General features: G+C 44.3%; 46 protein-coding genes (2 of these 46 cut by a window edge). 23 read left to right on the top strand and 23 right to left on the bottom strand.

The features are described 5' to 3' along the window. A protein-coding gene (locus M4S28_RS07325; protein WP_029224509.1) for a VOC family protein crosses the window boundary here: on the top strand, nucleotides 1-313 show its 3' portion. The gene continues 68 nt to the left of window position 1, outside the view; 313 of the gene's 381 nt are visible here — the last part of the coding sequence; the start codon falls outside the window, past its left edge; the stop codon is at nucleotides 311-313. A 187-nt stretch (nucleotides 314-500) separates the two neighbouring features. Here M4S28_RS07325 and M4S28_RS07330 read toward each other — a convergent pair whose 3' ends face one another. The 4 genes from M4S28_RS07330 to radD form a co-directional block, all read right to left on the bottom strand. Beyond that, on the bottom strand, nucleotides 501-1,847 hold the full coding sequence (locus M4S28_RS07330; protein WP_017080456.1) for an ATP-binding protein: 1,347 nt from the start codon (nucleotides 1,845-1,847) through the stop codon (nucleotides 501-503). A 121-nt stretch (nucleotides 1,848-1,968) separates the two neighbouring features. Then, nucleotides 1,969-2,628 carry a response regulator transcription factor gene (locus M4S28_RS07335; RefSeq protein ID WP_004734666.1) on the bottom strand — a complete coding sequence of 220 codons (660 nt, stop codon included), beginning with the start codon at nucleotides 2,626-2,628 and terminating at the stop codon, nucleotides 1,969-1,971. Between the two features lie 87 nt (nucleotides 2,629-2,715). Further along, nucleotides 2,716-3,114 carry a PepSY domain-containing protein gene (locus M4S28_RS07340; protein ID WP_004734667.1) on the bottom strand — a complete coding sequence of 133 codons (399 nt, stop codon included), beginning with the start codon at nucleotides 3,112-3,114 and terminating at the stop codon, nucleotides 2,716-2,718. A gap of 104 nt (nucleotides 3,115-3,218) precedes the next feature. Then, the gene (radD, locus tag M4S28_RS07345; protein ID WP_249632598.1) at nucleotides 3,219-4,961 is read right to left on the bottom strand and encodes a DNA repair helicase RadD; all 1,743 of its coding nucleotides are present in this window, start codon (nucleotides 4,959-4,961) and stop codon (nucleotides 3,219-3,221) included. A 97-nt stretch (nucleotides 4,962-5,058) separates the two neighbouring features. Between radD and rsuA the strand changes: the two genes are divergently transcribed. The 3 genes from rsuA to M4S28_RS07360 all read left to right on the top strand — a co-directional run bounded on the left by rsuA (nucleotide 5,059) and on the right by M4S28_RS07360 (nucleotide 7,866). Next, complete coding sequence (gene rsuA / locus M4S28_RS07350; RefSeq protein WP_004734669.1) at nucleotides 5,059-5,754, top strand: 16S rRNA pseudouridine(516) synthase RsuA; 696 nt, start codon at nucleotides 5,059-5,061, stop codon at nucleotides 5,752-5,754. A gap of 235 nt (nucleotides 5,755-5,989) precedes the next feature. Continuing rightward, nucleotides 5,990-7,207, top strand: a complete 1,218-nt coding sequence (locus M4S28_RS07355; protein ID WP_249632599.1) for a Bcr/CflA family multidrug efflux MFS transporter — start codon at nucleotides 5,990-5,992, stop codon at nucleotides 7,205-7,207. After that, nucleotides 7,207-7,866 (top strand): DUF2913 family protein, encoded by a 660-nt coding sequence (locus tag M4S28_RS07360; RefSeq protein WP_004734671.1) that lies wholly within the window; start codon nucleotides 7,207-7,209, stop codon nucleotides 7,864-7,866. Before M4S28_RS07355 ends, M4S28_RS07360 begins: the two co-directional genes overlap by 1 nt. Nucleotides 7,867-8,146: 280 nt before the next feature. On the opposite strand, the gene M4S28_RS07365 is transcribed toward M4S28_RS07360, so the two are convergent. After that, nucleotides 8,147-9,607, bottom strand: coding sequence for a DUF2867 domain-containing protein (locus M4S28_RS07365; protein ID WP_249632600.1), 1,461 nt, complete (start codon nucleotides 9,605-9,607; stop codon nucleotides 8,147-8,149). Nucleotides 9,608-9,703: 96 nt separating this feature from the next. On the opposite strand from M4S28_RS07365, the gene M4S28_RS07370 reads away from it, so the two are divergent. The 5 genes from M4S28_RS07370 (at nucleotide 9,704) to nhaA (ending at nucleotide 16,880) form a co-directional block, all read left to right on the top strand. Next, a complete protein-coding gene (locus M4S28_RS07370; RefSeq protein ID WP_249632601.1) occupies nucleotides 9,704-11,077 on the top strand; it encodes an MATE family efflux transporter in 1,374 nt (457 codons plus the stop codon). 122 nt (nucleotides 11,078-11,199) lie between these two features. Continuing rightward, nucleotides 11,200-11,871 carry an ABC transporter ATP-binding protein gene (locus tag M4S28_RS07375; protein ID WP_004734674.1) on the top strand — a complete coding sequence of 224 codons (672 nt, stop codon included), beginning with the start codon at nucleotides 11,200-11,202 and terminating at the stop codon, nucleotides 11,869-11,871. After that, entirely contained in the window at nucleotides 11,852-14,305 is a 2,454-nt protein-coding gene (locus tag M4S28_RS07380) for an ABC transporter permease (protein WP_029222149.1), read from the top strand. Before M4S28_RS07375 ends, M4S28_RS07380 begins: the two co-directional genes overlap by 20 nt. Further along, nucleotides 14,295-15,443 carry a lipocalin-like domain-containing protein gene (locus M4S28_RS07385; RefSeq protein WP_249632602.1) on the top strand — a complete coding sequence of 383 codons (1,149 nt, stop codon included), beginning with the start codon at nucleotides 14,295-14,297 and terminating at the stop codon, nucleotides 15,441-15,443. The genes M4S28_RS07380 and M4S28_RS07385 overlap by 11 nt, the downstream gene beginning before the upstream one ends. A gap of 273 nt (nucleotides 15,444-15,716) precedes the next feature. Next, entirely contained in the window at nucleotides 15,717-16,880 is a 1,164-nt protein-coding gene (gene nhaA, locus M4S28_RS07390; protein ID WP_004734677.1) for a Na+/H+ antiporter NhaA, read from the top strand. Between the two features lie 248 nt (nucleotides 16,881-17,128). On the opposite strand, the gene M4S28_RS07395 is transcribed toward nhaA, so the two are convergent. Together M4S28_RS07395 and M4S28_RS07400 are read right to left on the bottom strand one after the other, a co-directional pair. Beyond that, the gene (locus M4S28_RS07395; protein ID WP_249632603.1) at nucleotides 17,129-17,740 is read right to left on the bottom strand and encodes an OmpA family protein; all 612 of its coding nucleotides are present in this window, start codon (nucleotides 17,738-17,740) and stop codon (nucleotides 17,129-17,131) included. Beyond that, nucleotides 17,740-19,047 (bottom strand): TolC family outer membrane protein, encoded by a 1,308-nt coding sequence (locus M4S28_RS07400; RefSeq protein WP_017079061.1) that lies wholly within the window; start codon nucleotides 19,045-19,047, stop codon nucleotides 17,740-17,742. The genes M4S28_RS07395 and M4S28_RS07400 overlap by 1 nt, the downstream gene beginning before the upstream one ends. A 301-nt stretch (nucleotides 19,048-19,348) precedes the next feature. Between M4S28_RS07400 and M4S28_RS07405 the strand changes: the two genes are divergently transcribed. From M4S28_RS07405 to fabV, 4 genes are all read left to right on the top strand, one after another. Then, nucleotides 19,349-23,158, top strand: coding sequence for a VCBS domain-containing protein (locus M4S28_RS07405; RefSeq protein ID WP_249632604.1), 3,810 nt, complete (start codon nucleotides 19,349-19,351; stop codon nucleotides 23,156-23,158). Nucleotides 23,159-23,617: 459 nt separating this feature from the next. Then, nucleotides 23,618-24,247 (top strand): TetR family transcriptional repressor PsrA, encoded by a 630-nt coding sequence (gene psrA, locus M4S28_RS07410; RefSeq protein ID WP_029222147.1) that lies wholly within the window; start codon nucleotides 23,618-23,620, stop codon nucleotides 24,245-24,247. Nucleotides 24,248-24,302: 55 nt separating this feature from the next. Beyond that, on the top strand, nucleotides 24,303-26,585 hold the full coding sequence (locus M4S28_RS07415) for an acyl-CoA dehydrogenase (RefSeq protein ID WP_004734682.1): 2,283 nt from the start codon (nucleotides 24,303-24,305) through the stop codon (nucleotides 26,583-26,585). A gap of 210 nt (nucleotides 26,586-26,795) precedes the next feature. Beyond that, the gene (gene fabV, locus M4S28_RS07420; RefSeq protein WP_029222146.1) at nucleotides 26,796-27,998 is read left to right on the top strand and encodes an enoyl-ACP reductase FabV; all 1,203 of its coding nucleotides are present in this window, start codon (nucleotides 26,796-26,798) and stop codon (nucleotides 27,996-27,998) included. 302 nt (nucleotides 27,999-28,300) lie between these two features. Here the strand turns inward: fabV and M4S28_RS07425 are convergent, their stop codons facing one another. Both M4S28_RS07425 and M4S28_RS07430 read right to left on the bottom strand, forming a co-directional pair. Then, nucleotides 28,301-29,983: an aspartate:alanine antiporter gene (locus M4S28_RS07425; RefSeq protein WP_017077841.1), complete on the bottom strand. Its 1,683-nt coding sequence runs from the start codon at nucleotides 29,981-29,983 to the stop codon at nucleotides 28,301-28,303. 250 nt (nucleotides 29,984-30,233) lie between these two features. Next, a complete protein-coding gene (locus tag M4S28_RS07430) occupies nucleotides 30,234-30,497 on the bottom strand; it encodes a GrxA family glutaredoxin (protein ID WP_009847069.1) in 264 nt (87 codons plus the stop codon). Nucleotides 30,498-31,025: 528 nt separating this feature from the next. On the opposite strand from M4S28_RS07430, the gene M4S28_RS07435 reads away from it, so the two are divergent. Beyond that, nucleotides 31,026-32,327, top strand: coding sequence for an iron-containing alcohol dehydrogenase (locus M4S28_RS07435; protein ID WP_249632605.1), 1,302 nt, complete (start codon nucleotides 31,026-31,028; stop codon nucleotides 32,325-32,327). 130 nt (nucleotides 32,328-32,457) lie between these two features. Here the strand turns inward: M4S28_RS07435 and M4S28_RS07440 are convergent, their stop codons facing one another. The 5 genes from M4S28_RS07440 to M4S28_RS07460 all read right to left on the bottom strand — a co-directional run bounded on the left by M4S28_RS07440 (nucleotide 32,458) and on the right by M4S28_RS07460 (nucleotide 38,017). Further along, nucleotides 32,458-33,312, bottom strand: coding sequence for a MurR/RpiR family transcriptional regulator (locus M4S28_RS07440; RefSeq protein WP_004734686.1), 855 nt, complete (start codon nucleotides 33,310-33,312; stop codon nucleotides 32,458-32,460). Nucleotides 33,313-33,671: 359 nt separating this feature from the next. Further along, entirely contained in the window at nucleotides 33,672-35,315 is a 1,644-nt protein-coding gene (panP, locus tag M4S28_RS07445) for a pyridoxal-dependent aspartate 1-decarboxylase PanP (RefSeq protein WP_017086484.1), read from the bottom strand. Nucleotides 35,316-35,434: 119 nt separating this feature from the next. After that, on the bottom strand, nucleotides 35,435-35,962 hold the full coding sequence (locus M4S28_RS07450) for a hypothetical protein (protein ID WP_004734688.1): 528 nt from the start codon (nucleotides 35,960-35,962) through the stop codon (nucleotides 35,435-35,437). 174 nt (nucleotides 35,963-36,136) lie between these two features. Continuing rightward, nucleotides 36,137-37,042 (bottom strand): LysO family transporter, encoded by a 906-nt coding sequence (locus tag M4S28_RS07455; protein WP_017083332.1) that lies wholly within the window; start codon nucleotides 37,040-37,042, stop codon nucleotides 36,137-36,139. A gap of 54 nt (nucleotides 37,043-37,096) precedes the next feature. Then, on the bottom strand, nucleotides 37,097-38,017 hold the full coding sequence (locus M4S28_RS07460) for an HDOD domain-containing protein (protein WP_004734690.1): 921 nt from the start codon (nucleotides 38,015-38,017) through the stop codon (nucleotides 37,097-37,099). Nucleotides 38,018-38,374: 357 nt separating this feature from the next. Here M4S28_RS07460 and M4S28_RS07465 point away from each other — a divergent pair, with 357 nt between their 5' ends. Further along, nucleotides 38,375-38,956, top strand: a complete 582-nt coding sequence (locus M4S28_RS07465; protein WP_004734691.1) for a TfoX/Sxy family DNA transformation protein — start codon at nucleotides 38,375-38,377, stop codon at nucleotides 38,954-38,956. A gap of 161 nt (nucleotides 38,957-39,117) precedes the next feature. Here M4S28_RS07465 and M4S28_RS07470 read toward each other — a convergent pair whose 3' ends face one another. The 3 genes from M4S28_RS07470 to M4S28_RS07480 form a co-directional block, all read right to left on the bottom strand. After that, on the bottom strand, nucleotides 39,118-39,660 hold the full coding sequence (locus M4S28_RS07470; RefSeq protein ID WP_048609214.1) for a hypothetical protein: 543 nt from the start codon (nucleotides 39,658-39,660) through the stop codon (nucleotides 39,118-39,120). A gap of 287 nt (nucleotides 39,661-39,947) precedes the next feature. Then, entirely contained in the window at nucleotides 39,948-40,445 is a 498-nt protein-coding gene (locus tag M4S28_RS07475) for a response regulator (protein WP_017071960.1), read from the bottom strand. Further along, nucleotides 40,438-42,381, bottom strand: coding sequence for an ATP-binding protein (locus M4S28_RS07480; RefSeq protein ID WP_249632606.1), 1,944 nt, complete (start codon nucleotides 42,379-42,381; stop codon nucleotides 40,438-40,440). The genes M4S28_RS07475 and M4S28_RS07480 overlap by 8 nt, the downstream gene beginning before the upstream one ends. Nucleotides 42,382-42,564: 183 nt before the next feature. Here M4S28_RS07480 and M4S28_RS07485 point away from each other — a divergent pair, with 183 nt between their 5' ends. Together M4S28_RS07485 and serC are read left to right on the top strand one after the other, a co-directional pair. Next, complete coding sequence (locus tag M4S28_RS07485) at nucleotides 42,565-43,827, top strand: DUF945 family protein (protein ID WP_017091692.1); 1,263 nt, start codon at nucleotides 42,565-42,567, stop codon at nucleotides 43,825-43,827. A gap of 162 nt (nucleotides 43,828-43,989) precedes the next feature. Beyond that, nucleotides 43,990-45,084 carry a 3-phosphoserine/phosphohydroxythreonine transaminase gene (serC, locus tag M4S28_RS07490; protein ID WP_249632607.1) on the top strand — a complete coding sequence of 365 codons (1,095 nt, stop codon included), beginning with the start codon at nucleotides 43,990-43,992 and terminating at the stop codon, nucleotides 45,082-45,084. Between the two features lie 86 nt (nucleotides 45,085-45,170). Here the strand turns inward: serC and M4S28_RS07495 are convergent, their stop codons facing one another. Further along, nucleotides 45,171-45,983: an AraC family transcriptional regulator gene (locus tag M4S28_RS07495; protein WP_249632608.1), complete on the bottom strand. Its 813-nt coding sequence runs from the start codon at nucleotides 45,981-45,983 to the stop codon at nucleotides 45,171-45,173. 134 nt (nucleotides 45,984-46,117) lie between these two features. Here M4S28_RS07495 and M4S28_RS07500 point away from each other — a divergent pair, with 134 nt between their 5' ends. Beyond that, nucleotides 46,118-46,810, top strand: coding sequence for an MOSC domain-containing protein (locus M4S28_RS07500; protein WP_249632609.1), 693 nt, complete (start codon nucleotides 46,118-46,120; stop codon nucleotides 46,808-46,810). Nucleotides 46,811-46,959: 149 nt separating this feature from the next. Here M4S28_RS07500 and M4S28_RS07505 read toward each other — a convergent pair whose 3' ends face one another. Both M4S28_RS07505 and M4S28_RS07510 read right to left on the bottom strand, forming a co-directional pair. Continuing rightward, the gene (locus tag M4S28_RS07505; RefSeq protein WP_249632610.1) at nucleotides 46,960-47,676 is read right to left on the bottom strand and encodes a 3'-5' exonuclease; all 717 of its coding nucleotides are present in this window, start codon (nucleotides 47,674-47,676) and stop codon (nucleotides 46,960-46,962) included. Nucleotides 47,677-47,681: 5 nt separating this feature from the next. After that, a complete protein-coding gene (locus M4S28_RS07510; RefSeq protein WP_004734701.1) occupies nucleotides 47,682-49,571 on the bottom strand; it encodes a DUF294 nucleotidyltransferase-like domain-containing protein in 1,890 nt (629 codons plus the stop codon). 150 nt (nucleotides 49,572-49,721) lie between these two features. Here M4S28_RS07510 and M4S28_RS07515 point away from each other — a divergent pair, with 150 nt between their 5' ends. Further along, a complete protein-coding gene (locus M4S28_RS07515; protein WP_029222477.1) occupies nucleotides 49,722-50,366 on the top strand; it encodes a TonB-dependent receptor in 645 nt (214 codons plus the stop codon). Nucleotides 50,367-50,467: 101 nt separating this feature from the next. On the opposite strand, the gene M4S28_RS07520 is transcribed toward M4S28_RS07515, so the two are convergent. The 3 genes from M4S28_RS07520 to M4S28_RS07530 form a co-directional block, all read right to left on the bottom strand. Continuing rightward, entirely contained in the window at nucleotides 50,468-51,658 is a 1,191-nt protein-coding gene (locus tag M4S28_RS07520; RefSeq protein ID WP_017086475.1) for an amino acid aminotransferase, read from the bottom strand. A 202-nt stretch (nucleotides 51,659-51,860) separates the two neighbouring features. Then, nucleotides 51,861-53,363, bottom strand: coding sequence for an HD-GYP domain-containing protein (locus M4S28_RS07525; RefSeq protein WP_146458106.1), 1,503 nt, complete (start codon nucleotides 53,361-53,363; stop codon nucleotides 51,861-51,863). Between the two features lie 334 nt (nucleotides 53,364-53,697). Beyond that, nucleotides 53,698-53,997: a hypothetical protein gene (locus M4S28_RS07530; protein ID WP_004734705.1), complete on the bottom strand. Its 300-nt coding sequence runs from the start codon at nucleotides 53,995-53,997 to the stop codon at nucleotides 53,698-53,700. A gap of 220 nt (nucleotides 53,998-54,217) precedes the next feature. Here M4S28_RS07530 and M4S28_RS07535 point away from each other — a divergent pair, with 220 nt between their 5' ends. The 4 genes from M4S28_RS07535 to M4S28_RS07550 form a co-directional block, all read left to right on the top strand. Next, a complete protein-coding gene (locus tag M4S28_RS07535) occupies nucleotides 54,218-55,621 on the top strand; it encodes an aminotransferase-like domain-containing protein (RefSeq protein WP_249632611.1) in 1,404 nt (467 codons plus the stop codon). Nucleotides 55,622-55,748: 127 nt separating this feature from the next. Then, entirely contained in the window at nucleotides 55,749-55,955 is a 207-nt protein-coding gene (locus M4S28_RS07540) for a hypothetical protein (RefSeq protein ID WP_004734707.1), read from the top strand. Nucleotides 55,956-56,362: 407 nt separating this feature from the next. Continuing rightward, nucleotides 56,363-57,040, top strand: coding sequence for a hypothetical protein (locus M4S28_RS07545; RefSeq protein WP_249632712.1), 678 nt, complete (start codon nucleotides 56,363-56,365; stop codon nucleotides 57,038-57,040). A gap of 1 nt (nucleotide 57,041) precedes the next feature. Then, a protein-coding gene (locus tag M4S28_RS07550; protein WP_108101210.1) for a trypsin-like serine peptidase crosses the window boundary here: on the top strand, nucleotides 57,042-57,671 show its 5' portion. 531 nt of this gene lie beyond the right edge of the window; only the first 630 of its 1,161 coding nucleotides appear in the window; it begins with the start codon at nucleotides 57,042-57,044; its stop codon lies beyond the right edge, outside the window.

Below are 57,671 nucleotides of genomic sequence, written 5' to 3' on the forward strand. Positions count from 1 at the left end.
TGAATCAGTGTTTAAAGTGACGCTGGATAAGTTAGACAATGAAACCGGAATCGAAGTTGAGATGTGGGTATTTCCTTGCGATATGGGGAACTATGGCGCCACAGGAGCTTTATGTAAGATGTCCGGTGTAAAAGCGGGAGGCAACAGCACCATGGTTTACTTCTCTTGTGAGGATTGTGCCACAGAAGCCAGTTTGGCAGCGGCCAATGGTGGCGCGCTACAAGTACCCAAAATGGACATTGGTGAGCATGGTTTTATCAGTGTAGTGAGTGACACGGAAGGCAATATGATTGGGCTTCACTCGATGAGCTAATCATATTGACGCGAGAAAAGCTTTGTTAAACCAGAATAAAGTTAAGCCCTAGCGTTGTGCTAGGGCTTATCGTGTTTACTTGGTTTACTTGGTTTACTTGGTTTACTTGGTTTACTTGGTTTATTTAGTTTACTTGGTTTATTTAGTTTACTTGGTTTATTTAGTTTACTTAGCGCGTTTAGCTTACTTAACCTTTGCTTAGTTTAAGCACCAGAGAGGCTTTCAATCCGCCCATTGAGCTCTTGCTGAGCGTTAGGCTGCCTCGGTAGCTGTGCGCCATTTCATTCACGATGTTAAGCCCCAATCCTGTTCCCGGTGTGGTTTCATCAAGTCGAACACCACGTTTGGTGACTTGCTCAAGTTTCTCTTCAGGAATGCCTTGGCCATCATCTTCAATCACCAATTCAATGTTGCCATCGTCGAGTTCATTCGAATGGACTCGGATAATACTGCTCGCCCATTTGTAACTGTTCTCGAGTAGGTTGCCGACCATTTCATCAAGGTCGGTTTTTTCTACCGCCACTTCAATCTCAGAGTCTAGCTCGTTAATCATGGTGACTTCGTTGGCGGCATACACTTTATCAAACGCCATTGAGATAGCTTCAACACGCTCACAAGGTGAAGATTTCACCGATAGAATGTTCATTGCACCAGCCATGCGCGCACGGCCAAGATGATAATCTATTTGGTTCTGAATCTGATGAATGGGTTGCTGTAACAAGGTCTTATCATCATCTGGAAGTCGCTCTATCTCATTTTTCAAAACCGACAGCGGTGTTTTCAAAGCGTGAGATAAGTTTCCAGCGTGGTTACGCGCTCGCTCCAATAACTCTTGATAGTGGAAGAGTAGGGCATTGAGGTCAGAAACCAACGGAGAAACCTCTTTCGGGTAGTTGTCGCTTAACCCTTGTTGCTCGCCGTTTCTTAACATCACCAGTTCACGTTGCATCTTACTGAGTGGCAATAGCGACCAGCTGACTTGAATACCAATCAACATCAGCACGCCCACAAACAGCAACATCAGAATCAACCAGACTTGACCTGTAAGTTCGGTCAGTGTGGATTCTAATGGGTCTTCATCAATACCAATGGTGATCGTGACAGGATCGTTCAGTTCAGGCAGATAGATATCCTGCTCGATGTAAATCAGCTTTTCTTTCTCAGGCCCTTTGATTGAAGTATGAATCGGCGAACGCTTGATGGTGAGGTCTTTGTCCCATAGAGATCGAGATCGAATAATCTGGTCTTGGGTAGCAGCTCGCCAATAAATACCACTGTAGGGTTGGTTAAACCTAGGGTCAGACAGACGCTCTGCCATGATGAGGTTACCACTGTCGTTGGTTTCTATGTTGGCGGTTAACTCGTCCATGGTTAGGCTGAGCTGTTGCTTGACGTCATCGACCAAGTAATCGTTAACCAACTTAGGTATTCCGACGCCTGCCGCTAATATCATCGCACCTAGCCAAAAAGCCGCGGCGAGGAGCAAGCGGCTTTTTAGACTGACGTTTTTAAGTGTTCGTTTTTTTAGATTCATACGTTACCAGCCTGTCTTTGCTCATCTTGCTATGAGAACAACGACGATCAGCACAGGCTGTCCACTTAATTGATGGTTGTGCTTAAATTGACGACTGCTCTTAGCTTAATTAAATACAGCATTATTCAGCATTCAGTTGGTAGCCAAGGCCACGAACGGTTTTGATGATCTTTGGTGCGATTTTCTTACGAATACGACCGATGAACACTTCAACCGTGTTTGAGTCGCGGTCGAAGTCTTGCTTGTAGATATGCTCAACTAACTCAGTGCGCGAGATAACCTTGTTTTGGTTATGCATGAAGTACGCGACAACTTTATATTCTAGCGCCGTGAGGCTAACCGCTTGACCTTGCCACAACACTTTAGAGCTGCGTGTGTCTAGGCTTAAATCACCAATTTGAAGTATAGGAGCAGCACTGCCTGACGCTCGGCGTAGTTGAGCACGAATGCGGGCTATCAGCTCGACCATTTCGAATGGTTTAGTTAGGTAGTCATCAGCGCCTGCATTCAAGCCTTCTACACGTTGGGTCAGCGTGTCACGCGCACTTAAGATAATCACTGGCGTGTTAATGTTTTCGTCTCGAATGCCTTTTAATACGGTTAGGCCATCCAGCTTAGGTAGACCTAAATCGAGAACAATAGCATCCCACTCTTCTGATGTTGCACGGTAGAGTGCGTCGATACCGTCTTGAGAAAGTTCTGGAACCCAGTCGGCTCCCTCAAGGGTTTCTAGAATTTGTTGGCCCAAGCGAGGTTCGTCTTCAACGACTAAAATTTTCATAATTGTTCTTCTTAATTCTTGTAATGACTGTTCGTTGTGCTTAATGGTCGTCGTGATCAATGGCGTCTTTAAAGTTGCGGCGCTTACTTATTCACCGTGTTTAATTGCGTCTTTAAAGTTTCGGCCTTTAATCATGAGCATCTCTAACGTCTCGGCGTTGTATTCGACTTTGATGATGTTGTTTTGGTAATTGATTTTTAGTTCATACACCCAAATGTCGTCATCTTCTTCTAGCTCTACTTTAATGATTCTGCCATGAAGATCGTTCTCAACGGCCGCATACATTTCTGAGAAAGGGCGAATATAGCCTTCGCGTACAGCTTCGTAGACTTCGTCTTGATCTTCTTCAAATTCGATACGGGTTCCCGCTTTATGGACATCTTGTACAAGATCATGACCGTTATGATCTGAGTCAGCCCACGCACTAGCGGCGACACATAAGCCTAAGCTTAAAGAAAACATAGAAATCATAACTTTACTAAACATAGCGAATCCTAGAGAAGGTTGATAGCGTTCAGTATAAAAAAGTAATTCTGAACAGAAAGTGAACCTGATGAATAATGAGATTTAGGTTCTCAAAAAATGAGATGTTAACGTTGCTGAAGCTCGTCTTCGAATATCTTGTCTCTCATTTTCCAAAAACGCCCGACTTTACGTGCAATCACGAATTGAGGTGGGCGGAATCTATGTTGGTGAGCAACCACTTTCGTTGGTGAAGCTTCCTCAAAAGGGCGGTGTCTGTCGGCAAGGTGAGGGCGAACAAATTGATCCTTAAAGTTCTGCTTCTGTTTCTTGGTGGTTAATGACCAAAATTCATGCACTTGCGCTTGGTTTTCGCCACGGTAAGTGACTTTAAGTTGCGACTTACCTTTGTCGTCCTTGAGAACGTTAAGATCCATCTCTAAACACTCAAACACCAACGCATCTTTTAGGTTTAACGCTTCCTTAAGCTTTTTATCTGGGTCGACCAAGGTGGCATCGCACTCATGGCAAATGCGCGCGGCAATGTCGTTGTCAGCGCCGCATTCACCGCAGTATTTGGCTCGGAAGCGATAATTACAGTGTTCGCGTTCTCCAGTGTCTTCATCGGTAAAGTAGCCTTGGCATTTACGGCCAAAGTGCTCTAGCAAGAAGCCATTGCTGTCTAGCTTGCCCCAGAAGTTATTGTTGAAGCCGCATGCAGGGCAGGGGATGGTGATGATTTCACTGTCTGAGTCGGGTTTAGGGTCGCCCACTTCAGGTTGGTAAAGATCGTAACTGTTGCCAGCATAGTCGAGCACTAAACACTCTTTTTTACCCGGTGATAAGCGTAAGCCACGGCCAACGATTTGTTGATACAAACTGATGGACTCTGTCGGGCGCAAAATCGCGATTAAATCGACATGAGGGGCATCAAAACCAGTGGTTAATACCGATACGTTAACCAAGAACTTGATTTTGCGTTCTTTGAAGTCATTGATGATTTGGTCACGTTCGAGAGTTGGTGTGTCGCCGATTACGATTGACGATTCACCTTCAGGCAGTAAGCCAAGGATCTCTTGTGCGTGTCTAACAGTGGCAGCAAATACCATGATCCCTAACTTGTCTTTGGCCAGTTCAATGATCTGGTCGACAATTTGTGGAGTCGCACGTTTAGATTGCTCGATCACCATATCGAGTTCGGCTTCTTTGTAACGGCCTGTACTTGCAGGTTTTAGCTGTGAGAAGTCATAGCTCAATACTGGTGCATCGATCATGCGTGCTGGTGTTAGAAAGCCTTCGTCCAACAAGTAGCGAATCGGTAACTCGAAAATACAATCTCTGAAAAACCTAGGTTCTTCAGATCGTACTTGTCCACGCGTGTGATACTGATAAAGCCAACCCATACCAAGACGATAGGGGGTCGCGGTCAGTCCAAGCACCTTGATGCCTGAATTATTCTCGCGCAAGTGAGTGATCACTTTTTGGTAGCTACTGGTCTTTTCATCGGGAACACGGTGGCATTCGTCGATAACCAACAGTGAAAATTGGTTAGAGAATGAATCGAGGTTGCGAACCACAGATTGAACCGAAGCAAACACCACTTGTTGGTCTGTCTCTTTTCGCCCTAAACCCGCAGAGAAAATTGAGCCTTTTAGCCCATAACCTTCATACTTTTCATGGTTTTGTTCGACCAACTCCTTAACGTGAGCGAGTACCAGCACTCGACCTTTCGCAAGCCTTGCTAGCTCTGCAATCACAAGGCTTTTCCCTGCGCCTGTAGGTAACACAAGAACAGCCGGTGTTTGGTGTTTTCTGAAGTAATGAATCACTGATTTTACAGAATCAGCTTGGTACGGGCGGAGTGTATACATATCGCGTCTTGTAGGGTAGAAAACAAATAGTGTGAAATAGCTCAACTAATTGAGCAAAGGTGACTATAATACCCGACTTAGATTAGTTGAGGTATTCATGCGTTTAGATAAATTTCTGTGCGATGCGTTAGGCGTCACTCGAAGAGAAGCAACACACTTATTAAAATCCAAGGCAGTGACAGTAAATGATGTCATTCAAAAAAGCGGTTCACTCAAGGTAACTGAAGAGTGCGTTGTGGAATGGCAAGGCAATGAACTGAATGTTCACGGCCCACGTTACATCATGCTTTATAAGCCAGAAGGCTTTGTTTGTTCGCATGAAGATGGCGCAAATCGTATCGCCTTTGAATTACTCGATGAAATCAAAATGGACAAGCTGCACTTTGCTGGTCGTCTAGATATTGATACGACGGGTCTTGTGTTGATTACCGATGATGGTAAGTGGTCTCACCGCATCACATCGCCAAAGCACAAGTGCGAGAAGACGTACCGTGTGTGGTTGGTTGAACCTGTTGAAGACGATTACGTTGAAAAATTCAAAGAGGGCATCCAGCTTAAGAGCGAAGATGGCCTAACACTTCCAGCACACTTAGAAGTTCGTGCTGAGCGTGAAGTCCTATTAACGATTCACGAAGGCAAATACCACCAAGTAAAACGTATGTTTGCGGCCCTTGGTAATAAAGTTGAAGGGTTACACCGTGAGCGTATCGGTGAAATCGAGATGGATGAATCTTTGGAGTTAGGTGAATACCGTTACCTAACACAAGAAGAAGTCGACTCTATCTGGAAGTAATCTTTTCTGCTGTAGATGTGGCCGACCAAGGATAGCGTCGGCTGATTATTTTGACTGGTACTAGGACAGTTTCAGCCATTATTGCTATTTGTGTATTACTATTTGCGTATTGTTATGTGCGTATTCGTGTATTGCCATGTGTATATACGAATATTCGTATTTGCTATGTGCATATTCGTGTATTTATGTGTGCATGCTCATGCCTACATAAAACCTAGTACTTAGTCGGAGAGTTATGCAAACGTCTACCCAACAGACCCCAAGCTCACAACCACAAACTCCTCAGTTAGGTTGGATGCTGTTTTTGGTTCTGGGTGCGATTGGTGCACTGACACCACTCGCCATCGATATGTACCTGCCTGCTATGCCAACGATCGCCAAAGATCTCGGCGTGACAGCGGGTGAAGTACAAATCACACTCACAGCGTACACCGCAGGTTTTGCATTAGGTCAGTTGTTACATGGTCCGTTAGCCGACAGTTATGGTCGCAAGCCTGTTCTACTGATTGGTGTATTCTTTTTTGCGGTCGCGTCTGTTGTGAGTGCGACGACTCATGGCATTGAAGCGCTAACGTTAGTTCGTACCGCTCAAGGTTTCGCTGGTGCGGCGGCGGCGGTAATAATCCAAGCCGTTGTGCGTGATATGTTCGACCGTGAAGATTTCGCGAGAACCATGTCGTTCGTTACCTTGGTGATGACGGTTGCACCACTTATCGCGCCGATGATTGGTGGTTACTTAGCATTGTGGTTCGGTTGGCGTTCAATCTTTTGGGTATTGGCTATTTTTGCGGTGATTGTCATTTTCGCGGTGATAATCAAAATTCCTGAGACACTGCCTGTCGATAATCGTCAACCATTGCGCTTTAAAACCACGATTCGTAATTACGCTCGTTTATGTAAAAACCCGACCGCTATGGGCCTGATTTTCTCGGGTGCGTTTTCGTTCTCTGGGATGTTTGCATTCTTAACCGCAGGCTCTTTTGTCTACATTGATGTCTATGGCGTACGTCCTGACCTGTTTGGTTACCTATTTGGTCTGAACATTGTTGCGATGATTCTGATGACGACAATCAATGGCCGAATCGTTAAGAAGGTCGGCTCTCATACAATGTTGAGGGCAGCGCTGGTCATCCAATTACTGGCTGGCGTAGGTTTACTTGTCGGTTGGGCGTTGGATCTCGGGCTTTGGGGAATTGTGCCGTTTGTTATGCTATTTATTGGCACCATCTCTACTATTGGCAGTAACTCTATGGGTCTATTGCTCAGTGGTTATCCAAACATGGCAGGCACGGCTTCATCGCTTGCGGGAACATTAAGATTTGGTACTGGTTCTGTCGTTGGGGCTATCGTTGCGATGCTGCCAAGTGACAGTGCTGGGTCTATGGCTATGGTAATGGCTGCGTGTGCAGTAATGTCAGCATTACTATATTGGACATTAGGAAAGAAGGCATAATGTCAAAATACTATATTGAAATTCAGAAGTTAGTGAATGATGCGCTAGGCGAGCTATATGCTCTACATAAGTCTGGCAAGGCCATTGACGCACCTATCGCGAACAACCTTTACCTTGTTCGCTGGGTAACAAAGGCGATTAAATCCCAAGCTTATGATCGCGTGATTGTGCCTGACTTGGTTCGCTGGCAGAAACAGGGGCGCTCAAAAGGCAATAACTCTGATTTAACTTTTACCTTTAAACGTATTTCTGCGTTTTACGGGCGTTTTTTCCCTGAAGGCGAAGATCCTAAAGCGCTAAAAGACAGTGATGTTGAAGCATTCATGGACAAAATGTACGAGATGGGTTGGAGCGTATCAAGTGAAGACGAGCTAACGACTGGCGGTAAGATTCAATTCTTCACCGATGGTGAGCACTCTTTTGCCTTGTGTGGCAAACAGTGTGACGACTCTTTCGACGGTGAGTTGATGGTTAAGCCAATGAACTGGTTTGTTCGTGGTAACCACGCCGAGTTCATTCAAGCGGCGATGGAAGCGGGTTTCATGCTTCACAAAGTAACAGACTACAAGTCTGCGGTGAAGTATCACGGTGAATACATCGTTTACCCTGCTAACCAAGGCAACCAACTTGCAGAGATCCCAATTAGCGTTATTGGCTAATAGCGGATTCGGGATACGAGATGAGAGATACGAAGAGCGGAATTATCCGCTCTTTTTTTGCCTCTCATAGCGCGTGTCGCAAATTTGCTGTTAAGTCTTTTCGCATCTCGACAGACGAATCTGCTTTTAATCTCTTCGCATCCCGTATCCGCTTTTAATCGTTTCGCATCTCGTTACTCGAATCCCGTATCTGCTTTTAATCTTTTCTCATCCCGTTACTCGAATCCCGCATCCGCTTTTAATCGTTTCGCATCTCGTTACTCGAATCCCGAATTTGCTTTTAATCTTTTCGCATCTCGACACTCGAATCTCGCATCTGCTCTTTAGCCTGCTTCTCAATCGCTTTAACCATGCCTTTAAAGATAAACAGGTGGGCTGGCATCATCGCAAACCAATACAGTAACCCTAGAAAGCCTTTTGGATGCCACCAAGCTGATATGTTCAGTTCACGTGAATCACAGTGGTCAGAGACGGTAATCTCGAGTCGCCCCAACCCCGGGCCTTTCATACCGAAAAGCAGAGATAAAAACTGGTTTTCTTCACAACGAATGACTTTCCACGAATCGATTTTGTCACCGACTTTTAGGGTCGGCCCTTCAGGCATTTGTCGAACCGGCACACCACCGCCAAAGAGAAGATCTAACCATTCGCGTGTGCGCCATAGAGCATTAGCAAAGAAGTAACCTTGCTTCGGGCTTCCTATTTGCTGAGCGACCTGCCAAAGGGATTCTAAAGATGCGCTTGAGGTGATACTTGCGCCTGTTTTCTTAGGATAATAGCCATAACCAGCTTGCCAGCGTTTGAAGGCGGTCTTATCAAAGCCCCAAACATTACTTTTCACGAAGTTTCCTTCAGCGTGAATCGCTTGCTCAACCATATTTTCAAACGAGATAAGCTTCTGAGGGTACTTTTCTCTAATGATGGTCGAACTGGCAATAAAGTCATGTTTTAAGCCCGCGAGAAGCGCTCTGCCTATGTTAGACGGAACAGAAGTCACAACGCCTAGCCAATATGACGCGATTGAGGGCGTGAGGAGTGACGTCGCCCAAAGCCTGAGTGGGCGATCGGCTGTTTTGGCAATGTGAGCAAATTGATTTCGATAAGAGACAATGTCTGGCCCGCCAACTTCGAAGGTTTGGCTTTCGCTAGGCGTGTCCTGTGCGAGTTTTAGCAGATAGTGATTCAGGTTCTGCAAGGCAATAGGGTTGGCTTTAGAGTCGACCCATTTGGGCGCAATCATGATAGGTAAGTTGTACACGAAGTCTCGCATGATCTCGAACGCTGCAGATCCTGGACCAATGATCACGCCTGCTTGCAGCTCAGTGACGGGGACTGGTCCTTTGCGTAGCAGTTCTCCGGTTTTCTTTCTCGCTTGAAGGTGTTCTGAATCACCCGTTTGCGGCTGAAGCGAACTCAGGTAGATGACGTGTTGATTCTTTGGCCCAAGAGCTGAAACAAAGTTACGTGCCAAATTCAGTTCATAATCAATAAAGTCGTGGCCTTCTGCCATGCCATGGACGAGAAAGAAGATAAGATCAAAGTCGGGGACTAAGGCTTGTGTTGCGGCTTGATCTGCAAGATCAAGATACTCTAGTGACAAGTTGTCATGAGGTTCGGTTCGTGCCTTTAAATAGTCGATATGCCTTGCTGCAGCAGTGACTTGGTGGCCTTGCTCAAGCAGGAGAGGGAGGAGCTGCGAACCAACATATCCAGAAGCGCCTAAAACCAGTACTTTCTTCATTGTTACTCCATTTATATCTGTGGTTAAAAACCGAACATTGATATAATAGCGCGATATTTATCTTTATTCATCAATACGTTCCGTTTAGGTATCTCTATGTTGCTCTCTTCAATTATTCATCACACTCGAGGTGACTTTGTTCGTAGGCTTATTGCGATTGCTTTGCCTATTGCTTTGCAGAGCATTATGTTTTCAAGCCGAGGCTTAGTTGATGTGTTGATGTTAGGTCAGCTTGGGGAAGCAGACATCGCGGCAGTGGGGGTTGCGAGCCGTGCAATGTTTGTGACGACCATTATGCTAGTGGGTGTCACTACGGGCGGCGCTTTGCTAACGGCTCAATATTGGGGCGCGGGTAACAAACAAGGTGTCAGAGAAAGTACCGCACTGACGTGGCTAGTTTCGACCCTGTTTGCGTTGCTGACCATTGTTTTCTTTGTTTCTTTTCCTGCGCAAATCATGGGCGTGACGACCGACTCTGAAGAAGTCATCAGCCTCGGCGTTGAATACATCGTCATCACCTCATTCAGCATGCTGGCAGTGTCGTGCGTCAGCAGTATGGCGGTAGGTTTGAGAGCGATGCATAAACCTGGGTTAAGCACTTTCTTCAGCGGTATCGGCATTCTGTCTAATGTGTTCTTAAACTGGGTGCTGATCTTCGGTAATTTAGGCTTTCCATCGCTTGGAATCAAAGGCGCAGCGATTGCGACGGTATTGAGCGGTGCCATTGAAGTGGCGACCTTATATGGCTACCTCTATTTCTCTAAACACCTATTAGCTTTTAAACTTTGTGATATCAAAGCGGCTGCAACCGTTGAGAAAGTCGTTCGCTTCTTGAAGTTGTCTTTGCCGACCACGTTTAACTTCTTAGCGTGGGCGGGTGGCTTGTTTGCTTACCACGCGATCATGGGACAATCGGGTGTTCAAGGTTTGGCTGCGCTTTCAGTCATGACGCCGGTTGAATCTATCTCATTGAGTTTATTGATTGGCCTTTCGAATGCGGCAGCGGTTCTGGTGGGTAACCAACTTGGCGCGAAGAACAATGAAGCGGTTTACTATCAAGCACTAGGTTTAACGATTCTGTGTTTCTTAACCAGTATTGTGGTGGCGATTTTTCTCTATTTCGTCCAAATGCCAATATTGAATGCGTTCAGTGCGTTGACTGAAGAAACCAGAGCCCTCTCTGAGAAATTCATTCTCATTCTCAGCGTGGGTATTATTATTCGCTCGGTACCGCTGACTGTGATCGTTGGTGTGTTGAGAGCGGGTGGTGATGTGAAGTTCTGTCTCTATCAAGATTTGATTGCTCAGTGGGTGATTGGTATTCCACTGGCTGCGATTGCGGCGATCTATTTAAAGTTTCCACCTGAGTGGGTGTATCTGCTTTTCCTAACCGAAGAAGTGATTAAGTGGGGTGGGTCGCTCTATCGCATGAAAACAAGAAAATGGATCAAAAACTTGATAGGAAGTTGAAGTAGGGCGCATCGATCACATCACTTTATCGTTGGTGTGTGATCTATCTTTCAAAATACTTCCTCCTAACAGGGAATTAGTGTAGATTCTCCTTCCAAATTCTAACTAATGTGAGCTGTTTAATGTTAAAGCTGTCAGACCTATGTAAAGGCTATGTCGACGGGGGGGAATTTCACCCTGTTTTGCAAGGTGCTGAACTAACATTAAACCAAGGTGACCAGCTTGCACTAATGGGCGAAAGTGGATCAGGTAAAAGTACATTACTGAATCTTATCGCGGGTTTAGACCTAGTAGACTCTGGCGAAATTGCTTTCCCAAACTTCAATATGCATGATTCGACAGAACGTAATCGCACCGCATATCGCCGAAATAATATTGGTCACATCTTCCAGCAATTCAACCTACTTCCAACGCTTAATATTGCTGACAATATTCGTTTTTGTCGCCAGTTAAAGGGCTTGCCTGAAGACAAAGGCCTCTGGAGACAGATTCTTTCTGCTTTAGACCTTATGCCTTTACTTGGACGTTACCCTGAAGAAGCGTCTGGTGGTCAACAACAACGCGCAGCGATTGCTCGTGCTCTGTACATGGAACCTAAAATTCTGTTAGCCGATGAACCGACGGGAAGTTTAGATGAGCGTAATGCAGAAGCGGTAATGCGTTTGCTGACCTCTTTGGCTCGCCAATTAGAATGCACTTTGTTGTTGGTGACACACAGTGAAAAAGTAGCACAGCACATGGACGGCAGAATCCGCCTACAAGGAGGGCAACTGCATGTTATGGCCCGTAGTTAAGGCACTACTCGGTCACTATCGACGCTACCCACTTCAGATTATTTTGGTATGGCTTGGTTTAACCCTTGGCGTATCACTTTTGGTTGGTGTTACTGCTATCAACCAACACGCCAAGCAAAGCTATGCGCATGGCGAAAAACTCTTTTCGAATCCTCTTCCTTATCGTATTCGACCAAAACACAACGCCAATAAAATCCCGCAAGGTTTTTATATCCAGCTTCGCCGTGAAGGCTTTCAACAGTGTTCTCCTTTTGACCACCATCGTATCACTGATGAAAATGGCGCGAACTTTATGCTTATTGGCATCGACCCTGTGTCTATGCTTCAGCTTCAGCCGGGTGTTGCGTTAAAAGATCTCACTACGTTAAACCTCATGAAGCCGCCATACCCAATCCTTGTGAGTGATGATCTCGCAGAGCACATGGAATGGAATAACGGGGACTACATTCCTCTGATGGATGGTTCTGAGCTTGGTCCTATCGCTGTTGACCAAAAAAACCTGATTGATGGCACAAGGCTGATTGCAGATATCTCTTTGCTCAGAATGCTTAAACGCAGTGCCGGGTTGTCTGTGATTGCGTGTTCAGATATGTCGCCTGAGAAATTTGAGCGTCTTAAAAACATGCTGCCTAATGGTTTGACGATCTCTCGCAGCTCTAAAGCTGAGCTTGAGTCGCTGACCAGCGCGTTCCACTTAAATCTAAAAGCGATGGGTATGCTGTCGTTTGTGGTTGGCTTATTCATTTTCTATCAAGCGATGTCGCTGTCGTTTATTCAGCGCCAACCGTTAGTTGGAATCTTAAGACAGACGGGTGTGTCGGGTTGGCAACTGGCTAAAGCGCTTTGTTTAGAGTTACTGTTATTGGTGGTATTGAGCTGGATCTGCGGCAATGTATTCGGTGTCATGTTGGCAAATCAACTGTTACCAGCGGTATCTTCAAGTTTAGGCGATTTATATGACGCCAACGTTGGTTTAACTATCGACTGGAATTGGCGATGGAGCGGTTACAGCTTATTAATGGCATTGCTTGGTGCATTCCTAGCGTGTGCTTGGCCATTGGTTCGTCTGCTTCGTTCACAACCGATCCGTTTGACCTCTCGTTTATCTTTGATGCGCTTTGCTGGTACTGAATTCACTTGGCAGGCTTTGATTGGTTGTGGTTTCTTGGTTGCAGCTGTCGCTGTCTATCAAGCGCCTCAGACTCAAGAAACGGGTTTTGCGATTATCGCGCTGATGCTTGTTAGTGTGGCTCTGTTTACGCCGTTCTTGATGTGGAAGCTATTTAACAGCCTGTCTTATTCATTACGTTGGGTTCGTGCTCGTTGGTTCTTCGCAGATGCCGCTTCAAGCATGAGTTATCGTGGTGTGGCGACAATGGCGTTTATGTTGGCGCTAACCGCGAATATTGGTGTAGAAACCATGGTCGGTAGCTTTAGAGATACCACAGACAAATGGTTAACACAGCGCTTGGCGGCAGATCTTTACATCTACCCAACCAACAATGGTGCTGCTCGTATGAGTAACTGGCTGTCAGAACAACCTGAAGTGGATTCTGTTTGGTGGCGTTGGGAGAAGGATGTTGCATCTCCTGTTGGCAGTATTCAAGTGGTCAGTACTGGGCCTTCTGAAGGTGAGCTAGAAGCGCTGACGATCAAGTTAGGTATTCCGAATTACTGGTATCACTTACATCACTCTAAAGGTGTGTTGATCAGTGAATCGATGTCTCTCAAGCTGGGTATTCGCCCTGGTGACTACATTGATCTCTATGACAATCTTGGCTCTGGTTGGCAGGTTGTCGGTGTGTATTACGATTACGGTAACCCTTACCATCAAGTCATGATGTCTCATCGAAACTGGCTGTATGGATTTGCAGGGCGGGGTAATGTGGGCCTTGGCGTAATACTCAAAGATGATGTGAATTCAGTAGGGCTTCGAAGCCGCTTAGAAAGCGTATTCAGGCTTGGCTCTGAGCGTGTTTTCGATAACAACAATATTCACAGCCAAGCGATGCGTGTGTTCGATAGAACGTTCGCGATTGCAGATACATTGGGCAACATCACATTGGTCATTGCAGTCTTCGGCATCTTCTTCGCAACTGTTGCGGGTGAAGTGTCTCGACAAAGGCATATATCTTTACAGCGCTGTTTAGGTGTCTCAGCGAAAGAACTGATTCTGACCGGTAGCTTACAACTGTTTGTGTTCGGGCTTATTTCCTCCTTAATTGCGATTCCGCTCGGCTTAGCGTTGGCTAGTTTGATCGTCGATATCGTGATCAAGCAGTCTTTTGGGTGGTCACTCGAGTTGCAAGTGATTCCCTGGGACTATTTACAGACATTTGCGTGGGCTATGGCAGCATTGATGTTAGCTGGTGCTTTGCCAGTGATGAGAATGATTCGGAACACCCCGATGAAATCACTGAGGGATGCGCTTTAATATGCTTCAACGAAATGGCTCAACGAAATTCAGACACCGATTTGTCTCGTCTCTATTATTGATCGGTTTCTTTGGCACGATTTTAGGTATCTGGGCGTACTATTCTTACTTTGTTGATGTTGGCGAGAAAGGCGTGAACGAGGTCAATTCAGTGCTTGTAAGCGAGCACTTTAATGTATTCGAGCCTGTGTTACCTGACCGCAGCGTTTCGTTACCTCGAGACTTTCAATTCCACCCAGAATTTCAACACGAGTGGTGGCATTACTTTGCTTCTCTAAAAGGGGATGATGGCAAAAAGTACTCCGTTCAATGGAGCTTCTTCCGAATAGCGACTGACGAACGCGAGACGCCGGGGTGGCAAAGCCCACAGGTTTATATTTCAAATGTCGTGATCTCTTCTGATTCTAAGGTTTGGAAAGAGCAACGCTTAGCGCGTGGTGGTATTGGCCAAGCGGGAATGACCAGTCGTCCGTTTAGAATTTGGATTGATAACTGGAACTGGCGCGCCCTTGGCAACACACCATTTCCTGGTCGCCTTCAAGTGAAAACGGATACGTTTGGCCTTGAACTCGACACCATTGCGAAAGGGCCCTATGTGCTCAACGGCGATAATGGTTACCAGAAAAAGCACGATTTATTGCCTGTCGCGTCTTATAACTTCAGCGCTCCATTTTTATCCCTAAGCGGTGTATTGAATCTGGACGGCGTTACCAAGGAAGTAGAAGGCACAGCTTGGGTACATAAAGAGTGGGGCAGTGGCTTACTCGGAGTGGGTCAACAAGGCTGGGATTGGTTCGTGTTTAATCTCGATGATGGTACAGCGCTGAGTATTAACCGCTACCGCCATAATCAACAGCTGCCTTATGTTTTTGGAACATTGGCCACTCGTTCGGGCAAGGTGTACCAGTTAACGGACTCAGATATTTCTATCAAGCCTTTACAGAATACGACGCTACAGAATGGTAGAAGAATGCCGCTCCAATGGATTATTAACGTGCCACAGCACAATATCAACCTCACGACACGCATCAAACGCCGAGATATGTGGTTGCCATTTGTCATACCATATTGGGAAGGGCCAATTATGGCGAGCGGAAGCCATGAAGCGACAGGCTTTATGCAATTAACCGGTTACTAAAAACACCTAAGGCTATCATTTGATAGCCTTTTTTGTGCTCATGATTTTTGTGAGCCCCTGATTAATTGTGCATACAGCCTTTGTGATCTCATCTATACTTATTTTATGGTGCATAACAACATTATGGAATATACGACGTATTGTTTGGTATTTGTAGGAAAAACCGAAGTTAAACATCCGAAGAAGTGATTATCTATCGATTACGCTTGGATATAAACTCTTTGTTATTCTTTGTTATTCGTTTATTTAAATAATAAATATAAGGGCGAAATCATGACCGACGTCATCCGTGACTTCTTTAAAATGGAATCTGCTGGCGGCATCATACTAGTCATCGCTGCGGCGATCGCAATGTTTGTAGCAAACTCACCACTGAACGAAATGTACCAAGGCGTATTGCATAGTTACGTTCTTGGTATGTCTGTGTCTCACTGGATTAACGATGGCTTAATGGCTGTCTTCTTCCTTCTAATCGGCTTAGAAGTTAAGCGCGAACTTTTAGAAGGCGCATTAAAGTCTAAAGAGACAGCAATCTTCCCAGCTATTGCAGCTGTGGGTGGTATGCTAGCTCCTGCACTTATTTACGTGCTATTCAATTCAAGTAACCCTGAAGCGCTTCAGGGCTGGGCTATTCCAGCAGCAACAGATATCGCATTCGCATTGGGTATCATGGCTCTTCTTGGTAACCGAGTACCGGTCAGCTTGAAGGTATTCTTACTAGCATTAGCAATTATCGATGACTTAGGTGTTGTTGTTATCATTGCACTGTTCTACTCAGGCGATCTATCGACGCTTGCACTAACGGTTGGCTTCATCGCAACGGGTGTGCTGTTCATGCTAAACAACAAGCATGTGACTAAGCTGAGTATTTACCTCATTGTCGGTGCAATTCTGTGGTTCGCAGTATTGAAGTCTGGTGTTCATGCAACATTGGCTGGTGTAGTTATTGGTTTTGCTATCCCACTGAAAGGCAATAAAGGGGAGCGTTCTCCACTGAAACACCTAGAGCATGCTCTGCACCCATACGTCGCTTTTGCAATTTTGCCAATCTTCGCATTTGCAAACGCAGGTATCTCACTGGAAGGCATCTCAATTTCAAACCTTACAGGCATGTTACCGCTTGGTATCGCTATGGGTCTATTGGTTGGTAAGCCACTGGGTATCTTCCTATTCAGTTGGGGCGCTGTGAAAACGGGTGTAGCTAAACTTCCTGAAGGTGTGAACTTCATGAACATCTTCGCGGTATCTGTGTTGTGTGGTATTGGCTTTACGATGTCTATCTTTATTTCATCACTAGCATTTGGTCCAACGAACGCAGATTTTGATACGCTCGCTCGATTAGGTATCCTGATGGGCTCAACGACTGCAGCTATCTTAGGTTACTTCCTGCTAAGTATTTCTCTACCGAAGACTAAGCAACAAGAAGTAAAGCTATAATTGGTAAGTAAAAGCATAGTTGGTAAGTAAAACTATATTCGGTAGTAGGTTCGCTTGATAGTGAGCCTACTCACTGAGTAACAAGCCAACTCTTGAGTAGCAAGAAGAGTCACAGAGTCATCTTGCTACTCATGTGACAACAAAGAACAAAAAAGCCGTGATGGGCAACCCTATCACGGCTTTCTTGATCTTACTGTTAAGCTCTCTTTGTAAGATAACCTGCCTTACATTTAAGTGACAATGTCACGCTATTTTTCTAGCGTGGTAAAAATGGTCCACTCTTCAACGATTTGTTCACTTAACCCAACCACGGTTGCCGTTACCTTACGGTTTAGTGCATGCGAAGTAGCATCATCACCCTCGTTTTCCAGGCGTTCTTCACCATAACCGACAATTCTTACTCGCTCTGGCTCTATACCATTCGACAGTAACTCGTCTTGAACATTGTTTGCTCGTCTTTTTGATAAATCTAAGTTGTATTCGTTGGAACCCACTTTACTCGCGTAACCTTGTATTTCAATCGACGCACTTTTGTAAGTATCAAGGAATTCAGCCATGGTACTGATTTGATCAGAAAATATTGGGTTCACTTCAAATGAGTCATGAGCAAAGAGTATTTTTAACTGTCTGACTTCTTCTGCTCGAATCGTTTCACCACAGCCGTCATTGTCGACTTGTGACGCTTCAGGCGTTCCTGGGCAGGTATCACGAGCGTTTACCACACCATCGTTGTCGTCGTCTTGCAGGTCTGCAATCTGTTCTGCTTCAGGTGTCTCGATGTAAGCCTCTTCCTGTTGGCTCGAACAGGCAAATAAAGTCATCGTTAATACGGGAAGTAATAAGTACGTTACTTTCATCATTAATACTCCATAGCCGTTGTCCACTCTTCTGGAATATCAACCAGTAGAGCATTCAATAAAGAACCTGTTGCGTTCATCACACGGTATTTAGCGTACTGCTCAGAGTAATGGGCATCTAGATAATCTTTACGGGCTTCAAATAGTTCGTTCTCAGTGTTGAGCAAGTCAAGAAGAGTACGTTTGCCTATTCGGTATTGTTTTTCATATGCGATAACGGTTTCCGAAGCTGAATCAACATGATCAGATAGGAAGTTCTTTTGTTGCAGCGTGAGGTCTAAGGCGCTCCATGAAAGGCGAAGGCCTTCTTCCACTTGGCGATAAGCACGATCTCTCAAATCTTTTGCTTTGTTCAATTGGTAAGCAGCCGCTTCAGAGTTAGCACTGTCTGTTCCGCCGTTGTACAAGTTATATCGCATTCGCAGCATCGCGAGCGTTTCTTGACTTGAGCCTTCATCGCCACCTGCATCGTCACGCCATGACTGCGATGCTTCAATGGAGAAGGTAGGGTAGTTCACGCCTTTCGATTGTTTGTATTGGAAGTGCGCAGCGTCAACATCAGCTGCCGCGATTTTGATCACGGGGTGTTTGTCTAAGGCATCAACAATGGCGTCCGTTAACGACAAAGGAATTCTAGAAATATCAGCTCTTGGGTAAATTAAACCTAGGGGTTCTTGACCCACCACACGTCTAAATTGGGTATGTGTATCGATCAAGTTATTCTGTGCAGCCAATAAGTTACCATGAGCTTTTGCAATCCTAGCTTCGACTTGCGACACATCCGCTGTTGAACCTATGCCAGAATTAGCTCGTTTCTTAATATCTTTATAGATTTTTTTGTGTATTGAAAGGTTACTTTCTGACAGTGCTAACACCTCAGTGGCTTTCACCGCGTCTAGATAGATTTGTGTTACCTCCAGCGCTTTGTCTTCGGCATCTGCAATCAATTGTAAACGAACCGACTCGGCTTCTGCGGCGGTACGATCAATGTCGTAAAGAGTCGCTGAACCATCCCACAGCAATTGCGTGAGGGAAATCGTCGCTTCCTTTCTTGTTAGATCGGTATCGGGGCCGTTATTTGGTGCAGGATTGATGCCTTCGTAACCAATGCCAGCATCAAGGTCGATACTGGGCTTGTACGCTCCTCCTGAGGCATCATTACGTTTTTTCACGCTCGCATATTCGTTGAAGATGCTTTTTATCTCTGGATTCGTTGCCAAGGTAATAGCCACAGACTGTTCCAGAGTTTGAGCGGCGAGTGGTGCTGCAGCAACTAAGCAACACATGATGGATAATTTAAACAATTTCAAAGTAGCTCTCCTTCTACTTTCAATGTCTCATCCGTTTCCCAACCTACGTTTCCCGCTAGATTGAGAGAAGGGTATTAAACGAAGCTTAGGACATTTGCAAAAAAATGCGAAGTTTGTTGGATTTTTTTTGAATGTAAGTCGCTATTGCTATTGACTAATTTGAAAGTTGCCAGATTTACACCCTTCTAGTGAGTTGATTATCAATAGTGGCACTACTAAATTTAGTGTAGGAAATAGCCACAGCGCAGAGTGGGATTGAATCCGCGCTTGGCATGTTCTGGGCAGAAGTGGGAATATGGATATGGGAAACATCAACCTAAATATACTAGGTCTTGCTAGCGGGAGTGTTGTGCTCGACGCTCAAGGCCAAGTTAGACGTTTGTCTCCGGGCGAACAACCAGCGGCTAGCGACGTAATTATCAGTTTTGATACTAGTGAAGAAAATGTGCCAAGTGTTTCTGCACGTTTTGTAGATAACCAGGGCCAACAAAATGTACTAGATACTGATGATGCGATCGCTCAAGTTCAGCGTGCTATTGAAGAAGGATTTGATCCAACGGAACTAGGAGATGAGTTTGACACTGCGGCTGGTGAGGAAGGCTCGAGTTTGACCAACAGCGGTAGGATTGAACGTACTGGGGCTGAAACTCAAGCTGCCACGAATTTTGAAACTGACGGGTTTGAGTCTCAAGGATTGTCAGAAACTCAAAGTATTGCTCTTTTTGATATCATCGCTTTTGCGCTTATTTCAGGCGAAACTAACGTTATTGAGTTTGAGCAGGATGAACCAATTGAAACCGGTGGCGCCTTAACCAGCGACGACCCGGACGTTACCTTTATTGGCAAAGAGGTCGCTGGAGACAATGACCTCGGTACCTTTGTCGTCAATGAGGATGGTACTTGGACCTTCGTAGCCAACAGTCCTTATGATGAACTTGCTGACGGCGAGCAAATTCAAGATACAACCACAGTACAAACTTCTGATGGAGGTGAGCAAGTCATTACAGTCACGATTATTGGTACTGATGATGCGGCTGTAGCCACTGATGATTCAGGCAGTGTGACTGAGGACATTGATGTCGATGACATCACCAACCAATTAGTGACGTCTGGTCAGATCGTGATTACAGACGTAGATAGCGACACTCCTACCTTTTCAGCTGATGGTGAGTTTAACCTCGTAGGTTCAACAAACGACTCACAACTTGGCGTATTGAGCATCGAACCTGATGGCGCTTGGACTTACGTAGTCAATAACGATGACGTGCAGTACCTAGACGACGATGAATTCGTGACAGAGGTTTATACCGTTACAGCCAGTGACGGTACCACTAGCGAAGTAACTATCACGATTAACGGTGCCGATGATCCATCTGATATAACCGTTAGCGAAGGTGATTCAGACACAGGTGAAGTTACTGAGGATGTGGATGTTGACCAAGAGAGCAACAACTTAACAACCTCCGGAACGCTCACCATCACCGATGTAGACGACAACGACGTTGCTGCTTTTGAATCAAATGGTACGTTTAATCCAGAAGGTTCGACCAATGATACCGCGTTGGGTATGTTGACCATTACCGACGATGGTGAATGGACTTATGTCGTAGACAACGACAACGTGCAATATCTCGATGACGATGAGTTTGTCACCGAGGTTTACACTGTTACTGCGATTGATGGGACCACCAGTGAAGTAACCATCACCATCAACGGTGCTGATGATCCATCCGAGATCACCGTTGGCGAAGGTGACTCTGATATGGGTGAGGTGACGGAAGATGTTGATGTCGATCCGGAGAGTAACGACTTGATGGCGACGGGGACACTGACGATTACCGATGTTGATGCTAACGATGTCGCGGCTTTTCAACCTAACGGAACGTTTAACCCTGAAGGTTCGACCAATGATACCGCGTTGGGTATGTTGACCATTACTGATGACGGAGAATGGACGTATGTCGTCAACAACGATCTTGTGCAATACCTAGATGACGACGAGACAGTGACAGAGGTTTACACTGTTACTGCGATTGATGGAACCACAAGTGAAGTTACCATCACTATTAACGGTGCTGATGATCCATCCGAAATTACTGTCGGGGAAGGTGACTCAGACATGGGTGAGGTGACGGAAGATGTCGATGTTGATCCGGAGAGTAACGACTTGATGGCGACGGGAACACTGACGATTACCGATGTTGACGCCAATGATGTCGCGGCTTTTCAACCTAACGGAACGTTTAACCCTGAAGGTTCGACCAATGACACCGCGTTGGGTATGTTGATCATTACCGACGATGGCGAATGGACTTATGTCGTAGACAACGACAACGTGCAATATCTCGATGACGATGAGTTTGTCACCGAGGTTTACACTGTTACTGCGATTGATGGGACCACCAGTGAAGTAACCATCACCATCAACGGTGCCGATGATCCATCTGAGATCACCGTTGGCGAAGGTGACTCTGACATGGGTGAGGTGACGGAAGATGTCGATGTCAATCCTGATACCAACGAACTCTCGGTGTCTGGTACTTTAACGATTACCGATGTCGATATCAGTGATATGCCGGCCTTTAAACCTAATGGTGTGTTTAGCCCTATTGGGTCTACTTATGCACTTGCTTTGGGTATGTTAACGATTACTCCCGAGGGGGCATGGAGTTATGTCGTTGATAACGATGCGGTTCAATACTTGAATGATGATGATACGGTTATTGAGCGATATGTCGTAACCGCCATCGATGGTGTCGAGCATGTTATCGAGATAACAATCAATGGTGTCAACGATGCGCCTGAAGCGACCAGCTTTACGGTCGTCAATGATGAAGACGCGATCATACCAATCCTCTTCGATTCTGAAGATGGCGGTATGCCTGATTACATCTCAGATATAGAAGATGACCATGACGACATTCCACTTAATATTCGGATAGAAAGCTTGCCAACCAACGGCAGCCTTTTGTATACCGATGAAAATGGCGTCACCAGAGAAATTGTGCAGTCTGATGTCGACAACGGTGTGTTGTTTGTTCCAAACAATATTAGCTTCGTTGCCGGGCCTGGAGAGCTGTTTGAAATGGGCTTCAGTGGCGATCCAGACGATATGCCAGATCTCGTTGATGGTTTCTATAATTGGGGTGTCGCGGTATCACCAACCGAAAGGCTAATTACCTTAGCTAACGGCAACACAATTACATTATCCATTGAAGATAATAACGATAAACCGCTTGAGCAGTACCAAGGGGAACAACCTCACGTCGGCTTTGGTATTGGTGACTCTGACGGCCAAGGAATGAACATGCAAGAAACCTTGGTCTTAGATTTTACTAACAATCCACTTGAAGTCGTTCAATTTGGATTAGATGGGTTGGGCGGGTCGTTCAACACTAATAGTAATGTTTATGTTGAAGTACTTTATACTTTCGCTGACGGTACAACCCACACAGAGCAGTATCAAAAAGACGAAGGTGATACTGGTCATGAGCAGATTCTTTACGACTTCAGTTACTCATCACCAAGTAATCCAATTGTTGGAATGGAGCTGTCATCGACTGGGGGCAGTTGGGAGTTGCGTTATGTACAAGGTAATGAAGCTGTAACCGATGACCCTCAATTTGACTATGTCGCAGTAGATTCAAATGGCGCTGAAAGTACAGTCGAAACGGTGACGGTTGATATTGAAGAACCACAACAATATAACGTGATTAGTGCTGCGAGTAACGAGCCTTTATTTGCGGGCTCTGGGAATGATCTGCTTATTGGTGATAGCGATGACAATATTTTCACCTGGTTAGACTCTGCACTCGATAACGGTACGGACATCATTAAAGACTTTGAGCTTTATACCAATGGCTCTGGTGATTTGATCGACCTAAATGATCTGATTGAAGATCCACAAGACGAAACGCAAATGGCCGAGCTTCTTGATATGATCGAAGTGTCGGTCGATGGCGAAGACATCGCTTTGTCTATTCCAATCAATGGTGGAGACGACGTCCAAACAATCGTGGTAGAAGGGATCACTACGGAAATGGGTGCTTCAGTTGACCTTGGTAATGATCTCGCAATATTAGGAGAGCTTATTAAAAACGATGCAGCCTAATAGGCATCGTGGAATGCTCCATAGCTTGATGTAATGAAAGCCCTCGGTTTCGGGGGCTTTTTGCGCTCAGGGGTAGCCGAAGAAAAGTTGCCTGAAATTAAAAGCTGCTTGAATCATAGGCAAAAAAAAGCCCAAACCAATGCGGTTTGGGCGGATACAAGTATAGGAGTTAATAAGGAAAATGCAGTAATTAAGAAAGCAGGGAGAGAAACAAGTTTGACGGCCTGTTAAACTTCTAAATACTCTGTTTTCTACTTAATTTATGACCCTCCATTTCTAATTCAGTTCCCAGAAAATTCAATAATTTTTCCTTTTTTATTAAACGTACATCGATTCAATCGGTTAGAGCTGATTCTTGCTAACTGGTACGACCAATTGGTGAAAATGTGATGTTGCTTGCTTGTTAAATAAATGTTCTAAGCGTATATTTCAAACAGTTGTTTAATACGAGTGATTGAAATGGCACCAAGAAGTACAACCAAAGACAAAATCTTAGATGTGGCTGAAGGCTTATTTGCTGAGCACGGTTTCAATGACACCTCTTTACGCACTATTACGGGTAAAGCCAATGTCAATCTTGCTTCAGTGAACTACCACTTTGGCGATAAGAAGACTCTGGTTCGTGCCGTATTAAATCGATACTTAGAAGCATTTATGCCTGCACTGCAAGACGCTTTAGTGAACTTAAACTTGAACGAAACGTATTCTATGAGTGATGTGTTTGAGTCTTTAAGACAGCCGCTAAGAGCTCTGAATGATGTAAGGCCAAACGGTACCAGCCGATTTATGTTACTCATCGGTCGAGGTTATACGGATGTGCAAGGTCACTTGCGTTGGTTCATTACAACTCGCTACAGCGAAGTACTGACTCTGTTTACGACGTCAGTAATGAAGGCGAATCCGAACCTCACTCAAGAGCAGTTATTTTGGCGTTTACACTTCACCCTTGGGACTTGTGTTTTCACCATGGCGTCTAGCCAAGCTCTAATAGAAATTGCAGAGAATGACTACGACACAAAGATAGATGCGAAGGCAGTGGTCGATATTCTCATTCCATTTTTGGCCGCTGGCATGTCAGCAAAAGAATAAAACAATAAAAAGCAAAATATTCACAAACAATATAGTGAACAAAAGGATCTGAACTATGAGCTCTCTAAGACAAAAATGGGTAAGTGACCCAGCTTTTAAACTCTTTAAAAAAGTACTACCACCACTATCTAGCACCGAGAAAGAAGCGATGGAAGCGGGTAGCGTGTGGTGGGACGGAGAGCTGTTTTCTGGTAAACCAGATTTCACTAAGCTTCACCAGTACCCAAAACCTCAGCTGACAGCAGAAGAGCAATCGTTCATGGACAATGAACTTGAAACATTGCTCGCTATGCTAGATGACCACAAAATTGTGAAAGAAGACCGAGACCTTCCTGAGGAAGTTTGGAACTTCTTACGCAAAGAGCGTTTCTTCTCGCTAATTATCGCGAAAGGGTACGGCGGTCGTGAATTTTCAGCGCACGCAAACTCTACCATCGTAACTAAAATTGCGACTCGTAGTATTAGTACTGCGGTTTCGGTAATGGTTCCAAACTCTCTTGGCCCTGGTGAGCTACTGTCTCACTACGGAACTCAAGATCAAAAAGACTACTGGTTACCTCGTCTTGCTGACGGTACAGATATCCCTTGTTTCGCACTAACAGGGCCTGAAGCAGGTTCTGATGCGGGTGGTATCCCTGATGTCGGTACCGTTTGTATGGGCATGCACGAAGGCAAAGAGACACTAGGCATCAAGCTTAACTGGAACAAGCGCTACATTACGCTAGCTCCAGTGGCGACGGTACTTGGTCTGGCTTTCAAACTGCACGATCCAGAAAAGCTACTGGGTGACAAAGAAGACATTGGCATCACGTGTGCGCTTATCCCGGCAGACCACGAAGGTGTTGTGATTGGTGAGCGTCATGATCCACTTGGTCTTGCGTTTATGAACGGCCCAACACGCGGTCACGATGTGTTTATTCCAATGGAATGGCTAATCGGTGGTGCAGATTACGCAGGTAAAGGCTGGCGTATGCTGGTGGAATGTCTGTCTGCAGGTCGTGGTATCTCGTTACCGGCACTTGGCACGGCGATGGGCCACCTAACGGCGAAAACCACTGGTGCGTACGCTTACGTTCGTAAGCAGTTCGGCATGTCGATTGGTAAATTTGAAGGTGTTGCTGAGAGCTTAGGCCGTATTGGTGGTTTAACGTATCTACTAGAAGCGACTCGTACACTGACAACTACTTCACTTGATATGAAAGAGAAACCGGGTATCGTAACGGCTATCGCGAAATATCACATGACAGAGATGGCACGTACTATTCTGAATGACTCAATGGATATCCATTCAGGTCGTGCAATTCAAGATGGCCCAATGAACTACTTGGCTGCGCCTTACCTAGGTATTCCAGTTGCTATCACAGTAGAAGGTGCGAACATCCTAACTCGTAACCTGATGATCTTCGGTCAAGGTGCGACACGTTGTCACCCATACGTATTGAGCGAAATGGAAGCGGCAGCGAACCCAGATGAGAAGCAAGGTGCAAAAGACTTTGATAGCTTGTTGTTCAAGCACATCTCACACGCAACTAAAAACACGTTCGGTGCTTTTGGTGCGGCACTAACTGGCTCTAAGTTCATTAAAGCCGACATGAGTGGTCCAACTAAGCCTTACTACCAAGATTTGACTCGTTTGAGCCGTGCGCTTGCAGTCAGTGCGGATTTCGCAATGCTGACGCTAGGTGGCGAACTGAAACGTAAAGAGCTTATCTCTGCACGTTTGGGTGATGGTCTAAGTTACCTATACATGGCGTCTGCTGCGCTTAAGAAGTATGAAGACGAAGGTCGTCAACAAGCTGACTTAGACTACGTACACTACGCGGTTCAACACTGTTTCCACAACGCGGCTAAATCGCTACAAGAAGCGTACAGAAACTTCCCGAACAAGATGGTGGGTAAAGTACTTAAAGGTCTAGTTTTCCCTGTAGGTAACCACTTCGAGAAACCGAGTGATAACCTAACAGTTCAACTAGCAGAAAGCTTGATGACTCCAGGTGCACACCGTGAACGTCTGACTCACCTTTGTTACATTGGCAAAGAGGAAGATGATAGTGTTGGCCTTATGGAGAATGCTTTCAATGCGATGTACAGCATCAAGCCTCTGGAGCGTAAGATCTTCAAAGCAGTGAAAGAGGGCAAAGTGGCTCGTAAAGGCTTGCTTGCGGATAAACTGGCTCAAGCACTTGCAGCTGATGTTCTGACACAAGAAGAAGTCGACCAAATTGTTGCTGCTGATAAACTACGCTACACAGCGATTCAAGTTGACCACTTCAGTCATGACTTTAGTGAAACTTTGACGCGAAAAGAGTTAAAACCTAAGCTAAATAGCGTTGCTTAGATAAAGAAATGATAAAAGGCACCTAATAAGGTGCCTTTTTTTGTTTTTGTCGTAGAAGTCGCAATAGACGCGTTAACAAATGGTGACTTAGTCAGCAAATATCCGCTGAGTGCTCCAACCACTTGCATTTTCACCACATTTTTACAGAAATTAGATGCCATTTGCGTACGAAACTTTTATCCTTACCCTGATTTTTTAAGGAAGTTGAATATGATCATCAAACCTCGAATTCGCGGATTCATCTGTACTACAACACATCCAGTCGGTTGTGAAGCTAATGTAAAAGAACAAATTGCTTACACAAAAGCTCAAGGCCCAATCGCAAACGCACCTAAACGTGTACTCGTTGTTGGCTCTTCAAGTGGCTACGGCTTGTCTTCACGTATTGCGGCAGCATTTGGTGGCGGCGCTTCTACTATCGGTGTTTTCTTCGAGAAAGCCGGTACTGAGAAAAAAACGGGCACAGCTGGTTTCTACAACTCAGCAGCGTTCGACAAGCTAGCTAAAGAAGAAGGCCTGTATTCAAAAAGCCTTAACGGCGATGCTTTCTCTAACGAAGCAAAACAGAAAACAATTGACCTGATCAAAGAAGATCTAGGCCAAATCGATATGGTTGTGTACTCACTGGCGTCTCCAGTGCGTAAAATGCCTGAGACTGGCGAAGTAATTCGTTCAGCTCTTAAGCCTATCGGCGAAACGTACACATCTACAGCGGTAGATACAAACAAAGATGCGATCATCGAAGCAAGCGTTGAGCCTGCTACCGAAGAAGAGATCAAAGACACTGTTACTGTAATGGGCGGTGAAGATTGGGAACTTTGGATCAACGCACTTTCTGAAGCGGGTGTTCTAGCTGACGGTTGTAAGACTGTTGCTTATAGCTACATCGGTACTGAATTAACGTGGCCAATCTACTGGGATGGCGCGCTAGGTAAAGCTAAAATGGATCTAGATCGTGCAGCATCAGCGCTGAACGAAAAACTAGGCCAAACTGGCGGTACTGCAAACGTTGCTGTTCTTAAGTCTGTTGTGACTCAAGCAAGCTCTGCGATTCCTGTTATGCCTCTTTACATCGCTATGGTGTTCAAGAAGATGCGTGAAGAAGGTATTCACGAAGGTTGTATGGAACAGATCTTCCGTATGTTCAGCCAACGTTTGTACAAAGCAGATGGCAGCGCAGCAGAAGTTGATGAAGTGAACCGTCTACGTCTAGACGACCTAGAACTTCGTGACGACATTCAAGAGCATTGTCGTAACCTATGGCCTCAAATCACAACTGAAAACCTAAAAGAACTGACTGACTACGTAGAGTACAAAGAAGAGTTCTTGAAGCTGTTCGGTTTCGGTGTTGAAGGCGTTGATTATGAAGCTGACGTTGATACTGCTGTTGAATTTGATGTGGCTGACATCTAATTCAAACAATCGAATCAAAACGAAATAGGCGCTCACTGAGCGCCTATTTTTTTGTCCGTCGTTTGAGGAAAGAGATTAAAAGCAGACATGGAAAAATAAAAGCAGATGCGGGATTTGAGTGGCGAGATGCGAAGAGAAGTTAAGAGCAGATGCGGGATATGAGTTGCGAGATGTGAAGAGATTTAAAGATCAGACTTGGGATGCGTTAAAAGCTGAGAAGAAGTAATAAAAAATGCACTAATCCAAAGATGAATTAGTGCATTCGAAATATCTAAGCTGGACTGCTTTTAAAGTAGCAGACGCTAACTAATTATGATGATGAAAGTACCTGCTAAGGTCATCAATATATTGGCTATCGCGTACGTACCTGCGTAACCCAGAGCAGGGATAGTTGAGCGAGCGTGGTCATTTACGATGTCCATCGCCGGAGCACAGGTTCGCGCGCCAATGATGGCACCAAATAGTAGAGCTCGGTTCATCTTCAATACGTAAGCACCGACTAAGTAAGCGAAGAATACCGGCAGAACACTCACTACTAAAGCAATACCGATGACCTGAGGGCCTACTTGCGTTAAGTGCTCAAACATCTTACCACCGGCGCTCAAGCCGATACCGACCATGAAGAACATCAAACCCAAGTCTTTGACCATGTTCAATGCTCCCTGAGGCACATAACCGAAAGTAGGGTGGTTTGCTCTTAAGAAGCCAAGCATGATGCCCGACAGAAGTAGGCCAACCGCATTACCTAAGCCAAATGAAACCTGACCGAATGTCATGGTGATCAAACCAAACAAAATACCTAGAATGAAGAAGCTACAGAAGGCCATCAAATCCGCCATTTGGCTGTGGATTGAGATGAAACCAATTTTCTCAGCTAGACCGTGAACACGACTCTTTTCACCACTCACCTGCAGTACATCACCTTTAGAAAGCACGATGTTTAAGTCCATCGGCATTTCAATTTGAGCACGTACTACGCGGTTAAGGAAACAGCCGTATTCAGATAGGTTCAAGTCTGACAGGCGCTTACCTGCGATGCTGTCACTTTTAACGACAATCTCTTCTTCCACGATACGCAGATCGAGAAGGTTACGGTCGAAAACCTCTTTACCATTACGGAAGCTTGGGTCGAGACGCGCGTGGCTATCAGGGAAACCTACCAATGCGATTTCATCACCTTCTTGCAGGATCGCATCACCATCTGGGTGGGCAAGAATACCGTTACGACGAATACGCTCGATGTAACAGCCCGTTTGGCGATAGATACCCAGTTCACGAAGGTTCTTACCGTCTGTCCAAGATATAAGCTCTTGTCCTACGCGGTAAGCTCGTATGATTGGAAGGTAAACCTTACGTTGCCCTGAAGCACCTAAGCCACGCTCTTGGGCGATTTGCTCAGCTGAATCGTGTAGGTTAACTTTCTGAAGCTTTGGAATAAGGCGAGCAAACATAATCATACTGATTAAGCCAACTAAGTAAGCCATCGCATAACCAACTGAAAGGTTTTCGATGATCAGGCCTATATCCATGTTTCTTGGTAATTCTGCAAGCCCAGAATTCAGAGCATCTTGAGCACCTACTAATATAGGCGTTGCTGTTAAGGCTCCCGCCATCATGCCTGCGGATAAACCAAAACCTAGCCCGAGGTAGTGGCTACTGAAATACGTTAAAGCAATTGCGGTAGAGAGAACCACAAGGCTCAGGATGAGATAATGCTTACCGTCTCTGAAGAAGATACCGAAGAAGTTTGGTCCTGCTTCAATACCAACACAGTAGATGAAAAGCATGAAGCCAATCGTGAGCGCATCAGCGTTAAACGAAAAACCAAGATGTCCCATGATAAGGGAAGTAATCAGAACACCGATTGAATTGCCGAGTTGGAGGCTACCGAAACGAATTTTACCAATGGCTAATCCAATCGATAAAACAACAAAGATGAGGAGGATGGGGTTTTGTTCTAACAGAAAAACAACGTCGATATTCACAGTGGTCGCTCAATAATTGGCGTGAAACACAGGGTAAGTTTGAGAGGTGAATTGTATCTAAATATAAATAAAATATAAGCGATATTTTGCTATTTTACTTGATTTTGACCTGATTCTTATTCCGTACGAAAACTGGTCATAAAAAAAGCCCGCTATAGTGAGCGGGCTTGATATAAATCGTACAGTCTAACGCTTAAATTGATTAACTGTTTTAGGCTTTAGCCTTGGATCTCGTAAGAGAAATCTTAGCTTAGTCGAAAAGACCTAGGTTTTCTTTTGCGTATGCTTCAAATTCTGTGCAGCCGCCGATGTGGTCTTGGTCGATGAAGATTTGTGGCACTGTGTCTACAGGCTTACCAACAGTCTTTTCTAGGTCAGCTTTGCTGATGCCTTCAGCGTGGATGTCAACGTAACGGTAGTTGAAGTCATCGCGTTTAGCTTTAAGAGTTTCAGCATGCTCTTTTGCACGAACACAGAATGGGCAAGCAGGGCGACCAAAAATAACTACAAACATTTAATTTCTCCTAAATACGGGATGAGGCTCGTTAACTCAATTATGTTAACTATTCTTTAATGAATGCCACTCAAAATTTCTTAAAACCAACTATGCCTCAATGCCATGGGGAAATAAAGATGGAATTGCCTCTTAATACGATAGGTTTTGCCTATCAGCGCAAATATTAATCATAAAAACGCAGGGTCGCGTTCACTGGCCTCTACCATTGTTAAGTACCCTTAATATTAGAGTGTGAATTACCCCTAAGATTGCGACTTTAATCCATCTTTAATGTGACAAGTTGCACCTCGTCAAAAAAATCAAACACAGAACGAGGCATCTTATTATTGGGTATGGAACCATATTCGGTAAGCTGCCAGATGTAACCCCATTTTAGTGTGCTTGTATTTAAGATGCAGGCATTGTGTTGTAAGTACAAAGGTTACATTTCGAAGGTTGTATTCCGAAGATTAAATGCCAAAAACCAAGAATTTCAAAAAAACCAAGAGTTCGTAGTTTTGTTTAGTCATAGGCGCAGGAGGCTCCATGTTTCAATTTATGACATCTACAAAGATCATCTTTGGTGATGGGGCACTTCCCGCTTCATTGTCTCTCTTTAATCAATACGGCTACAGCGTGTTATTGGTTACTGGTAATACATTAGAACGCACCTCACTGGTTACTGACTATCTAGATGCGCAGAGTATGCGTTACCAGCACATTGCCGTTTCGGGTGAACCCAATATCAAAATGGTTGAAGAGGCTGCCACGTCTGCTCGGCGATTTAAACCTGATATGGTGGTGGCAATGGGTGGCGGCAGTGCCATTGATATGGGAAAAGCGTTAGCTGCGGTTTTACCTAATCAAGGTAATTTATACGACTATGTTGAAGTGGTTGGGCGTAATGTTCCTCTTAAAACCAAACCACTGCCGTTTATCGCTATCCCAACCACAGCGAGTACCGGCGCTGAAGTCACTAGAAATGCGGTGCTTAAGTCTGGACAAGACCAAGTCAAGATAAGCCTTAGAAGCCCAGACATGCTAGCTGACGTCGCGATTGTTGACCCAGCATTAACCCATGGCACTAATCCGTATTTATCTGGCCGCGGTGCTATGGACGCATTTACCCATTTAATGGAAGCCTATGTGTGTGGTGAACCGAATCCGTTAACCGATATGATCTGTGAAGAAGGATTGCGTAAGCTGAGTCGTTCTGTCATTCAGGCGTGTATCTATGATGAACCTCAAGCGCGTTCTGACCTTGCCTTCGCTTCTATGCTCGGAGGAATGGCGATAACCAATGCTAAGCTCGGCGCTGCGCACGGGCTAGCTTCTGCGTTAGGAGGTAAGATTTCTGCGCCGCACAGTGTGATTACAGCACGCTTGGCACCATTTGTGATGTTAGAAAACATAGCAGTAGCGAAAGAGCAGCAAAGAAACGACATATTAGCGCGTTATCAGCGAATCGCTCAGATAGTGACGGGTAACGTAAAAGCAAAAGAAGAAGAGGCGATTGCTTGGTTATCTGAAGTGTTGGATACACTCAAGCTACCAAGCTTACTTGAATTTGGTGTCTGCGAAGCTCAGTTTGATGAGGTGTCTGCCGATGCGCTCAAATCAGTGGCTATTAAAGGAAACCCTTTACCGTTGAATCAAGAGAGGCTTGTACATATTCTGAAGCAGGTTTGCGAGGAGTGCAGTTGTGGAGAGGGGTATCCGGAGACAGCCTCAATGAATCAGGCTAATCAACTTGCCCCAGAACAGGCTGCCGAGTCGAGTTTTACCATTATTAACTCTTATGCGTCTGAGAATAATGTTGTAGAGAAAGGCAATAGCTGGACGATCTAACGTTCTTCGAACAGTTCACTGCATAAACCATTGTAAATTGTAAACAGATAAATAAAAACGGAGCACTAGGCTCCGTTTTTTAATTCAACTTGTTCTCAGTTCATGTGATTTCAGGTCATGCCTTAACAGATTAGAACTGAGAATACTTCTCGTAACGTGAATCACGAAGTGACTCTTTCACGCGCTTTAGGTTCTCTCTGAAACCAGAACCACGACGAAGTGTAAAGCCTGTTGCTAGCACATCGATAACCGTCATCTGAACAACGCGACTTGCCATTGGCATGTAAACGTCAGTGTCTTCCGGTACATCCAATGAGATAGACAGCGAGCTCGCTTTATCTAATGGAGAGTCTTTCGCTGTGATAGCGATAACTGTTGCGCCGTTCTCGCGAGCTAAGTTCGCAATCTCAACTTGGCTTTTTGTGCGGCCAGTGTGAGAGATAAGAACAATAACGTCGTTGTCACTGCAGTTAATGCAGCTCATGCGTTGCATCACGATGTCTTCGAAACAAGTGATTGGGATATTGAAACGAATGAACTTGTTTTGAGCATCTTTGGCTACAGCAGAAGAGGCACCCAGTCCGAAGAATGAAATGCGTTTTGCTTGAGTCAGCAGGTCAACCGCACGGTTAACTTGCATCGCGTCTAGACTGTTTTTAGCAACGTCTAGACAAGCCATAGTTGATTCGAAAATCTTATGCGTGTAAGCATCTGGGCCATCATCTTCTTCAACATTACGGTTCACGTAAGGTGTACCGTTCGCCAAGCTTTGAGCTAGGTGAAGTTTGAAGTCAGGAAAGCCCTTTGTGTCTAAACGACGACAGAAGCGGTTAACTGTAGGCTCACTCACGTCAGCCATTTTAGCTAAGGTAGCAATGCTAGAATGAATTGCAGTTTGAGGGGAAGCCATGATTACTTCGGCTACCTTACGCTCAGACTTGCTGAAATTTTCCAGGTTTTTTTGTATTTTTTCTAATGTATTCATAGTGTTCACAAGGGTATAGAGAACAACTTGCTAGTTAATATCTTTTACCAGGGGGTATGGCTGAAGCAAATATCAGTAAGCACAAAGCCAAAGTTATATTCGGTATTGTAAATACTGCTGCATCAAATAGATATCAAGCTAACTAGCACCATAGAGTCAGTATAAACCCAACATACTATTTACTAATACAAAAACACGGCATGAATGCTTAAGAATATGACAAACCTCAACAAAATTTTAGAAAACTACAGAATTGGAAGAGAGTTTGAGCAAAAAGAATGCAAATTGAGTATGAACTGACAGCTTAGTTACATCAAAAAGAAAGAAATTTTCAATTTGATGCAACTAAAATTGAATGACTATGCGTTGATTTGCGTAACCAGTTTGTTGATTTTGCCCATCAAGTTTGGTGCTAGTTTAGAGATTTCACGCTGTTCTTCAAGCACTGAAGAAAGAATATCATTACCTGTCAGTGGATTTGCTAACACTACGCGGAAAACGATGATTGGTTGATGTGCCCATGCTTCGGGATTTAAGCGCGTTCGCGATACGAAAGACTTGCCTGTTTCACGCTGCTTCTTTTGAATAAACTTGGTCAGTTCATTCAGTAGCTCATTCAGTTCAACGCGTTTTATTGCGTCAGCTTTAAGCAGCGCCGCTTTAACTGGCTCAGGCACATAGCGGTAAGTCAGTAGGCACAGCTCAGGCTCTGAAACCAGTTCGAAATCGCTTTGATCTTTAATCAGGTCGGCAAAGTAGCGCGCTTTGTTGATGCTTTGGTCGATTAGCAGTTCATAGCCAGGTCGGCTGATGATGTGCATCGACGCATAAACAAGCATTGCCATACCGGAACGAGAGCCTTCTAACGTATGACTACCAAGATCTTTCGAACCCTTACGCAATATGTATTGAGCATGATGTTCGATCGCTGTCATCGCATCTGGTTTCTTAAACAGCACCATACCGGCACCCATAGGGATATAAAGCTGTTTATGTGCGTCAATCGTGACTGAATCTGCTAGCTCGATGCCATCAAGCAGGTGACGATGATTGTTCGACATCAGAGTCGCACCGCCCCAAGCTGCATCTACGTGGAAGTGACAATCTGTTTCGGCACATACCTCAGCAATGTCTCTTAGCGGGTCGATATTACCAGTTTCGGTTGTACCAGCCACACCAATGACGGCGAAAGGTTTGATCTTGTTCTGCTTAAGTTGCTCGATCTTGAGTCTTAGATCGTCAGTGCAAATGCGGTTGTCGTTATCCGTCTTAACAGACACTAGACCTTCTTGACCAATACCAAGGACATCTGCGGCTTTTTTCAGAGAGTAGTGACCACGTTCAGAAACTAAGATGGCTAGGCCTTCGTAGTCGTAGTGCTTCATGGCTTTAAACAAGCCTTCTTTTTCTACACCTTTGAACGAGCCTTGTGCCTTCAACGCATTGTTGCGCGCAACCCAAAGCGCAGTAATGTTCGCGATGGTACCACCAGAACAAAACGCACCCAAAGAGTGGTTCGCACTGTGCATCCAGCGTGAATAAAACTGATCGTCATCTTGGTAGATCAAGCGATGTAGCATACCCAGAACTTGACGCTCTAGGGGCGTGAAAGCTTTGGAGGTCTCAATTTTTACTAGATTCTGATTCAACGCAATCATGATCTTAGAAAGCGGCATCAGAAAGTACGGCAGAGCAGACGTCATGTGGCCAATAAAACTTGGCGAAGACGTATGAACCGAGTGAGACACGAGAGAATCGAGGAGATGCTCAGTATGTTCAGAAACAAACTCAGGCTGCTCAGGGATATGAGCATTTGAAAAATCTTTCTCAATTTCACGCAGCGGCTTTTCTTCAGCCACAATGTGTTCACGTAAGAATTGATTCAGGTTTCGTGAAAGTTTGTCTTCAATTTGAGTGAGTGTTGAATCTGGGCCTTCAGGTACCGTGAAGATACGTAAAAGACTGTCGAAGCTAACATCTGCTGTTTTTTGTTCCGTAACCATAGCAAGCGATTTATTTTTTTTTATATTGACGCGAGCGGGACAATCTAAACGAAAACGGGAACAATGTCCCGTCTTAATTATGAAATCCAACTTCTCAAAAAAGCATATTAAATGAGGGGTTATTTACACTTAATCGCTTCAAGTTTAGTAATTGACTGATTGTAGCGTTGCAGTGCCGTATCGATTTGCTTAGGGTGGCTAAGCAATTCTGCAAACGCTGAACGTAGCTCGTAGTTTTGAGCATGAGGCGTTGATTGGCGGTCGTCGAACGTTGTTTTCGCGATTTTACCTAGCTCGTCATCACGTGTTGATAGCGTTTTAATGTCGTGTTGCTCTAGTTGTAGCCAACCTTCGACAGGTTGTTCCGTAGCCACCTTGCTTGAGTCGTTCACAAGGTAGTAGTTTACTGCAGCACGATTAAGCTCAAAGTGGTGCTTACGACCTTCTAGGAACCACTCACTGACTTCTGTTAGCTCTGGGTATTGCTCAGAGGTCAATGCAGCAAGGTCGGCATACCAATTCAAAGAGGCGTCGATGTACGCATCATATTTTTTTGCTTGGCACTGGTTTGTTTCAGACATTGAATCTGCTGCAAAAGAGAAAGTAGAAGTTGAAGCTAGCAGTAATGCGACGCAAAGGCGTTTCATAGTGGTTCCTTTTGTAAGTTTATTCTTTTTATAACTTTGTCGTTACAGGTTACCGTGATCGTTATTTGTTGAGCAATGACACTTAGTGTCTTTTTATTTCGGTAACTGTATCGGTGTCTTGGGCATGGGTATTCGAGTTGCATTCTAATCTAAAACAAACGCTATTCCTGCGATCTAGTTAGCAAGAGATACAAAGAACAACATCAAAATCGGGACAAGCAAGCTTAGGATAAAGCCACTGACGATAGCGATAGGCACACATCGAACACCGCCTGTTGTTTGAATGACAGGTAGAGTGAAGTCCATCGCCGTAGCACCTGCATAGCCTATAGAGGTACACGGATAGCTGCGAATCAGCACTGGAATCAGTACTAAGGCAACTAACTCTCTTAACAGCTCAAGCATGAAAGAAGCACCGCCATAAACAGGGCCAAAGGCGTCACCCATCAAGATACCAGCCAGAGAATACCAACCAAATCCAGAAGACATAGCCAAGGCTTTGAACAGAGGGATATCCAGAATGTAAGCCGCGATAACGCCACCTAGCATTGAGGTGACGATAATCGTGATTGCGATGACCATGCCGTGTTTGTTCAGCAAGATTTGTCGAAGTGTTAAACCGCTATTACGCAGTTGAATGCCAATAAAGAAGAGAAGTACAAACAAAATCCATTCACTGGCGGTATCAACCCAATCAAGACTGATAGGCAAGACTAAGCCAGCGATAAGGCCTGAACCCACAACTAGGATCAGTTTGGCAGACTCCATTGCCATCGAAGAGAGGGGAAGCTTCTTCTTGCTACTATCGGTTTTGAGTGGCAATAACTTATCAATAGCGGGCAGTGCCATTAGGTTACAAACACTTAAGCAGACAAAGAAAGTGACGGTGTAAAGAAGGATTGTCTGCAGATTACTGCCTAGGTTATCGAGGGCGGCTAAGCTTAGCCCCATTAACGCGAGAATCACGTAGATCAACCGCGATGTCGAGCGGTTGATAAATTCTAGCGTCTGATCGTTCGAAATAGAAAAAAGATACCCCACGACGAGTGGTGCAAATATAAAGATCATCCCTGTAAACATGCTTTCCCCACTGCATTTACTTCATATTACATTTACTTGTCACTTAACAGTGACTTAGAAGCCACTAGTATTGATCACGTCGCTTAGCTTTGCATTAAAATCATGTTTGCTCAAGTTGCTTAATTTATAAAGCACCTCTGCACCTGTCACGTTAAGTTCAACTTCGTGATCATCGATGTTCTCATCCTTGTTTCTGAACATCAGCAGGTGATTAGCGATTCGTGCAATATCCAAGTAAGACACTTCGCGTTCTTCGTGGCTATTAATGGTATTACTGCACACATCAATAAAGTCGCTGTCGAAGCCCCAACGATTAAGCACCAGTTTACTGGTTGCAGAACATTGGCCTTGGAATATTTGTAGGGCGATATCGTGGTCTAGGTAATTGCCATTTTCGAGGTAGAGGTGGTATTCGCTAACCAAACAGAACAAACCAATGTCAGCCAGTAATCCGACAAGCAGTGATTTTTCATGTTCAAGGTAGCGGTATTCAATAGGGGATAGTTCTTTGAAGCCGTTGGTCACCAATACCATAGTGGCGCCGAGTTCTTTGGAGACAGAAGCGCTCTGAACCAGTAACTCATTACACTCTTTGCTCAGGTTGACTGAATGCTTGAGTTGTTCAATAGCCTGAGCCGTAACGATATCACGCACTCTTAATATGCCAAGGCGCGACACAGCCGTCATCATATCGACACAAGTAATGTTGCGTCTGTTGAATACGACAGAGTTAGCCACTCGAATGACGACAGCAGTGAGGCCTGGGTCTTCAAGTAAGCATTCGGCAACTTCGGCAATCCCGGTTGATTCGAGAGTGCAAAGCTTTTGAATTTTCAGTACAACGTTAGGGATAGGAGGAAGTGTTATTTTTCCCGCTGAAATAGAATGGCCAACAAGTTGGGCAAACTCTGATTCTAGACCCTTTAAGAGAAGAGCCTTATTTTGTGGTAGCCAGAAAAACGATAAATGATTCATAAAAAAAGTAACAACATGTATGTTCTGCCATTTTACAAGCCGCGATGCTGTGAAGCAATACTCATCCGACGACATAACCTTGAATAATTTGAACGGGTGTATCACTGGGTGTCGAAATTTAAGCATGGTTTGATAGTTTACTGTGATATCAATCATGAAAAATCATAATACTCAATTGATTGATGTGAACTAAGCCCAGACTTATTTTTCTTTTCGAAGTATCATTTATTTAAAGGTGGAAAACGAAATCATAATATTCACCTAAAGAATAAAAAACAGATTAAAAATTTTTCGCATAAAAAGCTGCTTGTCTGGTAATGAACCTAATCGGGGTAATTTGATTAAGGATCAACGGATATGACCGAGACAGCATTTATTAATTACGTGAATCAATTTGGTGAGCATCAAAAACGTTCTATGTTTGGAGGTATCGGCCTCTTTCAAAATGACGCTATGTTCGCTTTATTGAGTGAAGGTTGTTTATTCATCAGAGGTGGAAAGTCATTAGATAAAAAACTGACGGATCTTGACTGTGAAAAGTATCGTCATGTAAAAAAACAGACAACAGCTACCGTAAATTATTACGATATTACTGACCTGTTTACCTGCGAACATCCTGAATTGGATAGTATTATTCGTACTTCAATCGATAATTCAATTCAGCAACGTAGCTTTAAGAAATCATCCGCTAGCCGTCGATTGAGAGATCTACCAAACATGCAACTTACGTTAGAGCGCATGGTTAAAAAGGCGGGTGTGGACGATGTTTCAATGTTTATGCAGTTGGGCGCGCCTGAAGTGTTTAATAAGGTTCGCAAAGCGTACGGAAACGATGTTGACCTAAAACTACTTTGGAAATTTGCGGGTGCAATTGATGGTATTCACTGGAAACTATTACAAGAGCCACGCAAGCAGCAATTATTAAAGGGCTGCCACTAAAGAAGTTTGCCTTATATGCTTAAGATTATTACTAATAAATAAAAACCGAGGAATGTCCTCGGTTTTTTTGTTTCTGTCTTAGCCGGATTTCTTAAAAGACTAACTATCAAAAGGCTAAGTGCTCATGGAGAGCTTATTTGTTAGGGCTTGAGCGTTAAGTATTAGTACTTGAAACGAGCCGTGAACATTAGCTGGTCACCGTAGAAGTCGTTAATACGAGCTTCAGCACCTAAAGAGAAAAGCTCTGTAGAGTGGAAACGCGCGTAAACAGAACCCGTCCAATCATCGTTGTCATCGATAGAAACGTAACCACCTTTACCACCAACTTCTAGTTGTGGACCAAGCCATTGGCGAACACCAACGTTGATTTCCATACCGATATCAGTAGAGCTTGAGTTTTCAGGCTGAACGATACGAGCTAGCATTTCACCTGTTAGGTCTGCCCAGTTGTTTAATGGAGCGTGGAAACCAAGACCTACAGCTGAGTCGTAATCGCCTTCAAATTCTGAATCGATACGTGCTATAGCGTGAGCGTTCGGGTGAATGGACTTACTGAACGCACCACCAAATGTTACTGGGCTAGCACCGATACGTGCTTCAAAGTAATCATAGTTAAAGTTGCTCATTACCTGTGGTTGTTCATCAACAGCTAGTGCTTGACCAGAAGCCAATAGCATAGCGGTAGTAAGTAGAATTTTGCGCATAACGACCGTAAACCTATATTAGTGTTAATTCCTTTGGTTTGAGACAAATCGGCAAACCATAAACATTGAGACAGTTTAATCTAACTCACGGAAAAGTAATCCTTTAAAATGTAAAACCTTACTCATTTAGTTAAAAAACAAGCAAATTAAGGATCAGTATGTAACGGAGATCTCATGTTTTAGGACGAATGAGAAAAATAGACGAGCGAATCATCCAAAATTTGTATGTGTTCGGACGGTTCTTATATCGGGTGCCACTTTTCTCAGAATCCATTAACCAATTAGTGCTATTCACCAAAACTGGTGCGTTTATCCGCCATTGAAGTCAGTATGCGCTCGGTATCTAAGATCGAAGTCCAGTTAAGCAATTGCTTGTCGTTGGCAATGACATAGTCAGTCAATTGTTGAGTAATCGTGTCTCTCAGTTGGTCGCCTTGCCAAGGTTTTGAAATATAGAAATCAAGTGCTGCGTTGTTAATGGCCGTGACGGTATCTTCTAGTCCAGCTTGCCCTGTGAGCAACAGCTTACGCGTTGGTTTAGTCGCGTCGTGTTGGTTGAGTTCGATCAGAAAATCGATGCCGGTTTTTTCTGGCATGATGTGGTCGCACAAGATTAAAGCGAGCTTAATACCATCTTGTCCCATTTCTTTGATGACTTGCTTGGCTTCATCGACAGACTCAGCACCTTCAACCAGAAAGTTCTCTTCAAATATCGCCAAGTCTTGAAGGACACTGTTGAGAACTTCAGGTTCATCATCGACACATAAAATTAGGTACTTATTCATGAGGTGCTCCTTCTTGTTTGAATGGAAGCCACACTTGCATGTGTGTATGGCTGCCTACCTCAGACTCCACCAAAATAAAGCCTTGATGAGCCGAAACGATTTGTTGAGAGATAGATAAACCAATTCCTAAACCAAAGTTACCTTCTTTTTTGGTCGTGAAATTTGGGTTGAAAATGGTGCTGATGTCTTCTTTCGCAATGCCGTGGCCAGTATCGGAGATTTGCACCACAAGAAACGCGTCGTCGCCTTTTGTCTGTTGAGAGGTAGTAATGGACACTCTCCCTCGTTCAGAAAGGGCATCGAGCGCATTGGAGATAAGGTTGGTCCACACTTGTTGTAGCGAGAGCGACTGGCACAATAAAGGCGGTAAGTCGGTATCGTAATGTTTTTCGAGTTGGTGGTGTTTAAGCCTGTTTTCGAAGATCACTAAGGTATCTTCAAGCCCTTCGTGTATATCTGTGTAGTGGCGAACCTCTTCATCTTCTCTAGCATAGCTTTTTAGGCTTTTGACCATATCGGCAATACGCTTGCTGCACACTTGAATTGAGCGGATAGAGTTTCCAACATAGTGGTAATGTTCTAAGTCATTGAGCAGCTCTTTGCCTGCGACAGGGGACTCTTTTAATGTGTCTAAAACCGTAGAGTCTTGGCTTAGGTTTAGTCTCACGGCTTTTTTTGCTAAAGCACGGTCATCAATAGTCGACGTAAGATGCTTTACGAGCTGTCTTTCTTGAGCCGTTGATAGTGGCTTGGCTAACTTTGAATGCGCCAGCACGTCAGTCCCTTTATTCGATTCTGGGAGTGACGAGTTTTCGAGTATCTGGTCGAGATGTTCAGACAAGGTTTCAATACTTCGTAAGATCGCGGCAATAGGGTTGTTCAACTCATGAGCAACGCCCGCGACAAGTTGCCCAAGCATCGCCATCTTCTCTTTCTCGATCAATTGTTGATGTGCAGACTCTAATGATTCTAGTGTTTGCTGCAGTTTGATCTTATTGGTGATGCTGCGTTGCAAACGTCGATTAAAATGACGGAGCAATAGGTTGGTGAATAACGGCAGCAAGGTGTTGTTTGAGTGCATCACTTGAGCAAAGCTATCTTTATCCAGCTTGATGACTCGTGTTTGCGTTAGGGTTATCGCGGTTGAGAAGGAAGGTTCACCCGTCACAAACGACATCCCGCCGACAATATTGCCCTTAGAGTGTCGTACCACTTCCCGCTGTTGCCCCAACTCATCTTTTTTATAGAGAGCGGCTTCACCCTCAATGATCAGCCATAAAAAGCGATTGTCTTCACCTTCTACAGTGAGGAGATGTTCGGGTGAGTAGTCTCGAATGGCCTTGGTTTTGTCATCTTTTGAAAACACATCTTGTAATGCACTGACGACACGCTCTGCAAGGGCATTGTCAGAAAGCTGGTGGTAGTCGTGAATGAAACCCGATTGAAAAGAATGAATCTTTTGCTCGATGTGTGCTCTGAATAAGCGCTGTTGATCCAACGCATCACTGTAAGATAACAGGTTTTCTGATTCGTATTGGATAACAAAAGAGGTCAGCTCTTTTTGCGCCGATTTGAATAGAACTTGATCTTGAACGGGTTTGGTTAGGCAGTGATTGAGCCGGCCTTCATTCACCGCGGTCAGAATGGATTGAATGTCTGACGAAGCGCTGACTAATATCGTTCTTGCGGTATTACTATGGGGCAGCTGTTCCAGTTCAATAAGAAATTGCACACCATTAAATCCAGAATGATGATGAGTGATCACTAAAGCAACGGTTTGGTGGTGATCATGGATATCTTCTAATGCGTGATGCGCGTCTTCTATGTTCTCGGCAGTATAAATATCGAATACAGAAGCTAACGGAGCCAGCTCCGAACGTATTCTTTCAATGCTAACCGGATTATTGTCCAAACAGATAACAGCGTATTGATTCACAGCTCAACCTTAATAGTAGCGACGTCTCTAGCCTAGCAAGAACCGCTGAATAAGGATGAGAGCTAGCCGTTAATTTATTGAGGCAATCGAAGTATCGAGCAATAGACTGATTTAACTCAATGTTTCTTGTTTGCTACTGATGGGTTAGACTAAAAAAAACAGACTAGTGTAGAAAGAGAACTCATGGAACAGTTAAGAAAAATTGGTGCAATTGGCGGAGCAATCTCATTGGCACTTTGTTGGCCATTAGCGGTTGGGCAAATTGGACAAAATGCGATTACTGATGGCGTTGCAAAGCTTAACAATTCAAGCATTCAAGCTGAGATCGTGGAATACGATAGAGGTTATCTTTCTTCTACTGTAACCACTCGCGTAACTGTGACGGATGAGAGCTTGAAAGAGCAGCTTGCGCTCGATGGCTTACCAAGTGAGTTTGTCATTAATAGTGCGGTGAGCCATGGCTTAGTGAGCTTAAACGCGCTGTCGACGTTTGAGAATACTGACATTCTGCCTCTTACTCTGACTACCAGCACTGAGCTAAACGGCAACACGGATTTCAACTTCGAGTTAAGCCAGTTCAATCACCAAGGCTCAGAAGAAAATGGTACCTCGGTATCTATCACGAAGTCGAATCTGTCTGGCCATGCCACTGTATTAGGGCAGGTTGATTACCAGCTTTCTATCCCATCGGTTCAAATTGATTTTGAAACGGGTGAAGAGGTCACACTCTCTAACCTAAAAGGCATTGGCTCAGGCCAGCAAGCGAAAGGTTACTGGTTAGGCACGCAGAATTTTACTATTGATAGCTTCTTGATTTCAGATTCTGCAATGCAGCCTTTCATGACCATCGAAAACTCTAAGTACGATTTTGAATCGCATCTAGATGAAGCGACTAAGCGTTTGAGCAGCAGTCTTAAGTTGGATATCGCCAACATTGAGACCAACGAAGGCCAGTTGAACAATCTAAACGTCGATTTTGAAATGTCGAAACTGGACAGCCAGTCGTTTGAGAAAATCTTTGAAATTTACCAGGCGAATCCTGTTCTGACACAAGAAGATGTGGCTGAGATCATTCCGTTCATCGACGTACTGTTTGCTAAAGGCTTCGACCTTTCAATGAACAATATGTCGTTAGAATTAGGTAAAGGTCAGTTTGAATCTAAATGGTTGGTGAGCGTACCGGAAGGCACAGAAAACATCAGCAGTAACCCTTCAATGATTGTCCCTGCATTAACAGGTAATGTTCAATCTAGCTTCTCAAATGAGCTTGTTGAAGAATACCCTTTTATCCGTGAAGGTATCGACGAATTGATCGTGATGGAAATGATCAAGCAAACAGAAAGTGGTTATGAAATCACGGCTGACCTAGAGAATGGAAATCTAGTGTTTGAAAATGGACAAGAAATTCCATTAATTGCACTGCTTATGCCGGCTTTTGTTCAATAAAAAGAGTCGGGCCTAATACTGATAGGGCGATCTAACGGGTTAAGTTAAACATTTTGTACGGTACGAAACAAAAGAGGTCTTAAGACCTCTTTTGTTGTTTTTATGTTGGGTAAAACATGGTATTACTTGCATAGTTATTATTTAGCAGGAGCAATTATCCCCATGGAACTTACATTAGATAACGTATTCAACTTTAGTGCTGGCCCAGCGGCACTGCCTAAACCGGTAATGAAACAAGCGCAAGCAGACTTCATTGATTGGAATGGTTTAGGCACTTCCGTTATGGAAATCAGCCATCGCAGCAAAGAATTTATTCAAGTTGCCGATGAGTCTGAGCAAGACCTACGTGATCTTCTGAACATCCCAGACAACTATAAAGTTCTTTTCTGTCAGGGGGGCGCTCGTGCTCAATTCGCTGCTGTTCCTCTAAACCTTCTAGGTGACGCGACGAAAGCAACTTACATTGATGCGGGTTACTGGGCAGAAAGCGCAGTGACTGAAGCGAGCAAATATTGCGAAATCGATGTATTCAACGCGAAGACATCTATTGATGGCAAAGCGGCGGTTGTTCCGGCTAAAGATTGGAAAATCGACCCAGAAGCGGCGTACGTACATTTCTGTCCAAACGAAACCATCGATGGCATTGAAATCAGTGAGCTTCCTCAAACGGATAAGCCAATCGTCGCAGATATGTCATCTAACATTCTGTCTCGTAAGATCGATGTTTCTCAGTATGGTGTTATCTACGCGGGTGCTCAAAAGAATATCGGCCCAGCTGGTATCTGCATTGCTATCGTGCGTGATGATCTACTAGAACTAGCAAACGAAGTATTGCCGAGTATTCTGAACTACAAAGTACTTGCTGAAAAAGACTCAATGTTCAACACACCACCAACCTACGCTTGGTACCTATCAGGCCTTGTATTCAAGTGGCTGAAAGCTCAAGGTGGCGTTGAAGCGATGGAGTTGGTGAACAAAGAGAAAGCGGCGTTACTGTACAATGCGATTGATAGTTCTGCTTTTTACAAAAACGATGTTCACACCGAAAACCGTTCAAGAATGAACGTGCCATTCCAACTAGCGAAACCTGAGCTAGACAGCAAGTTCTTAGAGCTGGCTGATATTGCAGGTCTGAAATCGTTAAAAGGTCACCGAGCGGTGGGTGGAATGAGAGCTTCACTTTACAATGCGATGTCTCTGGAAGGCGTTCAGGCACTAGTTAGCTTTATGAAAGACTTCGAAGAGAAATACGCTTAATAAGCGACCTAGATGTTTACCAGTGAAAAGAGGAGCTTAGGCTCCTCTTTTTGTTTCCTATAGAAGGTAAAAATATAGAGGCCTAATTACCTTCTTCGACCACTAAAGCGAAACTGTTGTGGCGTTACATCAAAAGATGCCTTGAAAGCTTTAATGTAAGACGAGTCGTTTTGATAACCGACTTGATCAGCAATATTCTGGATTGAGAACTCTTTATCCAACAAAGACAACGAGTAAATTAGGCGGATTTGTTGTCGCCATAACTGAAATGACGTGTTGAACTCTTTTGAGAATAAGCGCGATAAGGTTCGCTCTGATGCACCGACTTTACCTCCCCATTCCTTCAACGAAAAGTCCAACGTTGGTGCCTCTGTCAGCGCTTCAAAGATAAGCTTCAATCGTCGGTCTTCGGGTAGCAACAATTGATAGGTCTGAACGTTGTCTTTCATGATCTGATCGTGCAATACCGAGAGCAATCGCGATACCTCTTCATCACTCACTAATCCTTCGCACTGTCTGCGAATTTCCTGCAATAACTCATTCAAAAACGGCGTCAGGGTAATGGTTCGCACTTGAGGCTCATACTCAATACCAAAGGCTGGATTAAGGTAAATACCGACAAACGTCGTATGGCTCAATGCGATAGATTCATGCTGAATCCCTGCAGGCACAAACAAAGCAGAAGTATGGGGCACAAGATGCTGGTAGTGATCGGTTTTCGTTTGCAATAGGCCTTTGAGCGGGAAGATCACTTGATGCCACGTATGTTGGTGCATTACATCGACGTAGCCCTTGGGCATATCGATGGTCTTCACTAACGCTGGTGAATTAGGATTAGCGACCATCATCTCATTTGAGGTGATGATTCCGGAGTGAGAATCTATTTGGCGGGTTGGCATGGTTAACTGGCTTTATATCCCTATTCTGACATTGGTTTGTTAGGTTATCATGCTTGGCGTAGTGAATGAAATCGAGTTATCGTGTCGTTTGTCTCACGTAGTTCAGAAAATAAGTTTAGGTAAAAGGGAAAGATATGAAGAAGTTAGGCGTAGTAAATAGCGTATTGGTAGGCAAAACTGTTGCCTTTGCACACGGTGCAAACAGTGCCATCAACAAGCTGGTTTTACCTGAGCGTCAGCATGCCACAGAACTTGGTTTTACCAATGACGAACAAGGCGACCCTCGCTTTCACGGTGGTATTCAAAAAGCCCTTCATATCTACCCAAGCGAACACTACCCAGTTTGGCAGGAAGAGTTAGGTGACAAAGACATCTTCCAATCTGCAGGCGCATTTGGCGAGAACCTAAGCTCAAGCGGCATCACGGAACACTCCATTTGCTTGAAAGATAAGATTCGTATTGGTTCAACATTGTTGGAAGTCTCGCAAGGGCGTATGCCGTGCTGGAAGCTGAACGTGAGATTCGATCAAAATGATATGGCAAGAAGGCTGCAAGATACGCTAAGAACTGGCTGGTATTTCCGCGTATTGGAAGAGGGTGATATCGGTGCTGGAGATGAGATCATTCTATGTGAAAGGCCTTATCCAGAATGGCCGTTAACTCGCATCATGGGGGCGGTGTTCACCGGTTGTTTGGATAAACAAGAGCTTAAAGAACTGGCGGAGCTACCTTTAGTCGAATCTTGGGGAGCACTTATAGAGCGTCGCCTTGAAACTGGCAAAATCGAAGATTGGGAAATGCGATTAGTTGGTCCGACAGCGGAGTAAGCTTTTCCTAATACGCAAAAAACGCTCACTATTTCGATAATGTGAGCGTTATGAGTATTAAGGTGTAAAACGGCTAATGGCTAATGGCTAATGGCTAACGGCTAATGCCTAATCGCTTCACGTATGATTTAAACAGTATTTAAATCTAGCTATAACCAGAAATCTTTAACCGGCATGTCAGGGCTAAAGTGATGTGCAATCTGCGCTTGTAGTAACTCTGCGGTCGCAATTGCATCCGTTAATGCATGATGCGGCGTGTAGTCCGGCAAGTGGTATCGACGGCGACTCTGACCAAGCCTTACTGATGCTGGTTTCTTTCCTTTGAGCTTATTCCATAAGCCGCCAGCCAGTTTGTTCTGGATTTGAGATTCAATCTCGAGCGTGTCGAGGACCGGAAACTCAATCCCTTCACCTAGTCTCACCTTTAGTGCGTTATCCAAGAAATCACGCTCTATACGACGGTAATGAACCACTGGGATGTGACCCGCCAGCGATTCCAATATCTCATCTAACACCTCGCTAAGGTCTGGCGCGTCAATGATGTCGTTGTGAGTGATGCCATGAATAACCACAGAGTCTTCTTCTAATTTCTGCTTTGGTCTCAGTGTCCAGTGTTTGGATTGTCGTAAGTAAATACGATTTAGCGTAAACGGGACAAGGCCAATGGTAATGATGCCATCTTTGTTTGGGTTTAAACCCGTAGTCTCAAAGTCGACAGCTAAGAAGGTTACTTCTGATAATGGCGTATCAGGTGCAGGAAGAGGTTGGCTATAAAATTGCTTTAAGCGCTCGTCTCTCGCTCGTTCCAGCTTTTGAGCAAACTTAAATGGCCAGTCGACCGCAGGTGATCTGAATAGTTTGTTCATAGGCCCTACTTAAACTTATTGCTGGCTTGATAACGGAACTTAAGGAAGTTCTGCGCATTACTTAATATTTGGAATGCGTCCTTTAGGTTGCGTCGCTCGAAGTCAGATAGGTTCTCTGGCTCAATGTTGTTATCCGGTTCTATGTTGTTGTCGACATCGTGTGCCTGGTGGCGAATACGAACTAAGGAGATAAACTCCATCGCATCTTTCAAATCTTGAGCTCGGCCTTTTGGCAGAATACCTGCGTCGATAATGTCATCCAAACGTTCGAATGAGTTCTTCGAACGAGATGCTACCGCCAAAGAGTGAACACGAATTAGATCGGCAAGTGGTGCGGTACCACGACGTTTAAGGTTGATCGAGTTGTTATGACGACCATCTTTTTCCATAACGAAATCTTTGAAGAACCCGAGTGGCGGGGTGCGGTTAAGCGCATTACGAGCAAGACATGCTAAGAAACGGTTGTTCTTACGTGCTCGGCGAACAATAAAGCTGTTCAGTTGTTCCGCCCATTTCAAGCGGCCGTAGACACCGTCTAAATCAAAGAAGATAGAAGCGTTCAATAGCGCTTTCGGGTTTGGATCATCAATCCAATCGGCAAAGCACTCTTCCCATTGGCGACGAGTCATACGCCACGTTGGGTTGGTGGCCATGATGTCGCCAGTACAGTAAACGTAGCCACACTGGTCTAAACCATCACAAATGAAGGTTGATAACTCTTCAAAGTATTTGCCGTGCTTTTTCTCGTCGTAGGTATCGTCGAGAATGATGGCATTATCTTGGTCTGTTACGAGCAATTGCTCATCGCGGCCCATTGAACCGAGCGCAAGGAAACAATAGGGAATGGGTGCTTTACCCAATTTTTCTTCACCAAGCTCGATAATACGCTGTTTAAAGCTACGGCCAATTACCGACATAGCGGTACCCACCATGTGGGCGTTGGCATCTTCGTTTACTAGGCGAACGAAGCTGTCTTTTACTTGTTCAGAAAGTACTTTAAGATCTTCAATGCTTTGTTGCTGGAAGATGCTGCTTACCAATAACAGCGAGTTTTGAGACTCGTAGCGAACAATATCGGTCGCTTCGATAATACCGATAGGTTTCTTATCTTTAAGCACTGGTAAGTGGTGCACGTTGTAGCGAAGCATAGTCATCATTGCTTCATATACATAGGCATTGTGGTCGAGTGAGATAACCTCTGGTGTCATCACACTGGATACTTCATCCGACGGGTCAAGGCCTTCGGCTAGAACGCGAGTACATAAGTCTCGGTCGGTAATGATGCCGATAACAGGTGTTGAATCATCTTCATCATCTTCAACAATATCAGGGTCGATGATCAGTAGAGAAGAGACATTGTCTTCTGCCATCATGGTTGCTGCTTGTTGGATGGTGCGCGTTTTCTCGATCATCGGCGCTTCGCTGGTCAATAGCGTTTTGACCTTAGATGTCGACAAATCGTTGGCGTCATTGCTGTCTGAGTTTGCTTGGCGAAGTCGCGCGTTATCTTCCACCTCGACAAAGTCGGCGAATGAATCATAGTTGTCGTAGAGCTCTTGGAAAATCGGCTCAGGGATGCAGTAAAGAAGGGTATCTTCGGTCGCTTTAACTGGGAAGCGAACTTTGTTGTTGGTCAGCAACCCCATTTGTCCAAACACATGCCCTTCATCAAGGCGATTATAGAGTTCGCCCTTACGACGATAGACTTCGACTTCGCCACTTCGAACGATATAGAGGTCATGAATTTGATCACCAAAGTGAATGATAGGGGTATCTTGGCGGTAATAAGAAATTTCCACACTACTGGTCACTTTTACCAATATCTCTTCAGGAAGTTCAGAGAAAGGGGGGTATTGTGCCAGAAAGTTTTGAATCTCTAATAACTCAGCATCCATAATGATCATCCATTGGTTTGTATGATTTCATGGTACAACATTTGATAATAATTTTCCGGCACAAATCAATCTGTGAGCTAAAACCTTTTTAAAGTCTTATGGATAGACTAATCTTTTAGTTAATGGAGTGACAGTTGAAGGATGATAGGAATGTCGAAGTGGAAGCTTAGTTTGGTACCTGCGGTTTTTATGTTTTCTCCAAGTTTGTCGGCGGACACTAACGCGGTGGATATTCTTGATTATGACCATGTTTATGCCACCGCGCATTCGGGCAGTTTAAATGAAGATGCAGGCAGTAATAACAATGCCTCATCGTATGGATTAGGCGTCAGTTACGCGATGACCGATGATTGGCTGTTGTTAGGTGACTATAGTGCGCGCTTCATTCATCCAGATGAAAGTACCACTCGAATTGATACCTTAATGGCAGGGGCTGGGTATCGTTACAGCATCAAGAAAGATTTGGATATTGTCGCTTCTTACTTGCTGGGTATTACTAAAGGTGAGGTAGAGCTTAATGGCAGCAACGAAACCATCGAATCGGATACTGAATTTGTCCAAGGTGTAAAAGCCGAGCTTAACTATGGTTTTGCAAAGCGTTGGATTGCTAACGGCAGTGTACAAGTGAACCGAAGTGACCTGTTTGATGAAGAAATTTACCACGTGGGTTTACGTTATCTCGTGACCAATAAGTTTGCGATTGGCGGCTCTTATCAGCACCGAGATGGTGAGGGTAGTAAAGGTGGAAGCGAGAGGACGAACGAGCTAGGTGTAGAGTTCTTCTTAGAGTACTAACTTAGTTAAACCTAATACGTCAAAGACAGACACAAAAAAGCCAGCTTAGTCGCTGGCTTTTGCATATCTATAGGTCTACAAATACAGGTTTCGCTTTACGATTAAAGAACCGCAGCAAGACCTTTACATAGAGGACCCATGTTTGACTTAGTCATACCAGCAACACTGATACGGCCAGAGCCAACAATGTAGATAGCGAATTCATCTTTCAGGCGAGTTACTTGCTCTTTGCTTAGGCCAGAGAACGAGAACATGCCGTTTTGGCGCTCGATGAATGTAAAGTCTGCATCAACACCTTCAGATTTCAATGTTGTTACGAATAGCTCACGCATCTCTTGGATACGGTCACGCATTTCTGCCACTTCCGCTTCCCATTCAGCACGTAGATCAGCATCACCAAGGATGTGAGTTACTACAGCACTACCGTGCGCTGGTGGGTTAGAGTAGATAGAGCGGATGATGCTCTTAACTTGAGAGAACGCTGTCGTTGCTACGTCTGCAGATTCTGCAACTAGAGTGAATGCGCCCACACGCTCGTTGTACAAGCCGAAGTTCTTAGAGAATGAGCTAGCAACAAGGATCTCTTTGTTGTATTGAGCAAAAATACGTAGACCAGCTGCATCTTCTTCAACGCCTTTTGCAAAACCTTGGTAAGCAAAATCGAATAAAGGAAGCAGTTTCTTCTCAGCAACAAGTTTAGCCAGCACTTCCCACTCGTCAGTTGTTGGGTCGATACCTGTTGGGTTGTGACAGCAGCCGTGAAGAAGAACGATATCACCTTCAGAAGCTTTCTCTAGGTCAGCAACCATGCCTGCGAAGTCTTTGTCTTTTGTTTCAGCATTGTAGTAGCTGTATTGAGCTGTCTCGATACCCGCGGCAGCGAAAACGCCGTTGTGGTTTGCCCAAGTTGGGTTACTGATCCAGATTTTAGCATCGCCTAGTTGGCGCTTGATGAATTCGCCAGCAACGCGAAGTGCACCAGTACCACCAGGAGCTTGTGCAGTTTTCGCGCGTTGAGACGTTACGATCTCTGCGTCTGAACCGAAAAGAAGCTTCTGAACAGCTAGGCCGTACTCAGCTGTACCTTCAATTGTCAGATAAGATTTGGTTTTTTCGCTTTCAAGAAGTGCAGCTTCTGCTTTCTTTACTGTTTTAAGTACAGGCGTTTGGCCAGCTTCATTTTTGTAGATGCCAACACCAAGGTTGATTTTCTCTGCACGAGAGTCTTTTTTAAACTCTTCAGTAAGGCCGAGGATAGGATCGGCGGGAGCAGCTAACACTTTTTCAAACATAATCTTCATCCATGTCAATTGAGAGGGGATAGTATCTATGGGTAGTTATACCTGTATGGAATTTTTAAGACAATACGAAGTGAACAGAAAGGCCAAAAAAAATCCATTTCAATCAGATTTATTGACTAAAGAGGGTATTTGATAACAAAACACCCTACGGATTAACCTATAGGGTGCAAGAAGTTAGTGGTTTTTATATAGATTAGGCTGGTTGAGCAATAAAGCTTTCACGCTCGAGTTCACTTGGTACATTTTTGCCATCTTTGTAGGTCGCGGCAATCGAAACAAATTCTTGTTCGACAGCCAGAAAAGCTTGGACAACTTGCGGATCAAAATGCGTCCCATTGCCCTCTAAGATAATCTGCTTAGCTTGTTCATGAGTAAAGGCTGGCTTGTAGACTCGCTTTGATATTAACGCGTCATAAACATCGGCTAATGCCATCAAGCGACCGGATAATGGAATGTCCTCACCAGACAGCTGATTTGGATAACCGCTGCCATTCCATTTTTCATGGTGAGTCAGTGATATTTCTTTTGCGACTTTTAAGAAAGAGCAGCTTCCCAACTGCTTTTCTGCGATAGACAAGGCTTCAGCGCCAATTGCAGGGTGGCCCTTCATTATTTCAAATTCTTCGTCGGTTAATTTCCCCGGCTTTAGTAAAACATTGTCAGGGATACCCACCTTGCCGACGTCATGCAGGGGAGCCGACTTATAAAGCAACTCGATATAATTTGGTGTTAACAAAGTAGAGTGCGTTTCAGATTTGCTGAGTTCTTGTGCGAGTACCTTAACGTATTCTTGGGTTCTTAGAATATGGGCGCCAGTTTCATTGTCTCGAGATTCTGCGAGTGCAGACAGGCTTACAATTGCAACGTCACGGGTCGTTTTGACTTCGTTTTGTGCCGTTTCGAGGCTATCAAGCATGATGTTGGTCATTGATGCCATTGAACCCAGCTCATTGTAGCCGAAAATAGGTAAGCGAACGCCTTGTTCGCCACTGGTAACCTTTCTCAATGCGTGTTCTTGGCTTAGGAGAATTCGCTTAATCAGCTTACTCCATAAAGTCATAATGGTTATCGCGTATCCACCCAGAACTACTGCCAAATAAATGAACTCTTTAATCACGCTGATCTTGCCTGTGCCATCCAACAAGCGTTCAGGGTTGTGCTCTAACCAGAAGATGTCTTTAACTGCAATCATCGTCAGCATGGTGGTCAGTGTAACCAGAAGTACGATGACTAAACCGACCATTTGTTTAACTAATGAACTTCGTTCGCCAATCAGTTGGAAGTCAAACTGCCCAGAATGTTCCATTTTGTCCATTTGCGCAAGTTTAGCTTTCAACTGAAGAATGCTTCCAGTAAAGAAGCCAAATAACGTCATTCCAAAGAGCACTTTTAAATTGCTATCGATGGTGAAGTCATAACTTAAGTTGTAATAGAGCGCAAAAGGGACACTAGCAGCAAAAAACAACAAGGTGTCGAGCTGCGCAAACCGACCTTGTTTAACTAAAGCATGGCGGGCTAATAGGTAATGGCGCACAAACCAGACTAAGGCAAAAACGACACTCACTTGAGTGAAAATTTCTAACGTCGTTAAGGTGTCGAGCATAGGGCATACCCGACTGCCATAGGTGCCAAAAAGCACACCAGCGATGGCATATAGCTGGGTTGTTAGCGATTGATTATAGTTTGATGTATCCATCGATAAGCCTTTGTTCAGTTTCGTTTCTGGTCTGTATAATTCTTACTAGATTCACGACTTTTAAGTACGCATATTTTACTTTGCAAGACGCATTGCTTGCTTTGAAATATACATAACTTGAATGACTTGCGTAAATAGGACCAGAAATTCTATCGATAGCTTTCGCTGAATGATACAAGAAACTGGTTTGTGTTAGTGATTTGTTAGCTAGGTGGGGGTTATTGCAGCATTACTATGAAGATACTTGAATAGCCTCGTTAAGATTAGAGGCTATTCAGTCGGTATACTTGAGTGAAATCGCGAGTGATTGAGTTCGCTATCTACTTTAAAACAATTACTTTTTCAGGTTGATTTCAGCTTCGATAGAACCTGTTTCAATCTCAGGGTGAGATGCTAGTTTGTCTGATGCCCATTGGTTAAGGTGTTTCAGAATAGCAGACACCGCGTGTTTCTCAGTTGGTGCTTGGTCTTGATCGACGTCGATCTTCTGCTTTGGATGTGAGCCTGTTGCATCTTCAGCGATATGTAGCCAATCTGGGTGCCAGTAATATGGCTGGCCACTCGGTGTTGTCCAACTATGAACACCGTTTGACTCTCCTTTATAACTTAACTGGTCTGCTTCTATTTTTTTCATTGTTATCTCGCATGTTTTTTGGGTTACATCAAATTATAGAGGCGTAGAGCGAACTTGGCTCCCGCCTTGGTTACAAACTTAGCAAAGCATACAAAGTTATCTGTGAACCAATTCACACTATTATAGAAATTAGGTCCAATCACATGGATAGCAGCAATAGTTGTTAACGTTAGTGATAAAATCTCCGGCTTATTAGAATTTATCTAGGTAGTACAATTAGATGGCGCGTTATGAAGAGCTTGCAAAGGATATTCGAACTCAGATCGCTAATAACACTTGGCGATCCGGAGAGAAGATCCCTTCGGTACGCATGAGTTGTCGAAATTACAACGTCAGTAATAGTACTGTCTTACAAGCCTACCAATTGTTAGAAAGCGAAGGGTGGATCATCGCTAAGCCTCAGTCGGGCTACTTTGTTGCACCACGTGTGGACGGCGTTGATTATGAACTGCCTTTAGTACACCAAAAGAAAGCCATTAATGATCGCTTATTCGACTTTTTGAAGTCGAGTTCCGCAGAAGGTGTGATTCCTTTTGGCTCAGCATTCCCAGACCCTGATCTGTTTCCTTTACCTACCTTGACCCGAAATCTCGCGAGTGCTGGCAGAAAAATGACTGGCGCGAGTGTCATTAATAATCTGCCACCGGGCAGTGAGTCCTTAAGAAGACAAATCGCGCAGCGTTACCTGCAACAAGGCATTACGGTTAACCATCAAGATATCGTGATTACCTCTGGCGCAATGGAAGCGCTTAACTTAAGCCTGCAAACGGTTACTAAGTCGGGTGATAATGTTGTGATTGAATCTCCCGCTTTCTATGGTGCTTTACAGGCTGTAGAGAGGTTAGGACTCAATCCTATCGAAGTGGATGTTTGTCCAATCAATGGATTGAATATTGAACAGTTTGAAAGCGTACTACAAAACCAAGATATAAAAGCGTGTTGGTTGATGACGACGTTTCAGAACCCGACAGGGACAAGTTTGTCGGACGAAGCGAAGCGCCTTGTGGTGGAGATTGCAAAACAAAACGAAACCTACATTATCGAAGATGACGTGTATGGCGACCTCTATTTCGACGGCCACAAACCCAAGCCACTAAAAGCCTTCGATAAGACCGATTCTGTTCTACTTTGTGGTTCGTACTCAAAAAGCCTGTGTCCGGGTTATCGGGTCGGGTGGGTTGTAAACACGCGTTTTAACGATGCTATTCAAAAGCTTCAGCTTCTTTCTACACTGTCGAGTAGTGCACCTGTGCAACTTGGCGTGGCACACTTCTTAACTCATGAAAGTTACGACAATCACCTTCGTAAATTACGTAAAAATCTTCTAGTGAGAAAAGAGCGATTTATCGAGGTCATCAAGCAGTGCTTTCCACGTTCCATCGAGATTGAAGAACCGGCTGGTGGCTACTTCATATGGATTCGCTTCTCGGAAAAATTTGACAGCCAACAATTTCACCAACTAGCGATTGCTCAGGGGATCAGCGTCGCTTCAGGCGATCTGTTTAGTGAGCAGGGCAGAGTAGATAACGCGATCAGATTGAACTTCTCTTATGAACTCACAGAAGAGAAAGAACAAGCACTAATCTTGCTTGGCAAACTGGCACATCAACTTACGCATTCGTAAAATCTTAAGTCACTCATAAAACAGACCATGATTTCAACTGTACGGATTGTTTCTGGTGCAACTGTACGCCTTGTACAACAAAGAGTTGTGCTTCAATACAGTTAGACCAAATATTGGAGATACCGTTATGTTGAAAATGACTATGGGAAATGAAGTTAAGCTGATTATCGTCGCGATTGTGTGTGCGCTTCTGCTTATTCTCGGACACGTATTGCTGGCAAAAGCCTTCGCTGATATGGCTTGGGCTGAATATACAACAGCGGCTATCCCGTTCGTTATGATGGCAATCTGCGGTCTCGCGATAAAATACGCTATCGACCAAGATGTCGATTAAGCCGATTATCCAGTCGAATTATTTTAAGCCCTGCCAGAATTTGGCAGGGCTTTTTCGTTTTAAATGACCTGAACTTTTGAATGATGGCATTAAACCTGAGCTCTGAAGGCTATCTCATACTTTAATGCCACAGGCTTTGTAAGTCTGTGTAAGCGAGAAATGGTGATTATTTGGAATATGCATCACCTTTAGTCAAAAACTTGGCTTATTGGTTGTGCTAGGAAATAACCAGAGCCTACCTTTCGCCGTTATATATTCACGTCAATTATTGGTCGCTATGCGATAAAAGTGACCAGAGTAAAGGCTTACAGTACCTTACAGGTTTAAATTTCCCATTTATTACAATTGGTTATGACTAATTGAGATGCGGGATTATGAGATTGAAATATACAAAAACAAACATGTGCATATTGGCTTTGTTAGCCACCAATGCTTCAGCAAGCGAACTCCATGTTGATTTGAATCGACTCAGTAACTTTTCGGAAGTGGGCACCAATACATTTTCTATTGCCAGTGAATTTATCGGCTATGAGCTTGATGAGGGAAAGTATCGTTACGCAAGAGATGTTGACTTAAACGGCTTAGATTGGGCTTTTCTTTATGGAGAGCATCAAAGAAAAGATAAACCCAATAGTGCCTTAATTGGTGATGTGAAGGTTATTGGTGATTTAAAACAAGTCGCTAATTCAGAGACTAAAAATGCAGTTGGCAATCGTTACTACTGGCAAGACGGCGACTCTACGGATTATAACCAAGAGCTGGCTTTTTCAGGTTTGCTTGTTGGTTCTAGTGGTTTCTCTTTTGACGTTCAGCCGAGTAAAGAAGGGCGATTTTCTGTAGAGCTTTATACACATAATTGGCTGTCTTCTGCTGATGTGACGGCATGTATTAACAAGCAATGCATCACAATTAAAAATGACATTTCATTTCACATGACCAGTGTCAAAAATACGATTGTTTTCGAATCTCAATCGCCAGGTGACATCGTAGAAATCTCATATTCACGCCAATATAGGCAGTTTGATTTTGAATCGAGACAAGGCTATCACGCTATTGAGGCTATCCAGTTGAGAGAGGTTGAGTAACATGAAAAGAATCATTCTAGCATCAGCAATTGTAGCGACCTTTTCTGCTCACTCAGGTCTCGGGAAAATGGATCGTTCGGTCACTCAACACAAAACGTTCGCACTACAAACTCAGTTCGATTTTGCCTGTCATATGAATGCGGGTTCCGCGACCTTAATTGACCCTTACTGGGTGATAACGGCAAATCACGTATCAGGCTCTAAAAGTGAAGGGTATGAAAATGCAGTAACTTGTTCTTCTTATGAAAAAGATGAGAACGGTAAGTTCAACGTTATTCATACATCACGTGCGACAACTGACCCTGATGGTGAGTGGGGGGAGTATGAATTTACCGATGGCATTTATGATTTCGCTCTGGTGCGTTTAGACACGCCAATCACCGGTATTAAGCCTGCGAAGTTACCAGAGAAAGGGATGTTCGATCATTCAGAGGTTTATGAAGTAAATAGCGTTGGCTTTGGTAACTATAACGGCCGTAATGGCGGGAAGAAATTTGTTAAGTACAATGACACAGATAAGAAATGGTTAGCTGAATATAAATATAACCCGGTGATCATGCCTCAAAGTGATTTGCAGTGGCTGATCATCCATGGAGACTCAGGTTCAGGCATTACGATTGAACGAGACGAC

The sequence above is a fragment of the Vibrio sp. J383 genome, from assembly GCF_023503985.1.
GTDB lineage: Bacteria > Pseudomonadota > Gammaproteobacteria > Enterobacterales > Vibrionaceae > Vibrio > Vibrio splendidus.

What these genes read in the sequence shown, in the direction of transcription:
- M4S28_RS07415 (WP_004734682.1), top strand. Translation starts at nt 24,303, where the DNA reads ATGAGCTCTCTAAGACAAAAATGGGTAAGTGACCCAGCTTTTAAACTC.
- rsuA (WP_004734669.1), top strand. Translation starts at nt 5,059, where the DNA reads ATGCGTTTAGATAAATTTCTGTGCGATGCGTTAGGCGTCACTCGAAGA.
- M4S28_RS07520 (WP_017086475.1), bottom strand. Translation starts at nt 51,658, where the DNA reads ATGTTTGAAAAAGTGTTAGCTGCTCCCGCCGATCCTATCCTCGGCCTT.
- M4S28_RS07500 (WP_249632609.1), top strand. Translation starts at nt 46,118, where the DNA reads ATGAAGAAGTTAGGCGTAGTAAATAGCGTATTGGTAGGCAAAACTGTT.
- M4S28_RS07460 (WP_004734690.1), bottom strand. Translation starts at nt 38,017, where the DNA reads ATGAATCATTTATCGTTTTTCTGGCTACCACAAAATAAGGCTCTTCTC.
- panP (WP_017086484.1), bottom strand. Translation starts at nt 35,315, where the DNA reads ATGGTTACGGAACAAAAAACAGCAGATGTTAGCTTCGACAGTCTTTTA.
- M4S28_RS07525 (WP_146458106.1), bottom strand. Translation starts at nt 53,363, where the DNA reads ATGGATACATCAAACTATAATCAATCGCTAACAACCCAGCTATATGCC.
- serC (WP_249632607.1), top strand. Translation starts at nt 43,990, where the DNA reads ATGGAACTTACATTAGATAACGTATTCAACTTTAGTGCTGGCCCAGCG.
- M4S28_RS07485 (WP_017091692.1), top strand. Translation starts at nt 42,565, where the DNA reads ATGGAACAGTTAAGAAAAATTGGTGCAATTGGCGGAGCAATCTCATTG.
- M4S28_RS07365 (WP_249632600.1), bottom strand. Translation starts at nt 9,607, where the DNA reads ATGAAGAAAGTACTGGTTTTAGGCGCTTCTGGATATGTTGGTTCGCAG.
- M4S28_RS07510 (WP_004734701.1), bottom strand. Translation starts at nt 49,571, where the DNA reads ATGGATGCTGAGTTATTAGAGATTCAAAACTTTCTGGCACAATACCCC.
- M4S28_RS07330 (WP_017080456.1), bottom strand. Translation starts at nt 1,847, where the DNA reads ATGAATCTAAAAAAACGAACACTTAAAAACGTCAGTCTAAAAAGCCGC.
- M4S28_RS07385 (WP_249632602.1), top strand. Translation starts at nt 14,295, where the DNA reads ATGCGCTTTAATATGCTTCAACGAAATGGCTCAACGAAATTCAGACAC.
- radD (WP_249632598.1), bottom strand. Translation starts at nt 4,961, where the DNA reads ATGTATACACTCCGCCCGTACCAAGCTGATTCTGTAAAATCAGTGATT.
- nhaA (WP_004734677.1), top strand. Translation starts at nt 15,717, where the DNA reads ATGACCGACGTCATCCGTGACTTCTTTAAAATGGAATCTGCTGGCGGC.
- M4S28_RS07435 (WP_249632605.1), top strand. Translation starts at nt 31,026, where the DNA reads ATGTTTCAATTTATGACATCTACAAAGATCATCTTTGGTGATGGGGCA.
- M4S28_RS07360 (WP_004734671.1), top strand. Translation starts at nt 7,207, where the DNA reads ATGTCAAAATACTATATTGAAATTCAGAAGTTAGTGAATGATGCGCTA.
- M4S28_RS07495 (WP_249632608.1), bottom strand. Translation starts at nt 45,983, where the DNA reads ATGCCAACCCGCCAAATAGATTCTCACTCCGGAATCATCACCTCAAAT.
- M4S28_RS07465 (WP_004734691.1), top strand. Translation starts at nt 38,375, where the DNA reads ATGACCGAGACAGCATTTATTAATTACGTGAATCAATTTGGTGAGCAT.
- M4S28_RS07470 (WP_048609214.1), bottom strand. Translation starts at nt 39,660, where the DNA reads ATGCGCAAAATTCTACTTACTACCGCTATGCTATTGGCTTCTGGTCAA.
- fabV (WP_029222146.1), top strand. Translation starts at nt 26,796, where the DNA reads ATGATCATCAAACCTCGAATTCGCGGATTCATCTGTACTACAACACAT.
- M4S28_RS07455 (WP_017083332.1), bottom strand. Translation starts at nt 37,042, where the DNA reads ATGTTTACAGGGATGATCTTTATATTTGCACCACTCGTCGTGGGGTAT.
- M4S28_RS07450 (WP_004734688.1), bottom strand. Translation starts at nt 35,962, where the DNA reads ATGAAACGCCTTTGCGTCGCATTACTGCTAGCTTCAACTTCTACTTTC.
- M4S28_RS07540 (WP_004734707.1), top strand. Translation starts at nt 55,749, where the DNA reads ATGTTGAAAATGACTATGGGAAATGAAGTTAAGCTGATTATCGTCGCG.
- M4S28_RS07430 (WP_009847069.1), bottom strand. Translation starts at nt 30,497, where the DNA reads ATGTTTGTAGTTATTTTTGGTCGCCCTGCTTGCCCATTCTGTGTTCGT.
- M4S28_RS07355 (WP_249632599.1), top strand. Translation starts at nt 5,990, where the DNA reads ATGCAAACGTCTACCCAACAGACCCCAAGCTCACAACCACAAACTCCT.
- M4S28_RS07335 (WP_004734666.1), bottom strand. Translation starts at nt 2,628, where the DNA reads ATGAAAATTTTAGTCGTTGAAGACGAACCTCGCTTGGGCCAACAAATT.
- M4S28_RS07515 (WP_029222477.1), top strand. Translation starts at nt 49,722, where the DNA reads ATGTCGAAGTGGAAGCTTAGTTTGGTACCTGCGGTTTTTATGTTTTCT.
- M4S28_RS07440 (WP_004734686.1), bottom strand. Translation starts at nt 33,312, where the DNA reads ATGAATACATTAGAAAAAATACAAAAAAACCTGGAAAATTTCAGCAAG.
- M4S28_RS07395 (WP_249632603.1), bottom strand. Translation starts at nt 17,740, where the DNA reads ATGATGAAAGTAACGTACTTATTACTTCCCGTATTAACGATGACTTTA.
- M4S28_RS07475 (WP_017071960.1), bottom strand. Translation starts at nt 40,445, where the DNA reads ATGAATAAGTACCTAATTTTATGTGTCGATGATGAACCTGAAGTTCTC.
- M4S28_RS07380 (WP_029222149.1), top strand. Translation starts at nt 11,852, where the DNA reads ATGTTATGGCCCGTAGTTAAGGCACTACTCGGTCACTATCGACGCTAC.
- M4S28_RS07370 (WP_249632601.1), top strand. Translation starts at nt 9,704, where the DNA reads ATGTTGCTCTCTTCAATTATTCATCACACTCGAGGTGACTTTGTTCGT.
- M4S28_RS07375 (WP_004734674.1), top strand. Translation starts at nt 11,200, where the DNA reads ATGTTAAAGCTGTCAGACCTATGTAAAGGCTATGTCGACGGGGGGGAA.
- M4S28_RS07535 (WP_249632611.1), top strand. Translation starts at nt 54,218, where the DNA reads ATGGCGCGTTATGAAGAGCTTGCAAAGGATATTCGAACTCAGATCGCT.
- M4S28_RS07505 (WP_249632610.1), bottom strand. Translation starts at nt 47,676, where the DNA reads ATGAACAAACTATTCAGATCACCTGCGGTCGACTGGCCATTTAAGTTT.
- M4S28_RS07405 (WP_249632604.1), top strand. Translation starts at nt 19,349, where the DNA reads ATGGGAAACATCAACCTAAATATACTAGGTCTTGCTAGCGGGAGTGTT.
- psrA (WP_029222147.1), top strand. Translation starts at nt 23,618, where the DNA reads ATGGCACCAAGAAGTACAACCAAAGACAAAATCTTAGATGTGGCTGAA.
- M4S28_RS07530 (WP_004734705.1), bottom strand. Translation starts at nt 53,997, where the DNA reads ATGAAAAAAATAGAAGCAGACCAGTTAAGTTATAAAGGAGAGTCAAAC.
- M4S28_RS07340 (WP_004734667.1), bottom strand. Translation starts at nt 3,114, where the DNA reads ATGTTTAGTAAAGTTATGATTTCTATGTTTTCTTTAAGCTTAGGCTTA.